At 28.3% G+C, this 57,671-nt stretch carries 60 protein-coding genes (1 of these 60 running past the window's edge); 51 read left to right on the forward strand and 9 right to left on the reverse strand.

Annotated features, from left to right (window positions below; translation table 11 throughout):
* A partial coding sequence (locus tag GBG18_RS05495) for a sensor histidine kinase (RefSeq protein WP_152189138.1) occupies positions 1–1,161 on the reverse strand: 1,161 nt, incomplete at its 3' end.
* 132 nt (positions 1,162–1,293) lie between these two features.
* On the opposite strand from GBG18_RS05495, the gene GBG18_RS05500 reads away from it, so the two are divergent.
* From GBG18_RS05500 to GBG18_RS05600, 21 genes are all read left to right on the forward strand, one after another.
* The gene (locus GBG18_RS05500) at positions 1,294–1,527 is read left to right on the forward strand and encodes a phenol hydroxylase subunit (protein WP_152189140.1); all 234 of its coding nucleotides are present in this window, start codon (positions 1,294–1,296) and stop codon (positions 1,525–1,527) included.
* Between the two features lie 14 nt (positions 1,528–1,541).
* A complete protein-coding gene (locus GBG18_RS05505) occupies positions 1,542–2,534 on the forward strand; it encodes a ferritin family protein (protein ID WP_152189142.1) in 993 nt (330 codons plus the stop codon).
* A 30-nt stretch (positions 2,535–2,564) separates the two neighbouring features.
* Complete coding sequence (locus GBG18_RS05510) at positions 2,565–2,840, forward strand: MmoB/DmpM family protein (RefSeq protein ID WP_152189144.1); 276 nt, start codon at positions 2,565–2,567, stop codon at positions 2,838–2,840.
* 40 nt (positions 2,841–2,880) lie between these two features.
* Entirely contained in the window at positions 2,881–4,395 is a 1,515-nt protein-coding gene (locus tag GBG18_RS05515; protein ID WP_152189145.1) for a YHS domain-containing protein, read from the forward strand.
* 12 nt (positions 4,396–4,407) lie between these two features.
* A complete protein-coding gene (locus GBG18_RS05520) occupies positions 4,408–4,767 on the forward strand; it encodes a phenol hydroxylase subunit P4 (protein ID WP_152189147.1) in 360 nt (119 codons plus the stop codon).
* The gene (locus tag GBG18_RS05525) at positions 4,768–5,826 is read left to right on the forward strand and encodes an NADH:ubiquinone reductase (Na(+)-transporting) subunit F (RefSeq protein ID WP_152189149.1); all 1,059 of its coding nucleotides are present in this window, start codon (positions 4,768–4,770) and stop codon (positions 5,824–5,826) included.
* 240 nt (positions 5,827–6,066) lie between these two features.
* The gene (locus GBG18_RS05530; RefSeq protein WP_152189151.1) at positions 6,067–6,375 is read left to right on the forward strand and encodes a 2Fe-2S iron-sulfur cluster binding domain-containing protein; all 309 of its coding nucleotides are present in this window, start codon (positions 6,067–6,069) and stop codon (positions 6,373–6,375) included.
* 20 nt (positions 6,376–6,395) lie between these two features.
* Positions 6,396–7,340 carry a catechol 2,3-dioxygenase gene (locus tag GBG18_RS05535; protein ID WP_152189153.1) on the forward strand — a complete coding sequence of 315 codons (945 nt, stop codon included), beginning with the start codon at positions 6,396–6,398 and terminating at the stop codon, positions 7,338–7,340.
* Position 7,341: 1 nt separating this feature from the next.
* The gene (locus tag GBG18_RS05540) at positions 7,342–7,770 is read left to right on the forward strand and encodes a GlcG/HbpS family heme-binding protein (RefSeq protein WP_152189155.1); all 429 of its coding nucleotides are present in this window, start codon (positions 7,342–7,344) and stop codon (positions 7,768–7,770) included.
* Positions 7,770–9,227, forward strand: a complete 1,458-nt coding sequence (locus tag GBG18_RS05545; protein WP_152189157.1) for a 2-hydroxymuconic semialdehyde dehydrogenase — start codon at positions 7,770–7,772, stop codon at positions 9,225–9,227. Before GBG18_RS05540 ends, GBG18_RS05545 begins: the two co-directional genes overlap by 1 nt.
* Positions 9,228–9,238: 11 nt before the next feature.
* Positions 9,239–10,027, forward strand: a complete 789-nt coding sequence (dmpE, locus tag GBG18_RS05550; protein ID WP_152189159.1) for a 2-oxopent-4-enoate hydratase — start codon at positions 9,239–9,241, stop codon at positions 10,025–10,027.
* A 16-nt stretch (positions 10,028–10,043) separates the two neighbouring features.
* Positions 10,044–10,931 carry an acetaldehyde dehydrogenase (acetylating) gene (locus tag GBG18_RS05555; RefSeq protein WP_152189160.1) on the forward strand — a complete coding sequence of 296 codons (888 nt, stop codon included), beginning with the start codon at positions 10,044–10,046 and terminating at the stop codon, positions 10,929–10,931.
* 2 nt (positions 10,932–10,933) lie between these two features.
* The gene (gene dmpG / locus GBG18_RS05560; protein WP_152189162.1) at positions 10,934–11,962 is read left to right on the forward strand and encodes a 4-hydroxy-2-oxovalerate aldolase; all 1,029 of its coding nucleotides are present in this window, start codon (positions 10,934–10,936) and stop codon (positions 11,960–11,962) included.
* Positions 11,962–12,750, forward strand: coding sequence for a 2-oxo-3-hexenedioate decarboxylase (gene dmpH, locus GBG18_RS05565; RefSeq protein ID WP_193311080.1), 789 nt, complete (start codon positions 11,962–11,964; stop codon positions 12,748–12,750). Before dmpG ends, dmpH begins: the two co-directional genes overlap by 1 nt.
* 15 nt (positions 12,751–12,765) lie before the next feature.
* Positions 12,766–12,957, forward strand: coding sequence for a 2-hydroxymuconate tautomerase (thmT, locus tag GBG18_RS05570; RefSeq protein WP_152189166.1), 192 nt, complete (start codon positions 12,766–12,768; stop codon positions 12,955–12,957).
* Positions 12,958–12,965: 8 nt separating this feature from the next.
* Entirely contained in the window at positions 12,966–13,979 is a 1,014-nt protein-coding gene (locus GBG18_RS05575) for an LLM class flavin-dependent oxidoreductase (RefSeq protein ID WP_152189167.1), read from the forward strand.
* A 34-nt stretch (positions 13,980–14,013) separates the two neighbouring features.
* Positions 14,014–14,835 carry an alpha/beta fold hydrolase gene (locus GBG18_RS05580; RefSeq protein WP_152189169.1) on the forward strand — a complete coding sequence of 274 codons (822 nt, stop codon included), beginning with the start codon at positions 14,014–14,016 and terminating at the stop codon, positions 14,833–14,835.
* Between the two features lie 74 nt (positions 14,836–14,909).
* The gene (gene thiS, locus GBG18_RS05585; RefSeq protein WP_152189171.1) at positions 14,910–15,110 is read left to right on the forward strand and encodes a sulfur carrier protein ThiS; all 201 of its coding nucleotides are present in this window, start codon (positions 14,910–14,912) and stop codon (positions 15,108–15,110) included.
* Between the two features lie 4 nt (positions 15,111–15,114).
* Entirely contained in the window at positions 15,115–15,987 is an 873-nt protein-coding gene (locus GBG18_RS05590; protein ID WP_152189172.1) for an AEC family transporter, read from the forward strand.
* A gap of 17 nt (positions 15,988–16,004) precedes the next feature.
* Positions 16,005–16,808, forward strand: coding sequence for a sulfite exporter TauE/SafE family protein (locus tag GBG18_RS05595; RefSeq protein ID WP_193311081.1), 804 nt, complete (start codon positions 16,005–16,007; stop codon positions 16,806–16,808).
* 24 nt (positions 16,809–16,832) lie between these two features.
* A complete protein-coding gene (locus GBG18_RS05600) occupies positions 16,833–17,258 on the forward strand; it encodes an SRPBCC family protein (protein WP_152189174.1) in 426 nt (141 codons plus the stop codon).
* A 236-nt stretch (positions 17,259–17,494) separates the two neighbouring features.
* Here the strand turns inward: GBG18_RS05600 and GBG18_RS05605 are convergent, their stop codons facing one another.
* Positions 17,495–18,718 carry a hypothetical protein gene (locus GBG18_RS05605; RefSeq protein ID WP_152189176.1) on the reverse strand — a complete coding sequence of 408 codons (1,224 nt, stop codon included), beginning with the start codon at positions 18,716–18,718 and terminating at the stop codon, positions 17,495–17,497.
* Positions 18,719–18,925: 207 nt separating this feature from the next.
* On the opposite strand from GBG18_RS05605, the gene GBG18_RS05610 reads away from it, so the two are divergent.
* On the forward strand, positions 18,926–19,153 hold the full coding sequence (locus tag GBG18_RS05610) for a hypothetical protein (protein WP_152189178.1): 228 nt from the start codon (positions 18,926–18,928) through the stop codon (positions 19,151–19,153).
* A 54-nt stretch (positions 19,154–19,207) separates the two neighbouring features.
* Here GBG18_RS05610 and GBG18_RS05615 read toward each other — a convergent pair whose 3' ends face one another.
* Both GBG18_RS05615 and trmA read right to left on the reverse strand, forming a co-directional pair.
* Positions 19,208–20,077, reverse strand: coding sequence for a flagellin N-terminal helical domain-containing protein (locus GBG18_RS05615; protein ID WP_152189180.1), 870 nt, complete (start codon positions 20,075–20,077; stop codon positions 19,208–19,210).
* Between the two features lie 179 nt (positions 20,078–20,256).
* A complete protein-coding gene (gene trmA / locus GBG18_RS05620; RefSeq protein ID WP_152189181.1) occupies positions 20,257–21,387 on the reverse strand; it encodes a tRNA (uridine(54)-C5)-methyltransferase TrmA in 1,131 nt (376 codons plus the stop codon).
* A 55-nt stretch (positions 21,388–21,442) separates the two neighbouring features.
* Here trmA and GBG18_RS05625 point away from each other — a divergent pair, with 55 nt between their 5' ends.
* From GBG18_RS05625 to GBG18_RS05670, 10 genes are all read left to right on the forward strand, one after another.
* On the forward strand, positions 21,443–23,065 hold the full coding sequence (locus GBG18_RS05625) for a helicase-related protein (protein ID WP_152189183.1): 1,623 nt from the start codon (positions 21,443–21,445) through the stop codon (positions 23,063–23,065).
* A gap of 81 nt (positions 23,066–23,146) precedes the next feature.
* Entirely contained in the window at positions 23,147–25,096 is a 1,950-nt protein-coding gene (locus tag GBG18_RS05630; RefSeq protein ID WP_152189185.1) for an ankyrin repeat domain-containing protein, read from the forward strand.
* Between the two features lie 3 nt (positions 25,097–25,099).
* A complete protein-coding gene (glmU, locus tag GBG18_RS05635; RefSeq protein WP_152189187.1) occupies positions 25,100–26,398 on the forward strand; it encodes a bifunctional UDP-N-acetylglucosamine diphosphorylase/glucosamine-1-phosphate N-acetyltransferase GlmU in 1,299 nt (432 codons plus the stop codon).
* A gap of 27 nt (positions 26,399–26,425) precedes the next feature.
* Positions 26,426–27,697 (forward strand): bifunctional phosphopantothenoylcysteine decarboxylase/phosphopantothenate--cysteine ligase CoaBC, encoded by a 1,272-nt coding sequence (gene coaBC, locus GBG18_RS05640; RefSeq protein ID WP_152189189.1) that lies wholly within the window; start codon positions 26,426–26,428, stop codon positions 27,695–27,697.
* Positions 27,690–28,373 carry a di-trans,poly-cis-decaprenylcistransferase gene (locus GBG18_RS05645; protein WP_152189190.1) on the forward strand — a complete coding sequence of 228 codons (684 nt, stop codon included), beginning with the start codon at positions 27,690–27,692 and terminating at the stop codon, positions 28,371–28,373. Before coaBC ends, GBG18_RS05645 begins: the two co-directional genes overlap by 8 nt.
* Positions 28,333–29,130 carry a prepilin peptidase gene (locus GBG18_RS05650; RefSeq protein ID WP_226896404.1) on the forward strand — a complete coding sequence of 266 codons (798 nt, stop codon included), beginning with the start codon at positions 28,333–28,335 and terminating at the stop codon, positions 29,128–29,130. The genes GBG18_RS05645 and GBG18_RS05650 overlap by 41 nt, the downstream gene beginning before the upstream one ends.
* Positions 29,127–30,143, forward strand: coding sequence for an LptF/LptG family permease (locus tag GBG18_RS05655; protein WP_152189192.1), 1,017 nt, complete (start codon positions 29,127–29,129; stop codon positions 30,141–30,143). The genes GBG18_RS05650 and GBG18_RS05655 overlap by 4 nt, the downstream gene beginning before the upstream one ends.
* A gap of 8 nt (positions 30,144–30,151) precedes the next feature.
* Complete coding sequence (gene truA / locus GBG18_RS05660; RefSeq protein WP_152189194.1) at positions 30,152–30,874, forward strand: tRNA pseudouridine(38-40) synthase TruA; 723 nt, start codon at positions 30,152–30,154, stop codon at positions 30,872–30,874.
* Between the two features lies 1 nt (position 30,875).
* Positions 30,876–33,413 carry a PAS domain-containing protein gene (locus GBG18_RS05665; protein WP_152189196.1) on the forward strand — a complete coding sequence of 846 codons (2,538 nt, stop codon included), beginning with the start codon at positions 30,876–30,878 and terminating at the stop codon, positions 33,411–33,413.
* Between the two features lie 47 nt (positions 33,414–33,460).
* Positions 33,461–34,180: a response regulator transcription factor gene (locus tag GBG18_RS05670; protein ID WP_152189198.1), complete on the forward strand. Its 720-nt coding sequence runs from the start codon at positions 33,461–33,463 to the stop codon at positions 34,178–34,180.
* Between the two features lie 58 nt (positions 34,181–34,238).
* On the opposite strand, the gene GBG18_RS05675 is transcribed toward GBG18_RS05670, so the two are convergent.
* Positions 34,239–36,362 (reverse strand): TRAP transporter permease, encoded by a 2,124-nt coding sequence (locus GBG18_RS05675; RefSeq protein ID WP_152189199.1) that lies wholly within the window; start codon positions 36,360–36,362, stop codon positions 34,239–34,241.
* Between the two features lie 117 nt (positions 36,363–36,479).
* Positions 36,480–37,424, reverse strand: a complete 945-nt coding sequence (locus GBG18_RS05680; protein ID WP_152189201.1) for a TAXI family TRAP transporter solute-binding subunit — start codon at positions 37,422–37,424, stop codon at positions 36,480–36,482.
* 345 nt (positions 37,425–37,769) lie between these two features.
* On the opposite strand from GBG18_RS05680, the gene GBG18_RS05685 reads away from it, so the two are divergent.
* The 5 genes from GBG18_RS05685 to mltA all read left to right on the forward strand — a co-directional run bounded on the left by GBG18_RS05685 (position 37,770) and on the right by mltA (position 42,559).
* Entirely contained in the window at positions 37,770–38,561 is a 792-nt protein-coding gene (locus tag GBG18_RS05685; protein WP_152189203.1) for a heat-shock protein, read from the forward strand.
* A gap of 9 nt (positions 38,562–38,570) precedes the next feature.
* Positions 38,571–39,140 carry a nucleotide exchange factor GrpE gene (gene grpE, locus GBG18_RS05690; RefSeq protein WP_152189204.1) on the forward strand — a complete coding sequence of 190 codons (570 nt, stop codon included), beginning with the start codon at positions 38,571–38,573 and terminating at the stop codon, positions 39,138–39,140.
* A gap of 75 nt (positions 39,141–39,215) precedes the next feature.
* On the forward strand, positions 39,216–41,105 hold the full coding sequence (gene dnaK / locus GBG18_RS05695; protein WP_152189206.1) for a molecular chaperone DnaK: 1,890 nt from the start codon (positions 39,216–39,218) through the stop codon (positions 41,103–41,105).
* Positions 41,106–41,116: 11 nt separating this feature from the next.
* Positions 41,117–41,416, forward strand: coding sequence for a hypothetical protein (locus GBG18_RS05700; protein WP_152189208.1), 300 nt, complete (start codon positions 41,117–41,119; stop codon positions 41,414–41,416).
* A gap of 36 nt (positions 41,417–41,452) precedes the next feature.
* Positions 41,453–42,559 (forward strand): murein transglycosylase A, encoded by a 1,107-nt coding sequence (gene mltA / locus GBG18_RS05705; RefSeq protein WP_152189209.1) that lies wholly within the window; start codon positions 41,453–41,455, stop codon positions 42,557–42,559.
* A gap of 6 nt (positions 42,560–42,565) precedes the next feature.
* Here mltA and GBG18_RS05710 read toward each other — a convergent pair whose 3' ends face one another.
* Positions 42,566–42,805: a hypothetical protein gene (locus GBG18_RS05710; protein ID WP_152189211.1), complete on the reverse strand. Its 240-nt coding sequence runs from the start codon at positions 42,803–42,805 to the stop codon at positions 42,566–42,568.
* A gap of 128 nt (positions 42,806–42,933) precedes the next feature.
* Here GBG18_RS05710 and GBG18_RS05715 point away from each other — a divergent pair, with 128 nt between their 5' ends.
* From GBG18_RS05715 to GBG18_RS05730, 4 genes are all read left to right on the forward strand, one after another.
* Positions 42,934–43,740 carry a phosphatidylserine decarboxylase gene (locus GBG18_RS05715; RefSeq protein ID WP_152189213.1) on the forward strand — a complete coding sequence of 269 codons (807 nt, stop codon included), beginning with the start codon at positions 42,934–42,936 and terminating at the stop codon, positions 43,738–43,740.
* Between the two features lie 64 nt (positions 43,741–43,804).
* Positions 43,805–45,853, forward strand: a complete 2,049-nt coding sequence (locus tag GBG18_RS05720) for an EAL domain-containing protein (RefSeq protein ID WP_152189215.1) — start codon at positions 43,805–43,807, stop codon at positions 45,851–45,853.
* Between the two features lie 68 nt (positions 45,854–45,921).
* Positions 45,922–46,152: a hypothetical protein gene (locus GBG18_RS05725; protein WP_152189217.1), complete on the forward strand. Its 231-nt coding sequence runs from the start codon at positions 45,922–45,924 to the stop codon at positions 46,150–46,152.
* 96 nt (positions 46,153–46,248) lie between these two features.
* Positions 46,249–46,647: a rhodanese-like domain-containing protein gene (locus GBG18_RS05730; protein WP_152189218.1), complete on the forward strand. Its 399-nt coding sequence runs from the start codon at positions 46,249–46,251 to the stop codon at positions 46,645–46,647.
* Here GBG18_RS05730 and GBG18_RS05735 read toward each other — a convergent pair.
* Complete coding sequence (locus GBG18_RS05735) at positions 46,644–47,003, reverse strand: rhodanese-like domain-containing protein (protein ID WP_152189220.1); 360 nt, start codon at positions 47,001–47,003, stop codon at positions 46,644–46,646. The two genes, GBG18_RS05730 and GBG18_RS05735, sit on opposite strands and share 4 nt — an antisense overlap.
* 149 nt (positions 47,004–47,152) lie before the next feature.
* Between GBG18_RS05735 and dsbD the strand changes: the two genes are divergently transcribed.
* The 7 genes from dsbD to GBG18_RS05770 are packed head-to-tail and all read left to right on the forward strand — an operon-like array spanning position 47,153 to position 53,460.
* Positions 47,153–48,901, forward strand: coding sequence for a protein-disulfide reductase DsbD (gene dsbD / locus GBG18_RS05740; protein WP_152189222.1), 1,749 nt, complete (start codon positions 47,153–47,155; stop codon positions 48,899–48,901).
* Positions 48,902–48,945: 44 nt separating this feature from the next.
* The gene (gene cobT / locus GBG18_RS05745) at positions 48,946–50,010 is read left to right on the forward strand and encodes a nicotinate mononucleotide-dependent phosphoribosyltransferase CobT (RefSeq protein ID WP_152189223.1); all 1,065 of its coding nucleotides are present in this window, start codon (positions 48,946–48,948) and stop codon (positions 50,008–50,010) included.
* Positions 50,011–50,014: 4 nt separating this feature from the next.
* Positions 50,015–50,614 carry a MarC family protein gene (locus GBG18_RS05750; RefSeq protein ID WP_152189225.1) on the forward strand — a complete coding sequence of 200 codons (600 nt, stop codon included), beginning with the start codon at positions 50,015–50,017 and terminating at the stop codon, positions 50,612–50,614.
* Positions 50,614–51,108 (forward strand): bifunctional adenosylcobinamide kinase/adenosylcobinamide-phosphate guanylyltransferase, encoded by a 495-nt coding sequence (locus tag GBG18_RS05755; protein WP_152189227.1) that lies wholly within the window; start codon positions 50,614–50,616, stop codon positions 51,106–51,108. Before GBG18_RS05750 ends, GBG18_RS05755 begins: the two co-directional genes overlap by 1 nt.
* Positions 51,105–51,851 carry an adenosylcobinamide-GDP ribazoletransferase gene (locus GBG18_RS05760; RefSeq protein ID WP_152189229.1) on the forward strand — a complete coding sequence of 249 codons (747 nt, stop codon included), beginning with the start codon at positions 51,105–51,107 and terminating at the stop codon, positions 51,849–51,851. Before GBG18_RS05755 ends, GBG18_RS05760 begins: the two co-directional genes overlap by 4 nt.
* A complete protein-coding gene (locus GBG18_RS05765; RefSeq protein WP_152189231.1) occupies positions 51,848–52,861 on the forward strand; it encodes a pyridoxal phosphate-dependent aminotransferase in 1,014 nt (337 codons plus the stop codon). Before GBG18_RS05760 ends, GBG18_RS05765 begins: the two co-directional genes overlap by 4 nt.
* Positions 52,855–53,460, forward strand: a complete 606-nt coding sequence (locus GBG18_RS05770; RefSeq protein ID WP_152189233.1) for a transglutaminase-like domain-containing protein — start codon at positions 52,855–52,857, stop codon at positions 53,458–53,460. The genes GBG18_RS05765 and GBG18_RS05770 overlap by 7 nt, the downstream gene beginning before the upstream one ends.
* On the opposite strand, the gene GBG18_RS05775 is transcribed toward GBG18_RS05770, so the two are convergent.
* The gene (locus GBG18_RS05775; protein ID WP_152189235.1) at positions 53,447–54,985 is read right to left on the reverse strand and encodes a sensor domain-containing diguanylate cyclase; all 1,539 of its coding nucleotides are present in this window, start codon (positions 54,983–54,985) and stop codon (positions 53,447–53,449) included. The two genes, GBG18_RS05770 and GBG18_RS05775, sit on opposite strands and share 14 nt — an antisense overlap.
* Positions 54,986–55,204: 219 nt before the next feature.
* On the opposite strand from GBG18_RS05775, the gene GBG18_RS05780 reads away from it, so the two are divergent.
* The 3 genes in view from GBG18_RS05780 to GBG18_RS05790 are tightly spaced (each overlapping or abutting the next) and all read left to right on the forward strand, a layout consistent with a single transcriptional unit that may run on beyond the window.
* Entirely contained in the window at positions 55,205–56,596 is a 1,392-nt protein-coding gene (locus GBG18_RS05780) for a cobyric acid synthase (RefSeq protein WP_152189237.1), read from the forward strand.
* Positions 56,586–57,482 carry an adenosylcobinamide-phosphate synthase CbiB gene (cbiB, locus tag GBG18_RS05785; protein ID WP_152189239.1) on the forward strand — a complete coding sequence of 299 codons (897 nt, stop codon included), beginning with the start codon at positions 56,586–56,588 and terminating at the stop codon, positions 57,480–57,482. Before GBG18_RS05780 ends, cbiB begins: the two co-directional genes overlap by 11 nt.
* Positions 57,482–57,671, forward strand: partial view of a hypothetical protein gene (locus tag GBG18_RS05790; RefSeq protein WP_152189252.1) — the 5' end (the start) only. It continues 233 nt past the right edge of the window; only the first 190 of its 423 coding nucleotides appear in the window; the start codon lies at positions 57,482–57,484; its stop codon lies beyond the right edge, outside the window. Before cbiB ends, GBG18_RS05790 begins: the two co-directional genes overlap by 1 nt.

Consider the following 57,671-nt stretch of genomic DNA (forward strand, 5'->3'; position numbering starts at 1 on the left):
TAACTCTTTAATATTGTCTAATCCCTCACCATTATCTCTAATTTTTATATGAATTTCATCACCTTTTTCTCTCATATGAATACATAAAAGGTTCTCTCTATTCTCTTTAAATGCATATTTTAAAGAATTAACACATAGTTCATGTAATACCATTCCAATTTGAATACATCTATTTGTTGAAAAAATTAGCTCATCTATATGTAATTCTACATCTAATTTAGTATTTTGAGATATATATAATTCTTTAATATCCTCAATTAATTTTTTTATGTAGCCTTGTACATTTATATAGGCTAAATTTTCTCCTAAATATAAGAACTCATGAACCAATGCCATTGTATTTATTCTACTTTTACTTTGCTTTAAAATATATCTTACTTCATCATCTTTTGCACGTCTAAGTTGCATGGATAACAATGATGAGATTATTTCCATATTATTTTTAACCCTATGGTGAATTTCTTTTAATAAAATCTCTTTTTCATCTAAAGATTTTTGAAGCTCTAGATTTATATTTGTAATTTTTTTATTTATCTCTTGTCTTTGAGTTAAATCTCTACCAAAAGCACAGATATACTCTTGCCCTGCATAACTGAATCCATGTCCAGAAACTTCTACAGGAAAAATTTCTCCATTTTTTCTTCTTTGAGTAGTTTCTAAAATCCAATTTTTAGTATTTCTAATTTTATACATAACATCTTTAGCTGTTTTTCTATTAAAATTTGTATCCATTACTTCAAGATATTTTCCTAAAAGTTCTTCTTTTTTATATCCCAACATATTACAAGCAGCATCATTTAAATAAACAATTTTTGCATCAATTGTAAACCAGTAAATTCCATCAACTGAATTATTTAAAGCAAACTCATAGGGCATCAGTCTTTCTTTATCTTTCTCTTTTAAATCATTATAAGATCGGTCAATTCTTTTTATAACTTTTTGCATGTGATTTAATATTATAAAAACCAATAAACCCATTAACATAAAAAATAATAGGCCAATAGTTAAAGGTCCTTGTTCACTTACATTATTATATTGAAAGAAAATTTTTATAAATTTATCTAAAGAAAGTATTCCAAATATTCCTGTTAAAAGATAAAAAATAGAAAATTTTACTGGAATATTTTTATTATTAAACAAATGCTTTTTTAATGGAATCATATCTTTATCCTTTTTTTCTTTGTATTCTATCAAATTTTTTTTTATTTAATTTTATTTGCGAATAATTTGCGATTTTATTTACATACTATTTCTTTGTTTTAAAAACTAAGAGTAATCTTATTAGGAGTTTTTATGTATGAACTAATGCCAGAAGAAAAGAAATTTGTACAAATCATGGAAATTAGAGATGATGGATTTGTTGAATTTAATTTTGCAATTGGTGAAGCTGCTATGAACGTAGAACTTATTCTACCGTATAAAGCTTTTATCGAGTTCTGTCAAAATAATAGAGTCTCATTTTTTACAAAAGAGCAAGATACTGAAGTGTTAATTGATAATGAAAATTGGCAATTTGGAATAAATTAAATTAAGGAAAAAATATGGAATTAAATATTGCAAGTGTTGAAATAGAACCCAAAAGACATACTTTTGGAAATGTTGCTAGAAGATTAGGTGAAGATAGACCAGCTTCAAGATATGAAGAAGCTATGTATGATGCACAACCAACTGAAAACTTTCATTACAGACCACAATGGGAACCTGAATTTGAAATTTATGATAAGGCTAGAACAAAAATTAAGATGAATGATTGGTATGATCTATTAGATCCTAGAAAATTTCATTATATGACTTATGTATCAACAAGAGCATCTCAAAATGCTGCAAATGTTCAAAGCTTTGATTTTATTGAAAAAAGATCATTAGTAAACTTTATAAAACAAGAAAATTTGCAAAAAGCTTTTGAATTCTTAACACCATTAAGACATTATGAATATGGTGCAAATATGAATAATCTAGCAATTGTTGATAGAGTTTATGGAACAGCAATGATGTCAGCTACTATGTTTCATGCTGAAGATAGATTAGGAATGGCACAACATATTACAAAAATGATTTTATTACTTGGCAATAATGATGTTAAAAAACTTGACTCAGGTAAAGAAGCTTGGATGAATGATTCTAAATGGCAAGGTCTAAGAAAAGCTGTTGAAGATTCTTTAGTTGTAAAAGACCCAATTAGATTATTTGTTAAACAAAATGTAGTTTTTGATGCTTTTGTAATTCCTTTAATGATTAATGAATTCTCAAAAGAGATGGCTGCTAATGATGAAATGGTAGTACCAATGCTTAGTGAATTTGTTACTTCATGGTATGAAGAAACAATTAAATGGATAGATAGCGTTGTAAAAGTAATGACTAATGAATCAAGTGAAAATAAAGAATTATTAACACAATGGATTAAAGAAGATATTGAGATTATTGAAGTTGCAATGCAACCATTATCAGCATTTTCAAATAATTCAAGTGAATTATTAGCTTCAACTAAACTTGAATTAATTAACAGATTAAATAAATCTGGAATAACGTTATAAAAATTTAAATTAAATCTAAAAGGAAATTAAATGTCAGGTAGTATCGCGTTATTATGCCTTCAATCAACAGAAGATGGAAGAGCAATTGCAGAAGCAATAAGAGAAGATAATGAAGGTGTTGTAATTACAAATAAACCAGCAATGATTCAAATTGAACGAGCTGAGAAGATCACTGTAAATGCTTCAACAGTTTCTGAGCATTTAGGGAGAGATTGGGAACCAGAAGAATTACAATTAGTACTTATTTCTTTAGGTGGACAGATTGAAGAAACAGATGACGAGTTTATCGTTTACTGGAATAATTAATAAATTAGTATAAAACTAATATATAAATAAGGAAGATATTATGAGCGCAAACCAAAGAAAAAAAAGATTAAATAAAAAAGATGCATATAAATATATGACAAGACTTGGTTGGGATACAACTTACCAAAAAGAAGAAGATGTTTTTCCATATACAAATATGGAAGGTCTAAAAATTCATGATTGGGAAGCTTGGGAAGACCCTTTTAGAATGACAATGGATTCTTATTGGAAGTTACAAGCTGAAAAAGATAAAAAACTTTATTCTATTATTGATGCCTTTGCACAAAATAATGCACAAAAAAACATTTCTGATGCAAGATATGTAAATGCACTAAAGTTATTTTTAACAGGTGTAACACCACTAGAATATAAAGTTGTTCAAGGCTTCTCTCATGCAGCACGTGCCTTTAAAGGTGAGGGTGCTGCAATTGCTTGTCAAATGCAAGCAATTGATGAGTTAAGACACTTTCAAACTCAAGTTCATACTATGAGTCATTATAATAAATATTTTAATGGTTTTAGTGAGCATACAACAATGCATGATAGAGTATGGTATTTATCAGTTCCAAAATCTTTTGGTGATGATGCAAGTACAGCTGGTCCTTTTGAATATTTAACTGCTATTTCATTCTCTTTTGAATTTGTTTTAACAAGTTTATTATTTGTGCCTTTCATGAGTGGGGCAGCATATAATGGTGATATGGCAACTGTAACATTTGGATTCTCAGCACAAAGTGATGAATCAAGACATATGACACTTGGACTTTCAGCTATTAAATTTATGCTAGAACAAGATGCGGATAATGTTCCAATTGTTCAAAAGTGGATGGATAAATGGTTATGGAGAGGTTACAGAATGTTAGGTCTAGTAGCTATGATGATGGATTATATGTTACCTAATTCTCCAACTTCATGGGGTGAAGCAGTTGAGTTATATATTGAACAAAATTGTATGGCCTTATATAAAGATTTAGAAAAGTATGGAATAAAAGCTCCAACAGATTTAATCAATACAATTGTTGCTGAAAAAGGACACTTATCTCATCAAGTATGGAATATTTTTTATAATCATACTAATGCAGCACCTTTCCACACATGGATGCCTGAAGAAGACAAAATGAATTGGTTAAGTGAAAAATACCCTGATACTTTTGACAAATATTATAGACCAATGTTTGAAAGATATATGGAATTAGAGAAAAAAGGTGAAAGATTCTATTCAGAAGTTTTACCTCTTGTTTGTCAAACATGTCAAATTCCTTTAGGGTTTACTGATATTGAGGGTGGAAATCCACATGTTTATACTCATAAAACATCTGAATATAATGGTGAGATTTTCCATACTTGTTCTGATGGATGTAAAGAGATATTTGATGCACAACCTGAAAAATATGTTCAATCTTGGTTACCTCCACATCAAATATTCCAAGGAAATTGCGGAGGTGCAACTATACCAGAAGTTTTAAAATGGTATAAAATTGAGCATGGACAAGACAATCTAGACTATGTAGGTTCACCTGATGAAGCTATGTGGAATAAATTAAAAAATAAGTAAAAGGAGAATAAGATGGCAATTCAATCAATTGGAGAATATCCAATCATAATGAAAGATAAAGTAGAAAATTTTCATGGTAATCAATTAGTATTTATTATTTGGCATGCACATAGAGTAGTTTGTTCTCCTAGAGCTTTCCCTTTACCACCACAAATGCCTTTCGGAGCATTATTAACAGATATTATTCCAGTATCTTATAAGATAGAACCAGATTATGAGCAATTAGATTTTGATACAACAGAAGTTATTTGGGAAGTTGATGGAAAAGTTATAACACCAGATTTTTCAAAGAGTTTAGAAGAAAATGGTGTTGGTCATAAATCTCTTGTTAAATTTATAACACCTTCTTTAACAGGTAAAGTAGGAGCATAAATGGCTTGTAAATTAGAAATAGAACCAACAGGTGATATGGTAGATGTTCAAGAAGGTCAAACTCTTCTTGATGCTGCTTTAAGACAAGGTGTTTATCTTCCTCATGCTTGTAATCATGGACTTTGTGGAACTTGTAAAGTTGAAGTTCTAGAAGGTGAAGTTGATTTAGGTGATGCTTCTCCTTTTGCTTTAATGGAGAGTGAAAGAGATGATGGTTTTTGCTTAGCATGTACTGCAACTGCCGATGAAGATGTAGTAATTGAAGCTGAAATTGATGTTGATATTGATGCTAGAAGTATCCCTATAAAAGATATTATGGGGACAGTAATAAAAAGAGAAATGCTTACACCTAGAATTTTAGGTCTTTGGATTGAACTTGATGAAGAAATTGATTTCCAAGCAGGACAATATATAAATTATCATGTTCCAGGATTTGATGAGCCGCGAGCATTTTCACTTGCAAATCAACCAAGTACAGGAAAAGTTATTGAATTAAATATTGGAATTATTCCAGATGGAGAAGCAACTCCTTGGATTCATAATAATGTAAAAGTTGGAGATAGAAGAAAAATCACAGGACCTTTTGGAAGATTCTTTGTAAAAAGAAGTGCCCAAAAACCAATGATATTTTTTGCTGGTGGATCAGGACTTTCAAGTCCAAAATCAATGATCTTAGATGAATTAGAAAATGGATGTACTCAAGATATTACTCTTTTCCATGGTGCTAGAAATGAAGAAGAATTATACTATGCAGATATGTTTAGAGATTTAGAAAGTAAACATAAAAACTTTAGATATATTCCTGTTTTATCAGATAATAAAAATGAAAACTGGACAGGTGAAATAGGATTTACAAATGATGTAGCAAAAAAAATATACGATAATCAATTCACAGGACATAAAGCCTATCTTTGTGGACCTCCTATGATGAGTGATGCCTGTATAACAGCACTTATGCAAGGTAGATTATTTGAAAAAGATATTCATACTGAAAAGTTTTTTTCTAGAGCCGACTTATATAAAGAAGAAATTAAAAGCCCTCTATTTAAATCTATTTAAACCTCTTGTAAAGATGAAAATTTTCTAATAAAAATTTTCATCTTCTTAAACTTCAAAGCAATTAATTAACAATCTATTTTTTAAAAAATTTAAACTTTTTAAAAAAAATAAAAAAAGTAATAATCGCGATTTTTATGCGAATTGTTTAAAGTATAGTACTAATACTTAAAAGGTAACTTTTAATTTAGATGACGATATGAGTTTTTTATTTATATTGTAAATTTCATCGAAGGGATAATTATGAAACATAATATCTTTGTAAAAAACAAAGAAAAAGAAAGAGCTTGCAATGAAGATAAAAATCTTATGGATTCATTATCTGTTTGTCAAGATCTAGTTCCAAATGGTTGTCATAATGGAGCTTGTGGAATTTGTAAAATTACTATTCATAATGGTGAATATGAAAAGCTAAAAATGAATAGAAAACACATATCAGAAGATGAAGAGAGCTCGAATATAGTTTTAGCATGTCGAACTTTTCCAAAAAGTGATATGGAAATCGAATTTATAGAAAAACCAAAATCTAAGCATTATACGCTTGGACATTAATTTAAATAAAAGGATTTAAAATGGGAATTATGAGATTAGGTCATGTAGATATTAATGTATTAAATATTGAGGAATCAAGAACTTATTATGAAGAAATAATGGGATTAACAGTTACACGAGAAGATAAAGATGGTACTTTGTATTTAAAATGTTGGGATGAGTGGGATAAATATAGTCTTGTTTTAAGACCAAGTGAAGAAGCTACATTTAACAAAATTGCATATAAAGTTAAAAATGATTCGGATTTAGATGATTTAAAAATTAAAGTTGAAAATTATGGTATTGAAACAAAGTTTTTAGAAGCAGGTGTTGTTACTGATTGTGGAAGAGTTTTATCTTTTACTTTACCAAGTGGACATTCATTCCAGTTATATGCGCAAAAAGAGTTCATTGGAAAAGATACAGGAGATACAAACCCTGCACCTTGGCCATTTAAAGGAAAAGGAATTAAAGCACATTGGATTGATCATGCATTATTAATGTGTCAAGGACCTGAAGCTGTTATGGAAGTTACTAAATTCTTTATTGATATATTTGATTTTACATTAACAGAGCAAGTTACAGTTGGGCCTGATGGTTGTTTACAAGCTGCTACTTGGTTAACTTGTTCATCAACTCCTCATGATATAGCATTTGTTGCAGGTGAAGAAGTTGGAATGCATCACTTTGCCTTCTTCTTAGATGGATGGAATGATATTTTAAGAGCAGCAGATGTTATGGCTATGCATAACGTAAAAATTGATGTTACACCTCAAAGACATGGTATTACAAGAGGTGAAACGATTTATTTCTTTGACCCATCAGGACATAGATTAGAAACTTTTGCAGGACTTGGGTATTTAGCTCAGCCTGATATGCCAGTTATTACATGGACTGAAGATGAATTATGGAGAGGAATTTTCTATCATACAGGTATTGAAAATGGTGCATTTACAACAGCCTACACATTACACGCATATAAATAGTATGAATAGTGTAATAACAGAAAAAACAATATCAAGACAAGCCTCTAGTGAGGCTTGTCTTTTTGCAATTAAAAAAGCCGAAGAATTAAATATATCTATAAACGTAAGTGTTGTAGATAACAAAGGTTTGGAAATGGCTTTTTTAAGAATGGAAAACTCCTTTATTCATTCTATAGATATTGCAAAAGACAAAGCATATACTAGTGCAAGTTTTGGGTTTCCATCAGATACATGGACTAATGTTTTCAAAGAAATGCCACATTTAGAACAAGGTTTTTCTAATAGAGATAGATTAGTTCCTTTTGGTGGAGGATTACCAATATTTGATAAAGATAATGTAAAAGTTGGAGCAATTGGTGTTTCAGGTGGAACTGAAGAAGAAGATATTATATGTGCAAAGTTTGCAATTGAAAAGATAGGACTAAAATAATGAAAAAAGTACAACACTATATTAATGGACAATTTATAGACTCAGAATGTGGCGAGTTTTTTGATAATTTTAACCCAGCAACTGCTGAGTTAATTGCAAAAGTAGCACAAGGTAGAGAACCGGAAGTAGATGCTGCTGTTGCGGCTGCGAAAGCTGCACTTACTGGTGAGTGGGGACAAATGAAGCTAAATGATAGAATAGCTTTAATGTACGAAATTGCAAATGAAATGGATAGAAGATTTGATGATTTCCTTGAAGCTGAATGCTTAGATACTGGTAAACCATACTCAATTGCAAGACATATAGATATTCCAAGAGGAGCTGCAAATTTCAAAGTTTTCGCTGACACTATGAAATCAGTTGCTGATGAAGCTTATAGAATGGATACTCCAGATGGAAAAATAGCAATGAATTATTCTATGAGACAACCAAAAGGTGTTATTGGCGTTATTTCTCCTTGGAATTTACCATTACTCCTTATGACTTGGAAAGTTGGACCTGCATTAGCTTGTGGAAATACTGTTGTTGTTAAACCTTCTCAAGTAACTCCTACTACTACATCACTTTTAGGTGAAGTTATGACTAAAGTTGGTTTACCAAAAGGTGCCTATAATGTTGTTCAAGGAAGAGGTTCAATTACTGGAAACTTATTAACAGCACACCAAGATATTGATGCTTTAACATTCACAGGTGAAACAAAAACTGGTGAAACAATTATGAAAGCTTGTTCAAATGGTGTAAGAGATATATCTTTAGAACTTGGAGGGAAAAACCCTGCTATTATTTTTGAAGATTGTGATATGGATAAAGCTATTTTTGAAACAGCAAGATCTGTATTTGCTAACTCAGGACAAGTTTGTTTAGGAACTGAAAGAGTTTATGTTCAAAGACCAATTTTTGATGAATTTGTAAGTAGACTTAAAGATGCTGGTCAAAAACTAAAAGTTGGAGTTCATAATGACGAGTCTGTTGATATGGGACCAGTTGTAAGTGCTGCACATAGAGATAAAGTTTTAGAATTTTATGATATTGCAAAAAAAGAGGGTGCCAACGTTATTTTAGGTGGTGGAGCACCAAAGATGGAAGGTGCTTTAAAAGATGGTTTTTGGGTTGAACCAACTATTTGGACAGGACTTCCTGAAACTGCAACTGTAGTAAAAGAAGAAGTATTTGGACCTTGTTGTCATATTGCTCCTTTTGATACAGAAGAAGAAGTTATTAAAATGGCAAATGATACTAAATATGGTTTAGCCTCTACTGTATTTACTGAAAATTTAGATAAAGCTCATAGAGTAGCTTCTAAAATTGATTCAGGAATTGTATGGGTTAACTCATGGTTCTTAAGAGATTTAAGAACACCATTTGGTGGAATGAAAGGTTCTGGAATTGGAAGAGAAGGTGGTCACCACTCTTTAGAGTTCTATACTGAACTTAAAAATATTTGTATAAAAATGTAAGGAATTAAAATATGGAACAATTAAAAATAGAAAAATATGGAAATGAACTTTACGAAGCATTAAAGTCTAATTCTGTAATAGAACCTATTACTTCAAGAGAAGCTGATATTACTATTGAAGATGCATATGCAATTCAAAACCATTTTATACAAAGAAGAATTAAAGAAGATGGTGTAAAGATTATTGGTAAAAAAATAGGTGTTACATCAAAAGTAGTAATGGATATGTTAGGTGTTCATCAGCCTGACTTTGGTTACCTTTTATCTGATATGATTTATTCAGATGGTGATGAAATCGATGTTACAAATGGTATGATTCAACCAAAAGCTGAAGGTGAAATTGCCTTTGTTCTAAAAGAAGACTTAACAGGACCTGGCGTTACTACTGCTGATGTTTTAAGAGCAACAAAATTTGTAATGCCTTGTTTTGAAATAGTTGATTCAAGAATTAAAGATTGGAAAATTAAAGTACAAGATACGGTTTCGGATAATGCTTCTTGTGGATATATAGTATTTGGTGGAAAAGGAGTAGATCCAAGAGATGTTGATTTAACAACTTGTGGTATGACTCTTGAATCTAATGGTGAATTATTACACACAGGTGCAGGTGCAGCAGCACTTGGAAGTCCTGTAAATGCAGTTGTATGGCTTGCTAATACATTAGGTTCTTTTGGTGTTGGTTTAAAAGCTGGTGAAGTTATTCTATCTGGTGCTTTATGTGCAATGGTTACTATTAAAGCAGGTGATAATATGACTATTAATGTAGGTGGAATTGGTTCTGCTTCTTGTAGATTTGTATAAAGAGGAAAGGAAAGATATGAAAAAAATTAATTGTGCATTAATTGGGTCAGGAAATATTGGAACAGACTTAATGTTTAAATTACAAAGAAGTGAAATTTTAAATCCTTTATGGATGGTAGGAATAGATCCTGAATCTGATGGATTAAAAAAAGCCAAAGAAGCTGGAATGAAAATCACAGCAGATGGTGTTGATGGACTATTACCTTTTATTAAAGAAGATGAAGTAATGATTGCTTTTGATGCAACATCTGCTTATGTTCACGGTGAAAATAATAGAAAATTAGCAGAATTAGGTGTAAAAGTTATTGACTTAACTCCTGCTGCAATTGGACCTTTTTGTGTGCCATCTGTAAATATGAAAGAACTTTTAGAACAAGATGCACAAAATGTAAATATGGTAACTTGTGGTGGACAAGCTACTATTCCTATGATTGCAGCAGTTTCAAGTGTTCAAGAAGTTGAATATGCAGAAATTATTGCAACAGCTGCTTCAAAATCAGCAGGTCCTGGAACACGTGCTAATATTGATGAGTTTACAGAAACTACAAAACTTGGAATTGAAGTAGTTGGTGGTGCTAAAAAAGGTAAAGCAATTATTATTCTAAATCCTGCTGAGCCACCTTTAATGATGAGAGATACTGTTCATTGTCAAACTACGCAAACACCAAATCAAGAAGCGATAATCAAATCAGTTAACGACATGGTTAAAGAAGTTCAAAAATTTGTTCCTGGTTATACACTAAAAAATGGACCTGTATTTGATGGAAATAAAATTACAATTTGGTTAGAGGTTGAAGGCTTAGGTGATTATTTACCTAAATTTGCAGGAAATCTTGACATTATCACAGCCGCAGCAACTAATATTGCAGAACAAATGGCTGAAAAAATCAAAGCAGGAGTTTAAAGATGGATTTAAAAGGTAAAAAAATTACAGTACATGACATGTCTTTAAGAGATGGAATGCACTCTGTTAGACATCAGTTTACACTTGATCAAATGACTGCAATGTCAACTGCAATGGATGAAGCTGGTGTTCCTATGATTGAAGTAACACATGGTGATGGACTTGGTGGAAGCTCACTAAATTATGGATATGGTTTACATACAGATGAAGAATGGCTAGATGCTGTTGTTCCAAATATGAAAAATGCAAAAATATCTGCACTTTTACTTCCAGGAATTGGAATAGTTAAAGATTTAGAAAGAGCAGTTGAACATGGGATTTCTACAGTTAGAGTTGCTACTCACTGTACAGAAGCTGATTGTTCAGCTCAACATATAAAAGCAGCAGTTGGAATGAAACTTGATACTGTTGGATTTTTAATGATGGCTCATATGGTTGATGAAAAAAGAATAGTTGAAGAAGCTAGAAAAATGGTTTCTTATGGAGCTAATTGTATTTATGCAACAGACTCAGCTGGTTATTTACTTCCTGATATGGTAAGTGCAAGGATAGGGGCACTTAAAAAAGAGTTTGGAGATGAAATTGAGATTGGATTTCACGGTCATAATAATATGTCTATGGGCGTTGCTAATTCTTTGGCTGCAATAGAAGCAGGAGCTACAAGAATTGATGCAAGTTTAGCAGGTTTTGGAGCGGGTTCTGGAAATACTGCAACAGAAGTTTTAGTAGCCGTTTGTAATAGAATGGGTGTAGAAACAGGAATTGACCTAGATAAAATAGTAGATGCGGCTGAAGATATTGCACTTCCTATTATGGGAAAACCTACAAGAATCTCAAGAGATTCATTAACTTTAGGTTATGCAGGTGTTTATTCATCTTTTCTTTTATTTGCACGTCGGGCAGAAGCTAAATATGGAATTGATGCTAGATCACTTTTAGTAGAATTAGGAAGAAGAGGAATGATTGGTGGTCAAGAAGATATGATTGATGATTGTGCAATGGAAATGGCAAGAGCTAAAGGATTAATATAATGGCATTAGATAAAAAAATAATTGATGAATTAGCTATTCATTGTGAAAAAGCGGAAGTAGAAGCTTATGAAATCACAAAAATAACTGATGATTATCCAGAAATGACTTATGAAGATGCTTATGATATTCAATGGAAAGCAAGAGCGAATAAGGAAGCCAAGGGTCATAAGATAGTTGGTATGAAAATGGGTCTTACTTCACAAGCAAAAATGAAGCAAATGGGTGTTCCTAATCCTTGTTATGGTTACCTTGCAGACTATTTTGCATACGGTGATGGAGCAGAGATTAAAATTGATGAATTAATTCATCCAAAAGTTGAAGCTGAGATCGCTTTTGTTTTAAAAGATGATTTAACAGGACCTGGATGTCATATAGGTGATGTATTAGCTGCTACTGATTTTGTAATGCCTGCTGTTGAGATTATTGATTCAAGATATAAAGATTTTAAATTTGATTTAAAATCAGTAATTGCTGATAACTCTTCATCTTCAAGATATGTTACAGGTGGAAGAATGAGAGATATTAAAGATCTTGATCTTAAAACACTTGGTGTTGTAATGGAAATAAATGGAGAAGTAGTTCAGTTAGGTGCAGGAGCTGCTGTTTTAGGACACCCTGCTACTGCAATTGCAATGCTTGCAAATATGATGGGTGAGCGTGGTGAAATACTTAAAGCTGGTTCATATATTCTTTCAGGTGCAATTACAGCTGCAATGAGTGTAAAAAAAGGTGATAATGTTACTGTTAAGTTCCAAGATTTAGGAACATTAACTATGAAATTTGTATAAATATAAGGAATAAAAATGCCAATAGCTACAATTAATATTGTTGAAGGTAGAAGTGATGAGCAAAAAGAGAAACTTATAGAAAAGGTTACTCTTGCAATTCATGAAGCTATCGATGCTCCTATTGCAAATGTACGTGTTATTTTAAACGAAATGCCAAAACAACATTTTGGAATAGCAGGACAAAGTGTTAAAAAGATGGGTAGATAGAAAAAATCATGTCTTTATTGAAGTTAAGTGTACTTGATCAGTCACCAATACATGATGATAAAGAGGCAAAAGAAGGTCTCTTTGATACTATAAAACTTGCAATTTCTTGTGAAAATTCAGGTTATTATAGATATTGGTGTGCAGAACATCATGATACTCCTGGGTATGCAAGTGCAAACCCTGAACTTATGGTAAGTTCTGTTGCAAATGCTACTTCAAAAATAAGAGTTGGAAGTGGTGGAGTAATGCTAAATCACTATAGCTCTTTTAAGGTTGCGGAAACTTTTAATACTTTAAGTGCATTACACAATAATAGAATTGACTTAGGGATTGGACGAGCAAGTGGTGCTAACTTTTTAGCAGCACGTGCTTTGCATAATTCAAATAGTGGTGATTACACTCAAAAAGCTTATGAACTTATAAATTATTTAGATGATAAAGTTCCTAAAGATGATTATTTTCATGGTGTAAATTTATCTCCAATAGGAGTTGATTCAACGCCTGTTTATTTACTAGGTTCAAGTGATGGAAGTAGTGTATTAGCAGGGCGACTTGGTGCTGGATTTTGTTTAGCACTTTTTATAGGAACTCATAATAGACCTACTCAAATCATGGCTTCATATAAAAATAATTTCACTCCTTCAAAAAACTTCAAAAAACCAAAAGCTATGATTGCTGTTGCTTGTATTTGTGCCAATACAGAAGAAGAAGCAATTGAACTTGCAAGTTCTCATACATACTGGAAAGTACAAGCTTTTAGACATCCCAAAAGAGATGCTTTTCAAAGTCCTAAAAATATAAAAAAATTATATGAAAAATTAAGCTTTGAAGATAAAGCATATTATCATGAAACTTTAAATTCTATGATTTTAGGAACACCTGCACAGTGTAAAGAACAAATAGAAAAATTAGCAAAAGAGTATGAGGTTGATGAAGTGATGATAGTAAATGTTACTTATTCTTTTGAGAAAAGAAAAAAATCATACGAACTTTTAGCTAAAGAATTTGCTTTAGAAAAATAAGAGATTAAAAATTAAATTAAAACAAGGAAAAAATATGTCAAATCCAGAAATAGCAAAAAGTATAAAAACAGGAAGTTTTAATACAAATTATCATGACTTAGGTGAAGGTGAACCTATAATGTTTATCCATGGTTCAGGACCAGGTGTATCAGCATTTGCAAATTGGCAATTATGTATGCCAAAAATAGCAGAAAACTTTAGAGTAATTGCTCCAGATATGGTAGGTTTTGGATACACAGATAGACCTGATGGAATTTTATATGATATGGATATTTGGGTACAACAAACAATTGACTTAATGGATGCATTAAAAATAGAAAAAATAAATTTAGTAGGAAACTCTTTTGGTGGAGCATTAGCATTAGCTTTAACTATTAAATATCCCGAAAGATTTAATAAAGTAGTTTTAATGGGTGCAGTTGGTGTTTATTTTGATTTAACTTATGGATTAGATAAAGCATGGGGATATACACCAAGTATTGAAAATATGAAAGAATTACTTGATATTTTTGCTTATGATAGAAGTATTGTAACAGATGATTTAGCAAAGATGAGATATGAAGCTAGTATTCGTCCTGGATTCCAAGAATCTTTCTCTTCAATGTTTCCTTCACCAAGACAAGATGGTGTTGATTCAATGGAAAGTTGTGAAAATGATATCAAAAAAATAGATAAAGATGTTTTAATTATTCATGGAAGAGAAGACAAAGTTATTCCAGTTCAAAACTCTATTAGATTAAATCAATTAATTCTTAAATCACAGTTACATATTTTTGGACAATGTGGACACTGGACGCAAATTGAACATACAGATAGATTTAATAATTTATTATTAGATTTCTTTTCAGAAAAATAAAATAAAAATTAATTCTAAATAATTATATACTAGAAGTATTTCAATACTTTTAGTATATATAATAAGGAAAAATAATGGAACTTATCGTAAATAGAAAAAAAATTATATTTAAAGATGATATTACTCTTCAAGAGGTAATTGATGCAGTTAATATGAGTAAAAAGATGATGGGTGCTTCTGTTAATAATACAATCATTAAAGTTTGTGATTTATCTAATAAAAAACTAAAAGATGGAGATAAAATTGATATTATAAGTGCAATGGCAGCAGGATAGTTATTTGATATTGCAAATAATATCAATAATCTTTCCAGTTTTTTTTATTGCATTTATTGGATATTTATATGCTAATAAAGTAAAAATAAACATGGATATGCCAAATAAAATAAATATGGACATATTTATACCCATAATGGTATTTTATTTTATCAGTGAAAAACTTCCTTCTATACATATGATAGGAAGTTTTTCTATGGGTGCCGTTATCGTTGTATTTGGTTCAGGTATTATTTTATATCCAATAACTAAAATATTTAATCTTAATCCAAGAACATTTTTACCTCCAATGATGTTTAATAACTCAATTAATTTAGGTCTTCCTTTAGCTTTTTTTGCTTTTGGGGAAGAAGCAATGGCTTTAGCTATTGCTTTATCTCTAGTACAAGTAATAGGACAATTTACTGTAGCAGTTATGATGTATGGGGGTAAATTTGATATTGGAAGTTTATTTAAAAACCCTGTTATTATCGCAACATTAATAGGATTGTTGTTTAATTATTTTAATTTTCATTTACCAAGTATCTTATTAGATCCTGTAAAAATGATGGCTCAAGTTTCTATACCTCTTGTACTTTTTGCACTAGGAGTACGATTAATTCATTTAGAATTACGATATTGGAAAATAGGAATTTTAGGGGCTATTTTATGTCCTCTATCTGGAATACTAATGGCTTTACTGGCAATTTATATTTTTGATTACACACCTTTACAAGCGAGTTTAATTATCCTTTTTGGTGCTTTACCACCCGCTGTTATCAATAGTATAATGGCTGAAAAGTATAATTGTGATTCGATTACTGTTGCATCAATTGTGGCTATTGGAAATATAGCCAGTTTGATTATTATTCCTATAGTACTTTATTTTGTATTATAAAAAATGAGGAAATAGATATGTTAGATATACAATCGATAATAATATTTTTGGCTTTAGGGTCTTTTGTAGGTGTAGTAGCCGGGCTTTTTGGAATAGGTGGTGGAGGATTAATTGTACCAATTTTAACGATGTTTTTACTTTCTCATGAGTTTGGTGGCGACGAAGTTGTTCAAATATCATTGGCGACGAGTATTGCAGTTATATCTATTACTTCCATATCAAGTTTTCGAGCTCAACACAAAAAGAAAGCAGTTCGTTGGGATATCTTTAAGATGATAGCACCAGGTGTAATTGTAGGAACTTTTATGTTTACTTTTGTTGCCTCGAATATTAATTCATTTTATTTATCTGTATTTTTTTCAATATTTATGTTGTATGCTGCTTACAAGATGTTTTTTGGAAAGAAAGCTGAAGGAGAGGGGACTATTATTGGAAGAAGCGGACAATTTTTCGCTGGCTTTGGTATAGGTGGAATATCTGCTTTGGTTTCTATTGGAGGAGGGATGTTAAGTGTACCCTACTTGGTAAAACAAAATATAGATATGAAAAAAGCAATTGGTACATCCTCTGCCATAGGATTTCCCTTGGCTATTTCTGGAACTTTGGGTTATATTATAAATGGATATAGTCACACATCAATTGATACTATGATGCTTGGATATGTTTATGTACCTGCATTTGTTTGTATTGCTTTTGCCAGTTATCTTACCGCTCCAATTGGAGTAAATTTATCACATAAGTTACCTATCGTTATGTTGAAAAAAATATTTGGTATTTTATTATTAATCTTAAGTATTAAAATGATGCTAGAGTTGATTTAAAAAATAAGAAATTAAAGGAAAAAAATGAGAATAGAAATAAAAATAAATCAAGATATAAAAAGTATGAAAAAAGATGTTTGGGATTTAGTAGGTCCTTTTGAAAAGATAGCTACTTGGTTTGAGGGTATAAAAAAAACTGAAATTGAAATATCTGACAATGGAAATACAGTACGACATTTAACTTTTGACAATGACGCGATTATTTCTGATGAACTTATAAAAAAAGATGATTTCTCTTATACGTATAAAATTATTAAAGGTGATTTACCTTTTGAGAATTATATTGCAACTATTGGAATAAAATCTAATGATGAAAGTGTAAGTTTATATTGTAATATATCAATAGATGTTTCGCAAGATAATAAAGATGAATCAGTTAAATTTCTAGAAGATATTTATGAAAATGCATTTAAAAATGTACAATTGATATTTGAAAGTAATAGTAATTGATAATCATTTATAGACTTGACTAAACCATACTATAAAGAAGATATAAATAACAATTTACTAATATATAAAATTAATTGATGAAAAAAGTTGTGTCCTTTATTAGGAGAAAAAAAGGACACAATATAGAGAAAGGATGAGTCTTTGTATACTCTATTGTTTGAAAAGTAAGTGTATTAATTACACTTACCTTTTTTAAATACTATAAGTTAGCGCGCTCAATAGTATGGTTTACTTTATTAAAATTTATATGATAAATAAACTCTAGTTACATCAGTATTTCCTTCAACAATTCCAGCTGGTAAAATAGTATGCTCAAGTTCAGCATGCTCATAATTTACTTTTAATAAAATATCTTTATTAATTGGATAAATTGCAACTGCACCAGTTGCTAATACATCTCCTAATCCACCATTAGACCATGAATGTCCTAAGTATCCTATTGTTGTGATACCAGCAATTGGTAAAACTACTGCACCAACAAGAGTATCAGTATTTGCACGAGTAGGAACACCTCCACCATTTACAGGCATAGCAGTAAATAATGTATCCGTAGTACCCGCACCAATACCTGTATTAACATCACCATCTTTTGTGCTTGAGTTAAATGCAACTAAGTATCCTAAGTTAGAGATTCCTAGAGGACCTGTAGCTTTTAATCCAAAAGCTGCTCCATCTTCTTTTCCCGCTGCTTGATTGTCATCTTTAGACATTACATATTGTGCTGATAATGTTTGATTTGCAATAGTATAATCAGTTTGTAAATAAGTAATACTAATATCTTTACTTGCAGAACTCTCTTTGTTCATTTTAAGATATTGAGCTTGAAGTGTTAAGTTTTCAATTGAATTATTTTTCAGAAGAAGAGTATATGCATCATCATGTGTTGCTGAGATATCATCTGATTCGCCAAGATCACCAGTTCCATCAGTTTTTGCTAAATATTTTGAAATATATCCTAAAGAAACAGAAGTATTAGGAATATCAGTATTTGTTAACATATAAGCTTCAAAAGAATCTTTTAATAAACTTTCAGATGATTTTCCATCAATTGCAGTACTAACTAAAGGTGTATATATAAATTGTCTACCAGCTTTTATATTAGTATTTGCTAATTGGTATTCTAAATATACTTCAGATAAAACAGATCCAGAAGCATCTAAATCATTAGCGAAAACACCATTGTTATCATCTTCACTTAAAACATGAGAAGTTTGAAATGTAGCTCCAGCACTTAATCCATAAAATGAACCTGTTGTATAGCCTAAACTTCCACCAATCACTGCAATATCATCAGACTTTGCTTTTCCTAAGAAATTTGAATCAGCGTATAAAGCTTTTATTTCACCCTTTACTTTTCCATTTGTAAAAGCATCACTTAAACTTTCATTAGCATTGGCAACTGTAGATAATGAAGCTAATGTAATAACAGCAGCTAAACTTAATTTTGTAATTCTTTTCATACGATTCCTTTTTTTTAATGTTCTAAATTGAAATAATTAAGAACTCTTAACTAGTAGCTTATAGAAATCCAATCGCAGAATAATCGCATATCTATATATTTGCAATTTCTTTGAAATTGATGTGTTGTTTTTTTTGATAAATTAAAAGAAGTTGAAAATCGGTATGAAGATTCTGGGTTTTTTAAAGGATTTAATATAATAGAAAAATTGAATAATCCCAAGAGTATAGAATATAGTTCTATTAAATCTACAGCAGCATCTAAAGCTAGAAGTGAAAAAGTTAAGTATAAAATAAATATAGCAATTGAAATACTTCAAACAGAGAAAAAAAGAATAACTCACTATTCAATAGCAAAGAAATGTGGAGCAAGTTTTAACACAGTAACAAAACATGTATCAGAAAAATATCTAGTTTCATTAAATGAAATGAAATAGTAAAGTATATCCTTCATATTAAATATGTATCAATAATCTTTGTTCCATATTTCCTTAATGTTTGTGGAACTTTACAGTTTTTACTTTTGGAACACTTTGTGGAACACGGAAACTAATATGAGTGCTTCGTGTTCCAAAACCTAGTGTTAAGTTACCTGCAGTAACAGCCGCATCAAGAATAGCTGTTGTTGCTGCATCAGCATTTGATATAGTCATTCCTTCTTTTAAAGTTAATGAGTCAACATCTCCTGATAAAGAAACAGATTCTTGAGTACTAAGACCATCTGTATTTGTAGAATTTAAAGTAATAGCTCCTGCACTTGCAACTGTAGTTGTACTTGTAGCAGAAAATACATTATTTCCATTAGCTTCAGAATAAACATCTTTAGAACCTAATCCTGATGTATTTGATTGAACTGAAGCATTTGAAATAATATCATTTTTAGATTCACCAATTTGGAATGATAATGAAGCTGATGCAGCTTTATCAGCGTCTGTATCACCTGCTGAAGCTTGAAGTAAAACATTACCATTATAGTTAGTTTGTTCTGCGATATTATCAAGTTGCTCTAAAAGTTTTGAAATATCTTTTCTAATAGATTCTCTACCATCAGTTGAAGTAGTATCAGTGTTTGCTTGAATTAATTTAGCTTTAATAGTATCAAGAATATTTGATTGCTCTGCCATTGATTTATCAGCAATTTGAAGTAAAGTTACAGCTGAATTACCATTTGCAACACCTTGATCTATTGAAGTTGCTTGAGTTCTAAGTTTATCAGCAATTGCTAAACCAGAAGCATCATCAGACGCTTTGTTAATTTTAAGACCAGTAGAAAGTTTTTCTAATGAACTTTTTATACTTTTACCTGTATTTGTAGCTGCTTCTTGAGCAGTAATTGATGAAACGTTAGTATTAATAATCATAATAAATCCTTTTTATTTATGACGTCATTGTGATAAAAATCACACTTAACAACCTTCTTGTGTTACCAAGCATAGAAGAAAAATAAGTCTTTCTTCTTCGGAATCAATTGATACCTACATTTGTAATAAGAATTATGACGTACCAATTCTTAAAGTTAGATTAAAAAATAATTATGTTTTTATTTCTTTTTTAAAATCACTCCTGATTCAATATGATGTGTATATGAAAACTGATCAAAAAGGGCGAAGTTTTCAATAGTATGTGTTTTTGTTAACTCTTCTAAATCTCTATGTAATGTTTCAGGATTACATGATACATATATGATTTGCTCAAAGTTTTTAACTAAGGCTCTTGTTGTATCATCAAGTCCAGCTCTTGGAGGGTCAACAAAAATAGAGTCAAAATCATAAGCTTTTAAATCTACATCTTTAAGTCTTGAGAATACTCTTTTTTCTTCTAGGGCTTCTACAAACTCTTCTGCGCTCATTCTAATAAACTCTATTTTATTATTGTTATTTAACTCACAGTTTGTTTTTGCTGATTTGATTGATGTTTTTGATATTTCAGTTGCTAGAACTTTTCTAAACTTACTTGAAAGTGGAATAGTAAAGTTTCCACCACCACAGTAAAGTTCACAAAGATCTTTACTTGAGTCTTTGATATTATTTAAAACCCATTCAATCATTCCTATATTTACTTTTGTATTTGGTTGTGTAAAACCACCCTCTATATATCTGAAGTTATAGTTTGTATTATTGATATTTAGTTTTTCATCTATGTAATCATTTTCTAGAATTACTTTTTGTTTTCTTGAGCGACCGATTATTTTGATATTAAACTTATTTGATAATTCTTTTGCAAGTTCATTCCAATCCTCATCTAGTTTTCTATGATAGATTAAAGTTACTAACATATCCCCTGTTGTTGAGTTTAAAAACTCAATTGCAAATAGTTTAAATGAAAGTGTTTTATTTTTTTGTATCTCTTCTAAAAGTTTTGGCATTAAGTTTGATATATCAAGGCTTACTATTTGACAAGATGATATTTCTAATACAGTTTTATCAATACTTGTCATTGCATAAGAAAGTGTTGGATTATCATTTTCATCAAAGTTTTTCCATATTTTAAACTCAGCTCTATTCCTGAAGTTTTGTTCATCACCTCTTACAATATCAAAATCGACATTTTCTAAGTCTGTAAAGTTTGAAAAACGCTCTTTTTCTCTTTGTATTTTTAAATCCAATTGTCCCTCATATCCAATATCATGTATTGTACATGAGCCACATTTGCCAAAATATTCACAATTCATCAACTATCCTTAGCTATTTAATGCGATATTATATTCAATTGATTATAATACGCACATGAAAGAAAATTGGCAAGAACAACTACACACTTTATTAAACTGTGATTTAAAAGAATTATATCCTCTAGCACGAAGCTTAAATAGAAAACTAGAATTTTACGTGGGTCCTACAAACTCAGGTAAAACATATAATGCAATGGAAAAATTAAAGCAAGCAAATTCAGGACTTTATTTAGCACCTTTACGATTATTAGCACTTGAGGGTTATGAGGGCTTAAAAAAAGATGGTATTGAAGCTTCATTAATCACTGGTGAAGAACAGATGTTAAATGAAGATGCTGCTCATGTATGTTCAACTATTGAGATGATTGATTATGACTTAGATGTTGATGTGGCAGTTATTGATGAAGTTCAAATGCTTGATGATATAGATAGAGGTTGGGCTTGGGTTAATGCAATTATTGGTTGTCCTGCTAAAAAAGTAATAATGACAGGAAGTGTAAATGCACTTGAAGCTATTAAAAAAATCGCTACTTATTTAGGCGAAGAGCTTGAAGTTGTAAGACATAAAAGAAAAACAGAACTAAAGGTAAATGAAAAATATACATCTTTAGATAATCTAGAAGATGGAACTGCGTTGATTGCTTTTTCAAGGGCAGATGTTTTAAAACTTAGACATAGACTTAAGAAAAACTATACAGTGTCTGTAATATATGGAAACCTTTCACCTGAAGTAAGACGAGATGAAGCAAGAAAATTTAGAGAAAATAAAAGCCAAATTCTAATAGCAACTGATGCAATTGCAATGGGTTTAAATCTTCCTATAAAAACTATTCTTTTTACAACTGATACAAAATTTGATGGAGTATCAAGAAGAAAAATTACAGTAAATGAAATAGTTCAAATAGCAGGTCGTGCAGGAAGATATGGACATTTTGAAGCTGGGTTTTTAGGCGCAACTAGGCGAGATATTTTAAAGCATATAAGCCAAGAATATAAACAGCCAATTAAAACTATAAAACCACCTTTTAGAGTTAAGATAAATGCTCAACAATTAGAATCTTTATCTTCACATATTAAAACTACATCTTTAACAAAAATATTAAAGTTCTTTGCTGAAAATATGTCATTTTCAGGACCCTTTATAGCTGCAAATATTTCATCTATGATAACAGCTTCAAAAATAGTTGATACAAGATTTTCTATGAAGCTTGAAGATAAGTATTTATTAGCACAAGCTCCAATCACAACAAGGTCACCTATTATCCTGCAAGCTTATGAAGCTTATATAGCAGCTGTTGTAAAACAAAAAGTTTGTAACTATAAACCATCTATTACCTTGCCGAAAAAAGCGATAACTCAAAAAGATTTATTACTTGTTGAAGATGAGGTAAAAAAAATATCTTTATATTTATGGCTTTCGTATAAACTACCTGAAATATTCCCAGACCATGATAAAGCTTATATTTTAAGAAACACTTTCAACTCATTTATAGAAAACTCGTTAAAAGGAAAAATCATTCAAATTGATACTCCAAGAAGAAATGACTTTAAAAGAAAAACAAATGAGGAAAGAAGACCAAGAAGAGATGAAAAAACTTCATCAACAAGAAATGAAAAAGAGTTAAGACCTAGACGTGCAAGAAGTGAATTTAAACCACGAAGAAGAAGACGTGATTAGTCTTGATAAAATATTTTAATAGAAAATTAGTTAAAATATTACTAATATTACAAAGCAATATCTTAAGAAAGGAGTTTTTTTATGTTCAAGTTATTCAAAAATAGCACCAAAGAATCTTTTCAAAAAGAGCTATTTAGTGATGATATTAATATACAAAGAATCCAAAAAGATATTGATAATGGAAGAGAAATTAATACAATAGATGAGAATGGAAGAACGATTCTTTTTTCTCTATGTGCAAAGAAAAAATTTGAAGCAATAAAAATTTTAATAAAAAATGGTATTAATTTAAGTGTAGAAGATAAATACGGGCGAACAGTTTTAGACGATGCTATAAATCGTACTGATGGTGTAATGATTAGGTTTTTACTAGAAAATGGTTTTGATATCAATCATAAAAACTCAAGTAATAGGACAATTCTTCAAGATGTTGCCTTAGAGGGAAATTATAAAATTTTTCAAATACTAATGTCTTTTCATCCTAATTATGATGATTTGGATAGTTATGGTAGAACTGTATTATTTGATGCAGTTGAGGGTGGAAATGTAGACATTATAAGAGAGTTAGTAAATCATATAAAAGATATAGATATTACTGATGAAAACAATGAAACACCACTTTTTAATGCAGTTTTAAAAGAGAATACAAAAATTGCAGAAATATTAATAAGTTTTGGAATGAACTTAAATAGTTTGGATAATCATGGACGAAATGTATTATTTAATACTATGTTATTGGGTACAAAAAATATTGATATCTTAAAGCTAATGATTAAGAAAAAAATAAATATTAATCAAATAGATATAAATGGTGAAAATATCTTAGATGAACTTTTATATATTATTTCCTTACAACTTCAAACTCCTAAACAATTGTCACAACTTGAGGGTAATTATTCTCTAATTACAAAAGAGACAAAATATCTAGAATTAGCTCGTATTTTAATTGAAAATGGCCTTGATATAAATAAAATGGATGAATATGGACTTACAACATTAAGTAAAGAAGTTGAAAAGAAAAATTATGAACATATATCTTTTTTAATTGATTGTGGTGCTGATGTTAATGTAAAAAATATAAATGGTAAGACATTATTATTAAATGAAATAATGAAAGGCAATTCAAACTATAAAATGATTCATTTCTTAGTTAAAAATGGTGCAGATATTGAATTAATGGATGCAGATGAGAAAACTATTATTGATGATTTAGTAGAAATTATGTTAATTCAAAAAGGATTTAAAGAAGAAAACTTTGAAAAGTATCCAAATATTTACGAAGAAGAGGATTATTTTGCATTATTTAAAAAGATGCTAAATTACAGACCAAATTTAGATAAAAAAAGATCAGATGGAAGAAATATTTTATTTGATGTAATTATCTATAACGATTTTGACACATTAAGACAACTTTTTAATTATGGTATAAATCCTAATGTGGTTGATAATGAGGGAAATACTCCTTTATCAACTTTAGTAGACCATGGACTAAAACTTGAGGATGCTAAAGAGAGAGAACTTTTTTTAGAGCGTTTAGTATTTTTATTAAAGTTTAGAGTAAATGTAGATATTCAAGATAAAAGTGGTTATACAGTCTTTCATAAAACAGTAATTGCTGATGACTTAGCAGTAGTAGAAAAACTTCTTACAAAAAAAGCAGATTTAACTCTAAGAGATAAACAAGGAAGAACAGCTCTTCATCATACACAATGGAATGGCAATAATAAAATTGCAAGATGGTTAATAGCAGCTGGTGCAGATATTAATCAAGTAGATAAATCAGGTTTCACACTTTTAAATTATGCAGCACTATTTAACCATGTTGATTTAGCAGTAACACTTATTAAATCTGGTGTACTAATGTACAATAAAAACAAGAAAAGCAAGAAAGTTGCAATGTTTTTAAAAGAAAAAGAAAAAAATCTTGATAAATTATTAATAAATAATATTATTGATGATAAAATGCAAAAAGCATTAGAAGAAGTAGTAGAAAATACGAAACAAGAAATCAATGAAGCATTAGAAGGATAAAAATTGAATAACAAGTCTATAATCATATTAGCAGCAGGTGCAGGCACACGAATGAAATCAACAACGCCAAAGGTTTTACATAAAATCTCTGGTAAAGAAATGTTGTATTATTCAATTAAAGAAGCTTTAAAATTAAGTGATGATATTACAGTTGTTTTATTTCATCAAGCAGCACGTGTTCAAAAAGAGATGGAAAAATATTTCTCAAATATAAACTATGTGATTCAAGACCATGCAAACTATCCAGGTACTGGTGGAGCTGTTATGGGAATAACTCCAAAGTACGAAGAAGTATTAGTTTTAAATGGAGATATGCCTTTAATTCAAGCGCAAGAACTTAAAAAGTTTGATATTGATGCAACTATTGTAATGTCTGTATTAGAACTTGAAAGTGCAGATGGTTATGGTAGAGTTATTGTTGAAAATGGAGCTGTTAAAAAAATTGTTGAACAAAAAGATGCAAATGAATCTGAGTTAGCAGTTACTACTGCAAATGCAGGAATTTATCAGTTTAATACAAAGTTCTTACTTGAGAACTTACCAAAACTTTCAAATGATAATGCACAAGCAGAATACTATATTACAGACTTAATCGAATTAGCAATTACTCAAGGTAAAATTTTAAAACCACTTGCAGTAAATGAAGAAAACTTTAAAGGTGTTAATTCAAAAGTAGAATTAGCAGATTCTGAAGTAATTCACCAAAATAGAATTAAAAATGAATTTTTAAAAGCTGGTGTTATTATGAGATTACCTGATACTATTTATATAGAAGAGGGCGTAGAAATTGAAGGTGAATCTATTTTAGAAAATGGCGTTACACTTTTAGGAAATGCAAAGATTATAAACTCTCATATTAAAACAAACTCTATAGTTGAAGATTCTGTAATTAAAGACTCTGATATTGGACCAATGGCAAGGGTTCGACCAGGTAGCGAGTTAAATGAAACACATTTAGGAAATTTTGTTGAGACTAAAAAAGCCTTATTAAATGGTGTAAAAGCAGGACATTTAACATATCTTGGAGATTGTGAAATCAATGAGGGAACAAATATAGGTTGTGGAACAATTACTTGTAATTATGATGGTGTTAATAAATACAAAACAATTATTGGTAAAAATGTATTTGTAGGTTCAGATACACAGTTTATAGCACCAGTTACTATTGAAGATAATACTATGATAGGTGCAGGAAGTACAGTAACATCTGATGTAAAAGAGGGTGAATTATATACAAGCCGTGCAAAGAAAAGAGTTGTTACTGGATATTATGATAAGCACTTTAGTGAAAAAAAGAAATAAGACAAAATTAAAATAAAGATAAATGATATGTTATTAAAAGATAAGAAAATACTTGTTGGTGTTACAGGTTCAATTGCAATTTATAAAAGTTTAGAATTAATTAGACTTTATATAAAAGCAGGTGCAAAGGTACGTGTAATAATGACAGAGGGTGCGAAAAAATTTATTTCACCTATAACTTTTGAAGCAATATCACAAAGTAAAGTCCTAGAAGAGAAAAATGAAAACTGGGATAAAAATCAAGATTATAATCATATTGATATAGGAAAATGGTCTGATATTTTTGTTCTTGCTCCATGTTCTGCAAATACAATTAATAAGCTATCAAATGGTTTAGCGGACAATTTACTTCTTCAAACTGCACTTGCATATCCAAGAGTTAAACTTTTAGCGCCTGCTGCTAATACTATGATGCTTAAAAACCCAATTACACAAGCTAGTTTAAAAATGCTTAAGCTTTGTAACTTTGAGATTCTTTCTTCACAAACAAAAGAGTTAGTTTGTAAAGATGTTGGTGACGGAGCAATGGCAGAACCAGAAGATATTTTTAATGCAACAGCAAGAGAACTTTTAAAACAAGAGTATTGGATAAATAGAAAAGTTGTATTAAGTGGTGGTGGAACCTTAGAAAAAATTGATGAGGTTAGATATATTTCAAATTTCTCATCAGGAAAAATGGCAGCATCAATGGCTAAGGCTTTATATTTTAAAGGTGCAGATGTTTGCTTAGTTAGTTCACGTGGATATGAAAACTTACCTAAAGATATTCATATTATTTCAACTCAAAGTTCAGATGAGATGAAAAACTTTTTAGTTGATGCAATTAGAGTTGCAAAAAAAGGAACTTTAACAAAAGCTACATTAATGGATGATTCAAGACCTGAGCTTATTCAAAAACGTGCATTTTTATTTATGGTTGCTGCTGTTAGTGATTATATTCCATCATTTCCTCAAAGTGGAAAAATGAAAAAAGAGATGATAGGTGATATTTGGAATTTAGAGTTAAAACAAAATATTGATATCTTAGAAACATTAGATAAAAGTGATTTAATTACAATAGGGTTTAAAGCAGAAATGGATAAATCAACTGCACTTAAATCTGCTATATCAATGCTTGAAAAAAAGGGCTTAGATGCTGTTTGTTTAAATGTTTTAGATGATGCAAATAGTTTTGGAAAAGATGATAATAAAATTGATTTAATCTTAAAAGATAATTCCTTTAAATTTGAGGGTTCTAAGCTAGATATTTCTTTAGATATTTTAACAAACTTAGAAAAAGAGTTTTCTCATTATGCATAGTACCGCACCTGCACATATAGCCATGATTATGGATGGAAACGGAAGATGGGCAAAAGAGAGAAATCTTAAAAGAACAGCAGGACATAGTGTTGGAGCTGAAGTTGTTAGAAAAATTACAACTCATTGCGGACATATTGGAGTTAAATACTTAACTTTATATGCCTTTTCAACTGAAAACTGGAAAAGACCTAAATTAGAAGTTGAATTTTTAATGAAATTACTTGAGAAGTACTTAAAACAAGAGTTAGCAGTATATTTAGAAAATGGGATAAAGTTAAGAACAATAGGTGATACTTCAAAATTTTCAAAATCTTTACAAAAAACTATTAAAGAGACAGAAGAGAAAACAAAAAATGGAACAAAACTAACTCAAGTTTTAGCCCTAAACTATGGTTCAAAAGATGAAATTGTAAGAGCTGTTAAAAAAGTAAATGAAAAAAATCTTGAAGTAAATGAAGAGAATATTGAAGCAAACTTAGATACAGCAGGTATGCCAAATGTTGATATTTTAATAAGAACAAGTGGAGAGATAAGACTTTCAAACTATCTTTTATGGCAAAATGCTTATGCTGAAATGTTCTTTACAAGTACATATTGGCCTGATTTTAATGAAAATGAATTAGATGATATTATAAGTGATTTTAACAGTAGAGAGAGAAGATTTGGAGGTATTTAGCTTCATCTTTGGTGCAGTTATTGGCTCTTTTTTAAATGTTTTAATTTTACGTCTTCCTTTAAATAAATCTGTTGTGACTCCTAGAAGTTCCTGTCCATCTTGCAATCATATAATTGCTTGGTATTATAATATTCCTCTTTTTTCTTTTCTATTTCTAAGAGCAAAGTGTGCTTATTGTAAAACAAAAATCTCCTTTCAATATTTTATTGTTGAATTATTAAGTGCTAGTTTAACACTTGCTCTTTTTATAAAACTAGGTCTTAGTTCAGAGTTTTTATATATGAGTTTATTGTTTTATGTTTGTATTACTCTTTCTTTTATAGATTTTAAATATAAAGCTGTTCCTGATTATTTACTTTTAATTGTATTAGTTTTATCTTTTTTTGCTACTTCATTTTCTTTACTTGAAGCATTTAAAAATGCTTTTTTATTCTCTGGAGCCTTTGTATTACTAAATTTTATAATAACTTTTTATATTCAAAATATAAAAGCAAGATTACTAAAAGATGAAGATTTGAAAAATCAAGAAGCATTAGGAGAGGGGGATATTCCAATTATTGCAATGATTGCAGTGATTTTAGGAATAAAAGGTGCACTTGTAGCTATATTTTTAGCAGCAATTTTTGCTATAATACCATCAATTTATTCTAATCTTGTAAAAAAAGATATTCAAACACCTTTTATACCTTATTTAATACTAGGAATGTTAAGTGTTTATTTTTTTGATTTAGAAAATATTTTAAAGGTACTTTTTTGAAATTAAAACAATATTTATATTCACAATTAGCAATTACATTTTTCCCAATATTCTTAGGCTTATATTTTATTACGTCTATAGTTTTTTTAGTAAAAATTGCTTCTTTAACATCTATTATCACAATTAACTTTTTAGAATTATTTACATTATATGCTTATGTAATTCCTCAAATTTTATTTTATACTATGCCTATTTCTTTTTTTATTTCCCTTGTAATAACACTTTCAAAACTTTCAAGCGAGTATGAACTTACGGTTATCACTTCTTTTGGTTTAAATCCAGTTAAGATTTTAAAGATTTTTCTACCCTTAACTCTTGTGTTATCTGCTTCATTATTAGTTGTATCAGTTGGTTTAATTCCTAAAACAAAGTTTTTAACTAAACAGTTTTTAGAAGCAAAAACAAAAGAGGCAAACTTTAATATAAAAGCTAGTGAATTTGGACAAAAGTTCGGGGATTGGTTGATTTATATAAAAAGTAAAGAAGATAAAGTTTATGATGAAGTAAAACTATTTAAAACAAAAGATGGAAAAGACCAATTTATCTTAAGTAAAACAGCAGTTTTGAGTAATGATAAAGGTGATCTTAGTTTTAAACTAAATGAGGGGAAAGCTTTTTATATAGATGAGTCTGAAGTAAATCAGATTGATTTTAAATCAATGTATATTAATGATTCCATAGCAGGTAGTAAAATTGAAAGATTTACAACTACATATGAATATTGGAAAGATAGATTAAAAAGAAATATTGATATTGATGATTTAAGCTTTTTTGTTTTAACATCTCTATTCCCTGTTTTATCACTTTTTTTAGTGATTACATTTGGATATTTCAATCCAAGATATGAAAAAAATAGAGCAGTTTCTTATTCTCTTGTAGCTGTTGTTTTATACTATGTTTTAATTAAAGCAATTGGAGATTCAATTCTTTTACATGCTTTATATTTAATACCTACTATTTGGCTTGGAGCTACTTACTTTTTATATACAAAAACTGTTCAAAAAGAGTATTAGGAGATTTTATGAACTTAAAATTTCTTATTTCTTATGATGGTTCTTTATATAAAGGCTCACAAAAACAGCCAAATAATCAAACTGTAGAAGACAAACTTTTAAAAGCTTTTAAAAGAATAAATATTGAAACAAAAATCATTTTAAGTGGTAGAACTGATAAAGATGTTCATGCAACTGGTCAAGTTTTTAATTGTATTATTCCTGATTTCTGGACAGATTTTGCAAAGTTAAAAGCTACTTTAAATCAACAACTTCCATCTTCAATTCGTATACATCATATTAAAAAAGTTGCAGATGATTTTCACTCAAGATTTCATGCAAAGAAAAGAGTTTATAGATATCTTGTAACTACAAAAAATATCACAGCCTTTAACAATAATTTTATAACACAAGTTAGAAATATAGATGAAAAGAAAATAAAAGAAGCGATAAAAGAGTTTATTGGAGTTCATGATTTTGAGTACTTTCATAAACAAGGTAGTGATAAAGATATAACTATTAGAGAAGTGTATGATACTAAGTTTTATAAATATAAAGATATTTATATATTTAAATTTACTGCAAATTCATATTTAAGGTCTCAAATAAGATTAATGGTTGGTTTTTTACTTAAAATTTCTGAAGGAAAATTAAGTATAGAGGATTTAAAAACACAACTAAGAAAAGAAAAAAATATCCATAGGCTTCCTGCTTTAGCAAATGGTTTATATTTAGCCAAAGTGATATATTAAAATGTTTTTAAAAAAGAAAAAGTTTTATACACTTTCAGATATTCAAAATCAAATAGTATATACTCCTTTGATTTTTGTAATATTTCTAGCTTTTATCTCTTCTTTAGTTACATTTTTATTTTTTAGTTATCAAGAAAAAAACAAAACAAAACTTTTAGTTCAAAGTGAAACTTTTTATAAAAAAGAAGAACTAAAAAACTATATTAGTAATATCAAATACAATACAAGTGCAAACTTTGATGATATTGAGATTGAACTAAGTAATAATGTTTATGAGTTAAATGGATATATAAAATCATCAAAATTTGAACATAAAAAACTTCATTTAGAAAAGCTTGAAGAGTATATAACAAGTATTGAAAAAGAAAAAGATATTAAGTTTTTGCTTTTTGATACTAAAAATTATGATGTTTTACATGGAAGAGCTTTAGTAGAAAATCTTGCAAGACTTACAAATTCAAAAATTAACACAAATAAGTTTAGAAAACATATGTTAAATAATATTCAATATATGGGAGATAATAACCTTATGTATTGGATTGATAATAAAAAGCAAAATATCCAATTAAGTTACTTTAAATATGTAAAAGAAAAAGAGCTATTTTTAGGAGCTTTTTCAAAAGTTGATGATATGAATCTTTTAACAAAAAAAGTTATATATGATACGATAATTGCAAAAAGTAAAAATATTAATAATGCATACTTTTGTTTTTATGATAAAAATAAACAAACTGTTTTTAATTATTATGGAAAAGGAAAAGAGCTTAGTATAAATAAAATTGATGATTTTAAATCAATAAAAGAAAAAAGTTTGGCTTATACTTTTCAAAAATATCAATATGAAATATTTGTAAAAGAGACTTTTCTAGAAGATGAAATACGAAAAATAAAAGGTGATTATGAATACAAGATAATTATGAGTTTATTAACAATTATCTTTGTTGCTCTTTTATTAATTACAACATCTAATCTTTTTGCAAGATTTATTAATACGATTTTTAATAGGTATAACAAGAGAATAGAAACGAAAAGTATTTTATATAAAAAATGGAAAGATAGATATGAATTAGCAATTATTGCTTCAAATGATGGTTTATGGGATATTAATCTTGATACAAATGAAATCTTTTTCTCTAACAAATGGCTTGATATGTTTGGTTATAAAAGAGATGATGTTCAAAACTTTGAACAGTGGCTTGCTTTAATTCACAAAGATGACAAAGAAAAAGTACTGAAGAAGTTTGAAGCTCATGTAAAATCTAAAACAGATAATTTTACTTGTGAATATAGATTAAAAGCAAAATCTAATCAATATAAATGGATATTAGTAAGAGGAAAAGCTTTTAAAAAAGATAACTCAAATAGAATGCTAATGATGTCAATGGATATAGATAGTAGGATGAAACTTACAAAAGAGCTTCGTAATGTGGAACTATTAACAGACTTTGGAAGAATTGTAGTTTTTAGATGGCTTAATGATGAAAAGTTAACTGTAAAGTTTGTCTCAAATAGTATTAGTACCTATGGGTATAAAGCAAATGATTTTTTAAATGGAAATATAGAGTATTTTAAATTAGTTCATAAAGATGATATTTCAAAATTACAAGAAGTAATACAAAAAGCAATAAAAGATGATGTTACTTCTTTTACTAATATCCATAGAATAATAGATAGTTCAAACAATATAAAATGGGTTTATAATCGTACAATTCTAATCAAAGATGACCATGGTAAAGTAATAAGTTTATACGGTTATTTAAATGATATTACAAAAATGAAATTAAATGAAGAAGAGCTAAAACAAAAAGTTGAAATAGAGGTTGATAAAAATATTAAAAAAGATAGACTTTTAGTTCAACAAAACAAACTAGCATCAATGGGTGAAATGCTAGGAAATATTTCTCATCAATGGAGACAACCTTTAAATAATATCAATTTATTACTATATTTTATTAGAGATAATTTTGAGAACTTTTCAAAAGAAGAGTTAAATGATTCTATAAAAAGTGCAAAAATCCAAATTGATTATATGTCACAAACAATAGATGATTTTAGAAATTTTTACCAGCCAACAAAAGATAAAAAAGTATTTGATATTAAAGACTCAATTACTAAGAGTTCTAAAATTATTAACTCACTATTTGAAAGAAATAATATAGCTTTAGAAATAAAAGGTATTGATATAAAAATAGATAGTTATGAAAATGAATTTGAGCAAGTAATTGTAAATATTTTAAATAATGCAAGTGATGCAAAACTAATAAAAGATAAAAAAGAAAAATTTAAAGCAAAAGTTTTAATAAATGTTTCAAAAGATGAAGAACATATTATTATTTCAATATCAAATAATTGTGGAAATGCAAAACAGAGTGTCTTAGAAAAAATGTTTGAACCTTACTTCACAACAAAGTTTGAAAATCAAGGTACAGGTATTGGCCTTTATATGTCAAAAACTATTATTGAAAAGAATATGCAAGGAACAATTGAGGCTTTTAATAAAGAGGATGGAGTTGAATTTATTATCAAATTAAAGTGTTAATTTAAGTTTTGATATAATCAATACAATAACAAAATGGAAGAAGAAAAATGAGTAATATGACAACAAGAGTACTTTTAGTTGAAGATGAGGATGTAGCAAGAAAAACTCTTGCTTTTTATTTAAATACTATTTTTGATGAAGTAGTTTTGGCTTGTGATGGAGAAGAAGGATTTTCAATATTAAAAGAAAATATTGAAAATGATAAAACTTTTGACTTAGTTCTAACTGACTTAAAAATGCCAAATGTTGATGGTATGGGAATGATTGATTTAATCAGAGAAGTAATTCCTAATCAAAGATTTATAATTGTAAGTGCGCATAAAAATGAAGAAGATTTATTAAAATTAATTAATTTACGTGTTTTAGGATATTTTCTAAAACCATTAAATATTGATAATATGATGGAAATGCTAAAAAAAGCAAAAGAAGAAGTTTTAGAAGATAAAAAAGAGGCTAATATAAACACAAATTTAGTAACTTTAAATAAAACATATACATACGATTTATCAAATGATAAGCTTTACAACCATGAATCTATTGTAAAACTTTCAAAAAAAGAGTTAGATATTTTACAAGTATTAATTAAATCTATTGGAGAAGTTATCTCAGTAGAGAAGTTTAAAGAAGCAGTTTGGAATGATATTGAAACAAATGATTCTGCTTTTAGAACAGTAATGAAAAGATTAAAAGATAAAGTTATTGATGATGATTTTATTGTTTCACATAAGGGTTATGGATATATAATCGAAAAACCTTTTATAAAGTAAGAGATAAATAAAAACTATTGATATAAAAAAGGGGAAAGAGTAATTCTTTCCCCTTTTTTTATAAGTTAACTTCAGAAGGTGAAGTTTCTTCTGCTTTTACTTTTGCTTTTTGAAAAATATAAATCATTGCGAAAATACCTAATCCTATTGCATAAGATAAATAGTGTGTTGGTAAAGATAAATACGATTCTATAATTTTTGGTAAAAACATAAAAGGTACAATAGTCAAGAAAATTAATCTTTCAAAGATATTTGTTCTTGTAATAAAGTATCCTTGAGTTGCACAAGAGAATGCTACCATACCTATAAATGCAGTTGTAAAGATTACTAAAATCTCAACAGGGTTAGTTATCCAAATCCATCCTTGAGGGTTTGCTGGATTTAACTCATCAACTCCTGAAATTAATAATAATTCTGGGTTAAAGAAGAACATAAACGGCAAAATTGCAGTTCTAATATCATATTTAAAGCCTTGAATACCTGTTTTAATTGGATCTGCTTTTGCAATTCCAGCAGCTGCATAAGCTGCAAGCCCAACAGGTGGGGTATCATCTGCTAGAATCCCAAAATAAAATACAAATAAATGCGCAGCAATTGCTGGAATTAAAAAGCCATTATCTTGAGCAAGAATTAAAATTACTGGTGCAGTTAATGAAGCCATTACAATATAGTTTGCAGTCGTAGGTAATCCCATTCCTAAGATTAATGAAACAACAGCTGCAAGAATAAGAATAATAAATATATTTCCACCTGATAAAGTTTCAATTACTTCTAATAATACTTGACCAAGTCCAGTAAGAGTAATAGATCCAACTACAATACCAGCTAAGGCAGTTGCAATAGCAATTGGTATCATATTTTTAGCACCACTTATCATTCCTGCTAAAATATCAACAAAACCGCTAAGATAAATATCTCTAGTTAGTTTCTCTTTTGCTAAAAAGGCTCTAAATGGATGTTGCACAACCATTAAAAGCATAAGTAACATAATCGCATTAAAAGCAGCACTAGCTGCTGATTCTCTTAATACCATTAATGTATACATTAAGAAGAATATTGGAATTAAATAATGAATTCCTCTCATAAAAGTTTCCCATTTAGGAGGTATATCTTCTTTATTCATTCCTTTAAGACCTAGTTTTAGTGCTTCTAAATGAACAATATAAAATAGAGCAAAGTAAGAAACAAAAGCAGGAATAAAGGCTGCAACAATTACATCTGTATACGCCATTCCTAAAAATTCAGCAATAATAAAAGCAGCAGCTCCCATTACAGGTGGCATTAACTGTCCATTTGTTGATGAAGCAACTTCAACAGCACCTGCTTGTTCTGGTCTAAATCCTGCTTTTTTCATTAATGGAATTGTAAATGTACCTGTTGTAACTGTATTTGCAATTGATGAACCTGAAATAATTCCTGTAAATCCAGATGCTACAACAGAAGCCTTTGCTGGTCCTCCTCTATATTTTCCAAGCATTGCAAATGCAAGATTTATAAAATATTCACCAGCTCCTGCTTTATCAAGTAGTGAACCAAATAAAACAAAAAGAAAAACAAATCCAGCAGATACACCTAAAGGAACTCCAAAAATTCCTTCAGTTGTTAAAAACATATGACCTGCTAATTTATTTAAACTTGCACCCTTATGAATAATAAGTTCAGGCATATAAGGGCCTAAAAAATCATAAGCTAAAAATACAATTGCAATAATACTAAGTGCAAGTCCTAAGACTCTTCTTCCTGCTTCTAAAAGTATAACAATACCAACTAAAGCAACGATAATATCTAAGGCAATATAATCTCCAGGTCTTTGTGATATTTCTTCATAAAATACTGCGATATAAGAAGCAGTACCAACTCCAATGGCCGTAAGTGTAAAGCCAAACCATCTTATTTTTTTTAAGAAATAAGTTTTTTTAAACATAGGGTAAATCAAAAATGCTAAAAACATAGCAAATGATAAGTGAATTGATCTAGTGATTGTAGAGTTAATTGGTTCAACTACAATATATAATTGAAATAGTGACCAAGAAAGTGCTATTACTGAAATTAACCAGAATTCATAATGTTCTGCTCCAAAGACTCTTTGGCCTTCTAGCTCATTAACAATTGCTTCTGATTCATTTGCTTGCTCTTTTTCTAATTCACTAAGCTTATGAGCTTTTTCTTCATAAACAGACATAGTAAATCCTTTTAGTATTTTGTAAATTATTGTCATACTTCATTTAAATTTATTTAAATGAAGTATAAGAATTACTTTCAAGAGCAGAAGCTCTTGAAAATTTTGAAGATATAAAGATTATAATAATCCTGCTTCTTTGAAGTATTTTTTAGCACCTTCATGTAGTGGAGCAGAAAGTCCATCTAATAAAGATTCTTTTGTAATATTATTATATGCAGGGTGAAGTTTTTTGAATTTATCAAAGTTTTCTAAGATAGCTTTAACTGTAGTATATACAGCTTTTTCACTTACATCATCACTAGTAACTAAAACAGCTTTTACACCAAATGTAGGAACTGCATCAGGATTACCTTTATACATTCCAGCAGGAACATCAGCTTTAGCAAAATAAGGATACTTTTTAATTAATGCATCAATATTATCACCTTTTAAAGGAGTGATTTGTACATCAACAGAGTTTGAAGCATCTTTAATATTTGCAGTAGGGTGTCCTACCATATAGAAGTAACCATCAATTTTATTATCTCTTAATGCATCAGGCATTTCAGAAGCTTTTAAAGCACCTGCAAAAGATAAATCATCTTTTTTGATTCCACTTGCATCAAATAAAGTTAAAGCAGTTGCTTCATTACCACTTCCTGGATTTCCTAAGTTAATTCTTTTTCCCTTAACATCTGCAATACCATTGATATTTGCATCTTTTCTTGTAACTAATGTCAATAGTTCAGGATAAATAGCCATTACTGATTTTAACTTCTTGACAGTTTTGCCCTCAAATTTACCAGTTCCATTTGATGCTTGATATACAACATCAGATTGCGCAATACCAAAATCTAATTCACCATTTTTAATAGTATTAATATTATAAACAGAGCCACCAGTTGATTCAACAGAACATCTTATCTTTGTTTCTTTCTTATACTTATTTACAAGCCTACAAATTGCACCACCTGTTGGATAATAAGTTCCTGTAACACCACCTGTTCCAATAGTTACAAATTCAGCTGCAAATGCAGGAATAGTTAAAGCACCTAAAAGTGTTGCTGTAACAATTTTATTCATTCTTTCTCCTTTTTTACTTATATAAAATAGATTATATCATATAAAGATATATAAAATAAAAGCTTATTAATTTCATAAAAGTTATATGTTAATTACAATTAAGTTTGTAAATTTAGCAAATGTAAAATTTACTTAAGCTTAAGTAGTTAAATATTTATAATAATAAGAATTTGTAATTTTCACTAATATTTAAGAAGTTCTTTAAGTTGAAAATACCCAATTTAAGGTACTTGTCTTAAATTTAAAAAATTTATTTTAAAACTACTTGACAAATATACACTCAATAGGTTATAATTCTTTAGCAGTTTAAGACAATGAGTGCTAATAAATTTAAATGGTTGTAAAATGATTGATAAAAAAGAGTTTTTATTACAGTCTATTATTAAAGCATATATAGAACACTGTGAGCCTATTGGTTCTACACAGTTAAAGTCTATGTATGATATCACTTATTCTCCTGCAACAATTAGAGGATATTTTAAAAAATTAGGCGATGAGGGTTATTTAGCTCAAGAGCATATAAGTAGTGGAAGAACTCCAACTACGGAAGCTTTAAAAGAGTATTGGAATACTAGACTTAATTTTGATATTTCAGATATAAATTTAAAAGCATTACAATATTATGCATCTGAAGTAGAAGTATCAGTTTTTATTAAAAAAGAGAAATCAGATGTATTAAAAGAGATTTTAAATGTAGAGAATAAATATATGATATTAGAGTTTTCTTCATTTGCAATTTCAGTTAAATTTTCAGATGCTTTATATAGATTTTTACAAGATATGAGAGGTTTAACTCTAAAAGATATCTTACGAATTTCAAAAGATGTTGGAGCTTATGATGTTTGCGATGCTATAAATCAAACATTACAGAATTCAGATTTTGAAATCTTTAATTATAAAGAGTTTTTGAATTTAGCTTTGAGTTATGATTTTGATGAGTTAACTATTAATAGATTTCTAAAAGGACAAATTTTAGATGATTTAGAAGAAGGTTTATATTTTGAAAACCTTTTACCAATTGGTTATATAGGTATTTGTCATTATTGTAAAATTGATAACGAAGATGTGAAGATGCTTGTAATTGGGCAACTTCCAAAAAATTATGAATATTTTTATAAAAAAATTACAACTTTTTAGGAGAAGAACTTGAGTGAAGAAAAAAAAGAAGAATTACAAACAGAAGAAGTTTTAGAAAATGAAACAGAAGTATTAGTTGAAGAAGAAGCACCAGTTGTTGAAGAAACAATTGAAAGTGTAAAAGCTGATTTAGAAGTTAAATTAAAAGAAGCAGAAGATAAATATTTAAGAGTACATGCAGATTTTGAAAATATTAAAAAAAGATTAGAAAAAGAGAAATATAATGCTATTGATTATGCAAGTGAAAAATTTGCAAAAGATTTATTAGCACCAATTGATTCTTTAGAAATGGCACTAGCAGCAGAAGAAGCTGCAAAAGATATGCCAAGTGATGAACTATTAGCAAAATTAAAAGAAGGTGTTGAATTAACAATCAAAAACTTCTACACAGCTTTTGAAAAACATGATATTTCAGTAGTTGAAACTGATGGAGAGTTTGATCCAAACTTCCACGATGCAGTAATGCAAATAGATAGCCCAGATCATGAAGATGGACACATTGTTCAAAGACTTCAAAAAGGTTATAAATTTAAAGAAAGATTACTAAGACCAGCAATGGTAAGTATTTGTAAGAAATAGATTTTTGTTGACCGAAATGTCAAAAAACTAGAATACATTAATTAAATAAAAAATAAAACTTGATAAGGAAGAAAAATGAGTAAAGTAATTGGAATTGATTTAGGTACAACTAACTCTTGTATGGCAGTTTACGAAGGTGGAGAAGCTAAAATTATCCCTAATAAAGAGGGGAAAAATACAACTCCTTCAATTGTTGCATTCACTGATAAAGGTGAAGTTTTAGTAGGTGATCCTGCAAAAAGACAAGCTATTACAAATCCTGAAAAAACAATCTATTCTGTAAAAAGAATTATGGGATTAATGATGGACGAAGAGAATGCTAAAGAAGCACAATCTAAAGTTGGTTATAAAATTGTTGATAGAAATGGTGCAGCTGCAGTTGAAATTGGAGATAAAATTTATACTCCTCAAGAAGTATCTGCAAAAATTTTAGGTAAATTAAAAGCTGATGCAGAAGAATATTTAGGTGCACCTGTTACTGATGCAGTTATTACAGTACCAGCTTATTTCAATGATGCACAAAGAAAAGCAACTCAAGAAGCTGGAACAATTGCTGGTTTAAATGTATTAAGAATTATTAATGAGCCAACAGCTGCTTCATTAGCATATGGTTTAGATAAAAAAGGAGAAGAAAAAGTATTAGTATATGATTTAGGTGGTGGTACTTTTGATGTTACTGCACTTGAAATTGGTGATGGTACTTTTGAAGTTTTATCAACAGATGGTAATGCATTCTTAGGTGGAGATGATTTTGATAACGCAATTATTGATTGGTTAGCAACAGAATTCCAAGCTGAAAATGGTTTTGATGTTAAAAATGACAAAATGGCACTTCAAAGATTAAAAGATGCAGCTGAAAATGCTAAGAAAGAATTATCTTCAGCAGAATCAACAGAAATCAATTTACCATTTATTTCTATGGGTTCAGCTGGTCCTGTTCACTTAGTTAAATCATTAACAAGAGCAAAATTTGAATCAATGACTGAAGATTTAATTACTGAAACTTTAGACCATATCAAAGTTGCTTTAAAAGATGCTGGTTTAGAAAAAGATGAAATTGATGAGATTATTATGGTTGGTGGATCTACTAGATTACCAAAAGCAAATGAAATTGTAAAAGAATTCTTCGGTAAAGATTTAAATAAAGGTGTAAACCCTGATGAAGTTGTTGCTGCTGGTGCTGCTGTTCAAGCTGGTGTATTAAAAGGTGATGTTAAAGATGTATTATTACTAGACGTTACTCCTTTATCATTAGGTATTGAAACTTTAGGTGGAGTTTTAACTAAGTTAATCGAAAAGGGAACTACTATTCCTGTTAAAAAATCTCAAGTATTCTCAACAGCTGAAGATAATCAACCAGCAGTTTCTATTCACGTAGGTCAAGGTGAGAGAGAATTTGCTAAAGATAATAAATCTTTAGGTATGTTTGAATTATCTGATATCCCTGCAGCTCCAAGAGGTGTGCCTCAAATTGAAGTAACATTTGATATTGATGCAAATGGTGTTTTAAATGTATCTGCTAAAGATAAAGGAACTGGAAAAGAGAATAAGATTACTATTTCTGGTTCATCTGGACTTTCAGATGAAGAAATCGAAAAAATGGTAAATGAAGCAGAAGCAAACAAAGAAGTTGATGCTAAGAAAAAAGAAGTAATTGAAGTAAGAAATCAAGCTGATTCATTATTACATTCTACTAAGAAAACATTAGAAGAAAATCCTGATGCAGTTTCTGAAGAAGAATCAAAAGCTATCATTGATTCAGCTGCTGAATTAGAAGAGTTATTAAAAGATGAAAATGCTACTAAAGAGCAAATTGAAGAAAAAGTAAAAGCTTTAACTGAAAAATCTCATAAATTAGCAGAAGCTATGTATAAAAAAGAGGGTGGTGACCAAGCAGGTGCTGAACAACCAAATAAAAAAGCAAAAAAAGACGATGACGATGTTATCGATGCTGAAGTAGAGTAAAACTCTGCTTCATGCAAACAATAATATTTTTACTACTAACTTTTTTAATAGTAATATTCTCAGTATTACAATATTTTAAAAGTAAAAAAACAAGAGAAGCTAAATTAAATAGTGGGGAATGTCCTAGCTGTGGAGAAAAAGCAAAAACTTTTTTTGATGAAACTACACAAACAAAATTTAAACAAGAAGTAATAAAAGCAAAAGTTCTAAAAAATCATGGTTGTTCAGGGGTTAATGAAATAGAATTTAGATGTAGTGCTTGTGGATTAAAAGAAGTTCATCAAATGTCTAGTGCAGGATGTAATCTGTAAGTTGCTATAATTTCCAAAAAACTTGGGATTAGTATCTTGAAAAATTATTTAACCTTACTACTTATAACACTTTTATTTATTGGATGTTCTACAAAACAAGAAGAAATTCCTAAAAAAACTATCACAAAACAAAGTATTGAAAAAGAAAAAACTGCCTTTGATTATTTAAATGGATTTTATGATGATGATTTAAATCTTGCTTTAGAGGTTTTTAAAAAAGCTTGTGAAAAATCTAGTAAAAAAGAATTATTTAAAGATGTTTGCAATAATTCTTATAACTCAACAAATGGAAAATCATTTTTTACAAATAATTTCACACCTAAAGTATTAGTTTCAAATACCGGAGACAAGGGCTTAATCACTGGTTATTATGAACCTTTATTAAAAGGTAGTCGTATTAAAACAGATATTTATAAATATCCTGTTTATAAAACTCCAAAAGATTTGATAACAATTAAAAATAAAAAGAAATATCCTCACTTTAAACAGTTTAGATATAAAGCAAAAATAAAAAATGGAAGATATGTACCTTATGATACACGAGCTGAAATAGAAGAAGATAATGATTTTGATATTATTTGTTATGTAGATGATTTTATTGATTTATTTTTTCTTCAAGTTCAAGGTTCAGGTCGAGTATTACTAGATAGTAATGAATTAATAAATATTGGTTATGCTAATCAAAATGGTAGAAAATATAGCTCAATTGGTAAAAAGTTAATAGATGATGGTCATTTAGAAAAAGAAGAAGTATCTTTACAAACTATAAGAGCTTTTTTAAAACAAAATGAAGACAAAATAGATGAAGTTTTAAACTATAATCAAAGCTATGTTTTCTTTGTAGAAAAAGAACAAACAGCAACAGGAAGTTTAAATGTTCCTTTAGTTGCAAAAAGAAACATCGCAGTTGATAGAAAATATATTCCTTTAGGAATGCCAGTTTTTTTAGAAACAACAAATCCTAAAACTCAAGAGCCTATAAATAAATTAGTAATTGCAGCAGATACAGGTGGTGCAATAAAAGGTGAAATTAGAGCAGATTATTTTTTTGGATATGGTAAAGATGCTAGAGAGTTAGCTGGTTTAATGAAAGAAGAGGGAAGACTTTTTATGTTAATCCCAAATGATGTAGTAATAGATTAAAATCTATTAGCTACAACAACCATTTCCACAACAATTATCTCTTGCATCTGAATAAAAACTAATTACAAAATTGTTATACATTTCTTGTAAATCAAATTCGTGTTTCTTACAGAAATCATTATTCATAGTATTTTTCATTTCTATTGCTTTTAATAGTGCTTCATCTTTTGATTGAAATTTTAAATTGTTTTCTAAACTGCTTTTTTTAAAACAAGCACATTGGTTTGAAACAATAATTTTATACATTTATTTGTCCTTGATATCTTATATAAATTTAAATTTTAGGGTAGCCAAAAATCACTTATTTTTTATTAAAGCCATATAAGAAGTAAATCTAGATAAAATATAATAATTAATAATATAAAAGGAAAAAAATGCACATTACAAATTTAATTTCTCAAAACTTTGGAAAGTTCGCTAAAAAAGAGTTCCCATCATTTATTCAAAAAATCATTAACAATGGATATGTTAAGTTTTTAGGTTTAAATATGAGTGAATTTAAAAATCCGAAGTTTTATAAATCTTTAAATGCTTTATTTACAAGAAAACTAGAGATTTCAAGAGAAATAAATGAAGAAAATAATGTAATTGTATCTCCAACAGATAGTTTTATTACAGAGTGTGGAAAAATCGAAGATGATATTGCCTTACAAATAAAAGGTATGGAGTATAGTGTTGAAGATTTATTAACTTATTATTGTAATGATAAGTTAGAAAAAATGAAAAATGGTTCTTTTATGAACTTTTATCTTTCACCAAAAGATTATCATAGATATCATGCTCCTAGTGATTTTAAACTTAAAAAGCTTGTTCATGTTCCAGGAAAATTATACCCAGTAAATTTAAAATATTTAAATAAAGAACTTGATTTATTTGTACAAAATGAAAGAGTTATTATTGAATGTGAAAAGAATGGAAAGCTATTTTATATGGTATTTGTTGGAGCTTTAAATGTAGGTCAAATGGTATTTGAATTTGAACCAAGAGTTGAAACTAATCTTGATACATCAGAATTAAAAGTATATGAATATGAAAGTTTAGAAATCTCTAAAGGAGATTGTCTAGGTTACTTTAAAATGGGTTCAACAGTTGTTATGTTATGGGAAGAAGGAAGTATTGAACTTGAGAATTTATTAAATAAAGATGTAAGATTTGGACAAATGATTGCTAAAGAAATATAGTATTTTAATAAATAACAAAAAATAATTTTGTTATAATTTAAATTAATTTGAAATTGGAAAAATAATGAATAATAAAATCTTTCTAAAAATTGGGTGGATGCTGATTATTGCTCTACTTGGCTATCTTTTCTTTGTTGTATTTTTTCTATCACCAAAAGTAAATAATTACTTAAGTGATACAGAAATAAAAAATGAAAGATTACAGTTTAATAAAGTAGTCTCAATTATAAATAGTAAATCAAGAAATTCTGAAAATAAAGATTTATTAATTAAAGATGTAGAGTTACTATTAAGTAGTGTTACCTTAGCAAAAACAGGACAGATATATATTTTTGATAGTTCTGGTAAAGTTATAATTGATGCAAGTAGTGAATTTGAAACCAAAAATATTTCTAAATTAATTCTTCCAAACACGCAAAATAAACTTTTTTTAGAAGAAATAAAAAAATCATATAATAGCCGAAGTTCTTTTGAGTATTTATGGAATAAACCTTATGATGCTTATAATTATGTTTATCCAAAAATTTCATGGGTTGAATATAATAAAAACTTAGATTGGTATATAGTTTCTTCAATTTATAGAGAAGATTTTTCTACTTATGTTGAGGGAATTAATGCTTTAATTTTAAATATTTCAATCTTACTATTTGTTGTACTTGCAATAATTGGTATTTTTATTACTGTAAAAGTTATTGCTCCAATTAATAAGATGTTATCAGAAGTTCAAAAGGTTCATGTTGAAACGAATGAGTTTGAAGCAACACCAAAATCAAAAGATGAAATTGGTTTTTTAGCCAATCAGTTTAATACCCTTCTTGACCAAGTTGAAACTAATAGAAAAACATTAGATGACCATGTTCAACAGAAAACAAAAGAAATTACTAACAAACTTTACTATGATGAATTAACTAATTTAAAAAATAGATATGCTCTTCAAGAAGATATTAAAGATTCAGATTTTGTATCGATTGCTTTAGTTGATATTGATTCTTTTGATGATATTAATGAGTTATATGGTTTCTCAACAGGGAATTTAGTTTTAATTGAAACAGCAAATATTTTAAATGAGTTTAGCAGTAGATATAATGTAACAGTGCATAGAATTCATGGTAATGTTTTTAGTGTTACTGATAAAAGAATGATGGGCTTTTCTAAATATGACCAGTTTATTAGTGAGTTATCAACATTGTTTAAAAATAGACCTGTAATTGTAAAAGAGCTTGATATAGAAATTTTTATAGATATTACACTAGGTATTTCAATAGCACAAGAAGAACCACTTAAGACAGCTGGAATTGCACTTAAAAAGGCAAAAAAAACAAATCAAAGATATTTTGTTTATAATAATGAACTTGACACGAAAGAAGTTATTAAAAAGTCAATCTTCTGGAGAGAAAAAATAAAATGTGCATTAAAAGATAATACTGTAACTCCATTTTATCAGCCTATATTTAATAGAAATAAAGAGATTGTTAAATATGAAACTCTAATGAGGATAAAAGATTTAGATGATGAAGGAAAAGAAGTCTTTTTACTTCCATATTTATTTTTAGATGTTGCTGTTAAAACAAAACAGTATTTACAATTATCTAATCAAGTAATTTCAAAAGCATTATCTGATTTAAGTAGAACTGATAAGCAAATATCATTTAACTTAAGTTTTAAAGATATACTAGATGTAGATTTTGTTGAATCATTAGATAAAAATTTAGATAAAATTGATAGTGTAAATAAAGAAAGAATTGTTTTTGAAATATTAGAAAGTGATCATATCTCTGATTATACTATTTTAGAAGATTTTATTTTAAAATATAGAAATCAAGGTATAAAAATTGCAATTGATGATTTTGGAACAGGATATTCAAATTTTGCACATATTTTAAAAATTAGACCTGATTATATAAAAATTGATGGCTCTTTAATTAAAAATATTGATACGGATAAAAACTCATTTGAAATGGTAAAATCTATTATAGAGTTCTCAAGAGCATTAAATATAAAAGTTATTGCAGAGTTTATACATTCACAGGAAGTGTTTGATTTAGTTAGCGATTTAGGAGTTGATGAGTTCCAAGGTTTCCATTTAGGGAAACCTGATCCTCATATAGAATAATTTTAATTAAACAAAAGGTTATTTTTGTAAAATTAAAGAATAAAAAAATTAAATAATAAGGGTATAAAATGTCTACAATTACAGAGCTTGGTTCATTACCATTAGCAGGTACAAAAAAAGGTGTTATTTCAGTTTCAAATGTTACAGAACCTTATGGAAAAGATACATCAGATATAGTAAGTATAGGTGTTTCTTTAAATGGTACAGATATTCAATGGAAATCACATATTCCGTATGAAAATTTAGATGAAGTTATTGCAATTTTACAAAAAGCTAGTGAAGACAAAAAAAACGCATAATTAAAATACTTTAAGTAAGAAGATTTATCTTCTTACGTTTACTTTTTAGAAACTTTTTTTAGTTATAATTTTTTATAAAATTTAAAAGGTGATAACATGAAAAAAATACTTATTTTTATCTCTTTACTTTCTTCCCTTCTACTTTCTTTAAATGCTAAAGAAAATAAGCCTATTATTGTTGATGAATTAGAAGTTTATATCGAAAACCATATTATAATAGTAGATATTAGAGATAAACGTAAATGGAAGACTACTGGTATTATTCCAAATTCTTATAGATTAACTTATAATGAAAAAGAAGAAGAAAAATGGTTATATACTTTAATAAAGCTAATAAAAGATAAGAATAGACCTTTTGTTTTAATATCAAAAAAAGGTGAAGTTGCCAAAACTTTAGCAGCAAAACTATTAGAAAAGAAAATAAATAATGTAATGTATCTTGATGGTGGAATTGATGAGTGGATAGACTCAGATAGAAAAGTAATAAACTACTAAACTATATATTTAGTAGTTTCTCTTAATTCTTGTTGCCATAAAGCCATTCCACCAAATAAGTGAGCTGTATTTTTATATCCTTGCTCGATTAGGAAATTTCCTATAGTTCTTGTTCTATTTGCATGTGCACAGATTAATACAAAAGTTTGATCTTTTGATCTTACTATTTTTTCAAACTCTTTCATCCAGTTTTGTATATCATGATTTCCATATTCATCGAAAAATGTCATAAGATGAGCATTTTTTATTATACCTGTTCTTTTAAATTCATCTTCTCTTCTTACATCAATCATTACAATATTATCATCAATCATTTTTTCTACTATTCTAGGTTGTAAATCTACTAATTCATTCATATTTATCCTTATGTTAAAATAGAATTTTAACATAAATTACTTAGAGTTATATATAATAAAATCTTATATTTGTTTTTGTTAAAATGATTAATTAACAAACTCTTTACAAAATTTTAATATAATAGACAAAACATTTTATAGGACTTTAAATGAAAAAAATATTATTACTACTTTTTATGAGCTTTTATGCCTTTTCACTAGAGCTACAACAAGATTTTTTAGAACCAGATGAAGCTTTTAAAAAAGAGTTTATAAAACAAAATGATAAAGTGATTTTTTCTTTAAATTTAGGAAAAAATATATATCTTTATGATGATAAATTAAAAGTATTTATTACTAAACCTTCTAAAATTGAAATTACAGAAGAAGTTAATATTCCTGAACCTGTAGAGTATGATGAGTTTATTGTTCACTTTGATAATCAAAATATCGAAATTCCTTTCTCTTTATTAAAATCAAAAGTTGATTCTTCTTCTTATGAAATAGAAGTGAAGTTCCAAGGATGTTCAAAAGCTGGGCTTTGTTATGCTCCAATGAGTGATAAGTATACTTTAGATTTAAACTCTACAAGTACAAATGAATCCACTACTAAAACAGATACTTCAGTTGTTGATACTGAATTAAATGAAACAGATACAATTGCAAATACTTTAAAAACAGGAAATATGCTATTAGTATTAGCTACATTCTTTGGCTTTGGATTATTACTTTCATTCACACCTTGTGTTTTTCCAATGATTCCAATTTTATCTTCAATAATAGTTGGTGCTTCTCAAAATGAGAAAATGACAGCAGGAAGAGGGTTTTTCCTTTCACTTATTTATGTACTAGCAATGGCAATGGCATATACAATAGCAGGTGTAATTGCAGGATTATTTGGAGCAAATTTACAAGTAGCACTTCAAAATCCATATGTATTAACGGTATTCGCAGCTGTATTTGTAGCTCTTGCATTTTCTATGTTTGGTTACTTTAGAATTGAATTACCTCAAAGTATTCAAAATAAAATAAATAAATCAACTGATGGAAAAGAAAAACAAGGAGTTGTTGGAATTGCAATTATGGGATTCTTATCAGCTCTTATAGTTGGACCTTGTGTTGCTCCTCCACTTGCAGGTGCTTTAGTTTATATAGGTCAAACAGGTGATGCAGTTCTTGGTGGACTTGCTTTATTTGTATTAAGTATTGGAATGGGAATGCCTTTATTACTTATTGGACTTGGTGCTGGAAAGTTCATGCCAAAACCTGGTGGTTGGATGGATTCTGTATCAAAAGTATTTGGTATTATAATGTTAGCAATAGCCGTATGGATGTTAGATAGAGTATTAGATGCAAGTATTGTTATGTTTTTATGGTCTGCTTTATTTTTAGGAGCTGCAATTTACTTAAATGTATATAAGCATATTTTAGCTCAAACAATCACTGCAATAATATTTCTTTATGGTGTTGCTTTATTTTTTGGAACGATTTCAGGAGCTACAAATCCTTTAAAACCATTTGAAAAATTTACAAATGCTTCAGGAGTTGTTTCTCAAACTCAAGCTGTAAAGTTTTCTTATATTAAGAATATCAAAGAGTTAGATTTAGCAATTGCTGCTTCATCTAAACCTGTAATGTTAGATTTTTATGCTGACTGGTGTGTCTCATGTAAAGAGTTAGAAGAGATTACATTTAAAGATGCAGAAGTAATCAAAAAGCTTCAAGGGTTTACTCTTTTAAAAGCTGATGTAACAAAAAACAATGATGAAGATAAAGCATTACAAGCAAAATATGGAATAGTAGGACCTCCTGGTTTAATATTTTGGAATGAAAATAATGAAGAAGTAAAAGCTTCAAAAATTGTAGGATATAAAAACCCTAAAGATTTTCTTGAAATTGTAAATAAATATTTTAAATAAGCACATATTTGTTATACTTCCTAAAAATTATATAAAGGGTTCAAATGAACTTTAATACTATTTTAGGAAGTGTAGATTTTCTTGAGCACTTAAGAGGTAAGAAAGCAACTTTTTTATTAGCTGGAAGTGTTACAAAAACTTGTGAAATACCAAATATCTCTCAAGCTGGAATTCCTGGCAAACTATATTTAACACCTACTTTAGATGCAGAATTTTTATGTTTAAAAACAGTTCGATCTTTAGAAGATATTGCTCAAACTCCTAAAGGTGTTCCAACACCTGCTTTAATTACAAGAGCAGTTCACGAATTAAAACCTTTTTCAAATCTTGAAATATTAGATTTAGGACTAGAAGTAAAACCCCAACTTAACTATTTTAAAATACATGATTTTGCAATAAACCCAAGTGTACGAATTGATGATGGTGCACAAATAAATGCAATGGAAATTTTCCAAAAAGGTCTTGAATTTGGAACAAACTATGAGTCAAGTGATGATTATGTAATTTTAGCTGAATCAGTTCCAAGTGGAACAACTACAGCGAATGCAAGTGCAAAAGCTTTAGGTTATAAATGCGATGCTTATTTCTCAAGCTCTTTTAAAGATGTTCCCAATGATATTAAAAATAGTACAATAAATGAAGCACTAAAAAGAGTTCAAAAAGATGATGATGTATTTGCAAAGTTATCAAAGGTAAGTGATAATATGCTTATTTTTAATGCAGGATTTATTTTAGGAAGTACATCAAAAAACTTAAAAGTAATCCTTGCGGGTGGTACACAAATGGCTACCGTTTTATTAATAGTTAACTCTATATTAGAAAGCATGCAAGGAGAAATTGATTCTTCAAATATTGCACTTTGTACAACAAAATGGATAGATGAAGATGAAAACTCAAATATAAAAGCACTTTTAGAACAATTAAATTTTCCAATAAATACGTATGCTTCAACTTTTGATTTTAGTGATTCTTTACATCCTGCTTTAAAACTTTACGATGAGGGTGAAGCAAAAGAGGGTGTTGGTTGTGGCGCTGCTTTATGTTATGCTGCTATTAATGGTGTTAATAAAAAAGAGTTAACTTCAAAAATTGAAAGTTTCTTAGGATAATAAAATGGAATTATTTATTTCAACTTTTTTAAAAATGTTTTTTATTATGACACCATTTTTTGTGTTATCAGTTTTTTTAACAGTAACACATGATGCAACAGCAAAAGAGAGAAAAGCTCTAGCTATAAAAGTTACAATATCAGTAATTGTGACTAGTTTAATCTTACTGTTTTTTGGTACTCATATTTTTGATGTATTTGGGATAACTTTAGATGCGTTTAGAATTGGAGCTGGAGCATTGTTATTTTTATCTGCTGTTGAATTAATTCAAGGAAATAAAGCAACTGCAAAAGTTGGAGATAAAGATATCTTAGATTTAGCAGTCGTACCTCTTGCTATTCCTATTACAATTGGACCTGGAACTATTGGTATTTTACTTGTAATGGGTGGAACTTTTGAGAACACTTCTTCAATGCTTATGGGAAGTTTAGCCTTAGTTTGTGCAGTTTTAGTTATAGGAATTATGCTTTATAGTTCAAGTATCTTTGAAAAAATAATAGGAAAGCAAGGGCTTTTAGTAATTTCTAAAATAACAGGATTATTTTTAGCAGCTTTATCTGCTCAAATTGTATTTACTGGTATTAAAAACTTTTTAGGTCTATAATGAAAGTATTATATTTTGGTGGACAAAAATCAGGTAAAACAAGTGCTGCTTCACAAAAAGCACTTGAATTATCAAAAAATAAAAAGCCATATTATGTAGCAACATATGATAACTCTTATAATGATAGCTCAATGCAAACAAGAATTGACAGACATTTAGAAGATAGAGTTGATGAATTTTTGACAATTGAAGAGCCAAAAGATTTAAACAAAGTAATAGTTGATAACAATACTTATTTAGTTGATTGTGTTTCTATGTGGCTTTTTAATAATCTTGGACTTTCTGAAGAAGATTTAAAACAACAGTTAAAAGATATTTGTAAAATAGATGCAAATATAGTATTTGTTTTAAACGATGTATCTTGTGGAGTAATTCCCTTTGATAGTGAATCTAGGAAATTTGTTGATTTTTCAGGACTTATTGGACAAGAGTTAGTAAAGCTTTGTGATGAAGTTTATGAAGTAAAATATTCAATTTCAAAGAAGTTAAAATGAAACAAGTTTTAAATGCCTTTTACTTTGCACTTTCATACTTTTCAATTATTCCAGTTTTTGTAAAAGAGATGAAAATAGATAATGATACTTATAAATATACTCTTGCCTTACTTCCTTTAGTAGGAGCAATACTTGCAAGTTTAGTAATTGGTTTAAATATTTTATTAAGTGAATTCTTTAATCCTTTATATGCAGCATTTGTAGCTTCTGTAGTATATTTAGCTCTTTATGGATTTTTACACTTAGAAGCAATATGTGATGTTGTTGATGCATGGTTTGCTTCATATTCAGGGAAAGATCCTTATGCGATTATGAAAGACCCAACTATTGGTGCAATTGGCGGACTTTATGCTTTTTGTTTTGTTTTATTAAAAGTTGGTATTTCTACTTATGTTTTATTTGAAGAACAATATGCTCTATTTTTTACAGTTTTAGTTTTTTCAAGATTAAATTTTATGTATTTATTAGGATTTTTTAAATTTAGTAAAGATAGCTTTTTATCACTTGCTTTTCAAGGTGCAGGTGTTGGCAAACTAAAACTATATACTTTGGTGTATGTTATCTTATGCTGGTATTTACTTCCAAGTGCAATAGTTCTTTTATTTATTTCAATGCTAAGTTTTTATTTTGTATTAAAAGTACTTAATAGAAAGTTCTCTTTTGTAAATGGAGATTGTTTAGGCTTTACACTAGAGCATACAGAATTGATACTTTTAAATATAGGATTGGCATTAATCTTATGAAAACTTATGAACATGGTGGTCAAATAGAAAGTTTTGCTAATGATTTAAACTGTGAAGTAAAAGAGATAATTGACCTTTCTTCAAATATAAACTTTATAAAACCAGAAGTAAATATTGACTTTAATAATCTTGATATTTCAGCCTATCCAATATATGATAAATTATATGAAAAAATAGCAAATAATTATAAAGTAAAACCTTCTCAAATTGAGCTTTTTAATGGTGGAAGTTCTGCAATATTTTCATTATTTAAACACTTAAATTTAAAGCATTGTACTATTTATTCACCTGCTTATTTAGAGTATAAAAAAGCATGTATAAATTTTGGATATGAATTACGTACTATTAATAGATTTGAAAATATAAGTTTGCCTGTAAAAGATGAAAGTTTAGTAATTTTTGTAAATCCATCAACTCCTGATGGAACATATTATGATTTAGATATTTTAATAAACTATTGGATTGAAAAAAATTGCACTATTTTAATAGATGAAAGTTTTTTAGACTTTTGTGATGGAAATTCAGCTATTAAGTATTTAAAAAAATATGATAAATTATATATTTTAAAATCTATGACAAAATTCTATTCAAGTGCAGGTATTAGAGTTGGAACTATAGTTTCAAATGAAAAGAATATTGATAGTCTAAAACGTTTTGAACCTATGTGGAAACTCTCACACTTTGATTCAAATTATTTGCAAGCAGCACTTGATGATATCAACTTTAAAAGAATTTCAAAAGCAATAAATATTAAAAATAGAATAGAATTAGAAAATGTTTTAGAAAATACATCTTTAGTAGAATCAATATACCAAAGTAAAGCAAACTATATACTAGTGAAACTAAAAAATATAAATGCAAAAGAACTACAAGAAAAACTAAAACGATATAAAATTATGATTCGTGATTGTTCGAACTTTGATTATTTAGATGAATATTATATAAGAGTAGCCGTAAAATCAAGAACTTCAATACAAATATTTAAAAAAGCATTAGAAGAGATATGTTAGTTCAAAACAAGTTTTTAAAATACTTCTCTTTTTTTCTATCTTTTATTTTCTTAATTTATTTAATATATATGATAGTAAGTTCCTTTTATATAGTAAAAAAACAATTTATTGATATTGGTGATTTAACTTATGTAAACCAAGTAAGAACTGATGATTATACTTTAAAACTAGCAAATTTTTTAACAAAAGATTGTCAAAAAAATGAAGTATGTGAAGTACAATCAATGCTAGATTTTGTAACAAAAATACCCTATAAAATAAATGAAAGCATAGCAAGAAGTTCAAAACAAGTAGTAACACAAAACTTTGGTGATTGCGATGATAAGTCAAATCTTCTAATCTCAATGTTAAAAATGAAAGGTTATGAAGCTTATTTTGTACTTGTACCCAAACATATATTTGTAATAGTTAAGCTTGAAGAAAAACTAGCAAATAAAAAAGCATTATATGTAAATGGCAAAGCTTTTTATAAACTAGAATCAACTGCAACCTTATCCAAAATAGGATTTCCTTTAAAGTATACCTTTGATGAAATAGAGGCAATAATTGATCCTTTTAAAAACAAACAGTTAATTATAAAAGAGCTTATTTACAAGTAGCTTTTTCTTTATAAATAACTAGTCTATTTTTACCACTATTTTTAGCTTCATATAAAGCTATATCAGCTTCTTTATATAAAGTATCAATATCAAGACCTTGTGATGCTTTTTTTGTACTTATTCCTATTGAAACACTTACTTTTTTATTCTTAGTATATTTATGTTCAATATTTAATTTATTTATTCTATCTATTAGTTTTTGAGCAATTATAGGAGCACTTGTTTTACCTTTTTCTTCACTAATAAATATTGAAAACTCTTCTCCTCCCATTCTAAATGCAATATCAGATGATCTTTTCAATGAATCGAGTAATACTTTTGATATCTTTTCTAAAACTATATCTCCTTTTAGATGTCCATAGTTATCGTTGTATAATTTAAAAGAATCTATATCAATCATTAGGAAAGAAACATGATTTTCATTTCTAATAGATTTTTTTAATTCAATTGGCAATTGTTCATTAAAATGTCTTCTATTATATAGTTTTGTCAGCTGATCAATTTTAGATAATTCAATAAGCTCTTTAGTAGACTCATTTAGTTTTGTAGTTACATCTTCTAAAAAGAAGTAGTATATAGAAATTATTACAAAGGCTATCATAAATAAAAACACTGACAAAAGAAATTGATACTTAGCAAGTGACATTTGGTCTTTTTCTAAATTTGTTAATGCAATAATCTTTCCTACTTCATTCTTCTTTATATCATATAGTTTCATAACACCGATTTGATACTCACTTTTAGATTTCTCTTGAGTAGTTTGAAGGTTTAAATATCCATCAATTAGATTAACTAAATCTTTATTCATATATTTAATAGTTGAATTAATAATATAGTAATCATTTGTTTCTCTATACTCTTTTATTTTTATGTTTGAATTACTCTTAAGTTTTAATTTCTCTAAATTTATAAGATTTTTTTCAATGGCAATTAATATTTCAGCATTTAATACATTTGATAAATACGGTGTTAAATAATCAATCTCTTCGCCAAGTTCCAAATAACCTACTATTTTGCCATTTATATAGTAAGGGGAAACAAATCTATTTGTTAGATTATGACTGATTCCAAACTCTATGCCATAGGAGTCTTTATTTGTTAGTGTTGAATTATTAAGAGTAAATCTATTTATCGTATCTGAATGTTTTTTAGGATTATGCACTCTTAAAAATATTTTTTCATCTAAACCATGAAAATAAAAATGAGTTATTCCAAACTTCTTATTTAGTCTTTTATATAAATCTTTTGTAAGTAAAAAAAGTTTTTTTCTATCTTGTTGTAAAAATGCATTTGAAATATTAGTGTCTTTTTGAATATTTAGTATTAGTTCTTTATATAGTTTATTATTATCATTAATTTTATTTTTGTAGATGTTTTTTATACTATGATTAATCTCTTGAGTTCTAATATTTTGATATTTTACGTACATTGTATCAAGTGATAAAAATGATGTAATCCCTATTATTAAAAATCCTAGTACAAAGGGAACAAATGTTTTAAATAGTAAGTATTTTTGTCCTCTCATAATTTATCCTTCATAAAAAATAATTTATAAAAATACATGTAATGATTACTATAGCATATAAATAATTATAAAAGAACATATTTTAAGTTTAGTTTAAAAAAATAATTGTTTATTACATTTTTGACAATATATATAATAAACAATATAATGCCAAATCTTACGACACCATAATATTTACAAAAAAGAATAAACAACTTTATAAAATAGGAATTCTAATAGATGAAAAACATCTCAATACTAGGAACAAGTTCAGACGCTGGAAAGTCAACTATCACATTTGTAATAGCAAAAATACTACAAGATCTAGGGTATAAAATTGCACCGTTTAAAGCACAAAATGTATCAAATAATTCTCACGTATGTGATGATGGAAGTGAAATAGCAATTGCACAGTACTTTCAAAGTGAAGTATTAGGAGTAGAAACTTCTTATCATTTAAATCCAGTATTGCTTAAGTCTGGTCGTGGAAGTTCAGCTTCTTTAATAGTTGAGGGTAAAGTAGTAGCAAATAAAGATGTCTTAGAATACTATAGAGACTTAGATTTACTAAAACCTGCTGTTAAAAGGTGCTATGAATACTTAGATTCAAAATATGATTGCATTGTAAATGAAGGAGCAGGAAGTCCAGTTGAATTAAACTTAATGGATAAAGACCTTTCTAATATCTTTATAGCAAACGAATACAATACAAAAATTATATTAGTAGCAGATATAGAAAAGGGTGGAGTATTTGCATCTATATATGGTGTATATCATTTACTTCCAGAAAAGTTAAGAAACAATATCATAGGTGTAGTAGTAAATAAATTTAGAGGAGATTTATCCCTTTTTGATGAAGGTATTAGAATTATTGAAGAAGATTTTAAAATACCAGTTTTAGGAGTATTACCATATATCCCATTTAACTTAGGTTTTGAAGATTCAGCTTCTTTAAAAAACTTTGTACAAAATCCTAAAAAGAAAAAACTAGATATTGCAGTTATTTCATATCCATATATGAGTAACTATAATGACATAGAACCTTTAATATGTGATGATGAGGTTTTTGTAGAGTTTGTGGATTATAATGTATCACTTGAAAAATTTGATTTAGTAATACTTCCAGGATCAAAACTTGTTATAAAAGATTTAAAGTGGTTAAAAGAAAATGGACTATTTGAACAAATTAAGAACTACAAAAAAGATATTTGTTGTATTTGTGGTGGATATGAAATGATGTTTGAAACTTTAGATGATAAGTACGCATTAGAGAATGATGAAAACTTAATTGAAGAGGGATTTGGAAAAATTCCTGCTAGTATTACTTTTGAAAAGCAGAAGATACTAGAAAAGAAAACATACGATTTATTTAATACTCAAATAGAAGGTTTTGAAATACATCATGGTATGAGTGAAAAATATCCATTATCATATGAATGTAAAAAATTTAAAGGTACATTTGTTCATGGTATCTTTGATAATGATGAGTTTAGAACTTCATATTTTAAAGAGTTGAATTCTTCATATATAGGATATAAGTTCGAAGAGTATAAAAGAAATTCTATTAATACTTTTGTTAAAACAATGAAAGATAAACTTGATGTTCAAAGAATCTTAGACGATGTTTTATAGTATTGCTTTAATAGCTTATATCATTGATAATATCTTTGGTGAGTTTGAGAAACTAAAGTTTAACTCTCCTTTGAAGCATCCTATTATATATATGGGTGATTATATTTCATGGTTTCAAAAGAAATTTTATCAAGACTCTATTTTAAGAGGTGCAATACTAGTAGCAACTTTGATTTTTATTGTTTATCTTATCACTTCAGTCCTAGCTAGTTTTGACAACATTATATTTCAAGGCTTTTTAGCTTCTTTTACCTTAGCAAGTAAAATGTTATATGATAGTGTAAAAGATGTGATATCAAGTGAAGATTTAAATATAAAAAAAGAAAAAATATCTATGTTAGTAAGCAGAGACACTAGTGATATGAATAATTCAGATATTAATAAAGCAGCAATTGAAACGTATTCAGAAAACTTGAGTGATGGTGTTATTGCTCCTTTGTTTTATTTATTATGTTTTGGAATAGTTGGAGCTTTTATATATAAAGCTATTAATACTTTAGATTCTATGGTTGGATATAGAAATCAAAGGTACGAAAAGTTTGGAAAAGTATCTGCAATACTTGATGATATAGTAAATTATATTCCCTCAAGAATAACAGCTGTTTTAATAGCTTTTCTTTTTATGAGTAAAAAAGCATTATTTGAGTTTTATAAATTTGGGAAAAAACATGAAAGTCCAAATGCTGGATTACCAATATCTGCTATGGCTTTAAGTATAGGTCTTAAGCTAGGAGGTCCTACTTCTTATTTTGGAAAGGTTAAATCTAAAGCTTTTTTTGGAATTGGAAAAGAAAACATTGAAAATTCTGATGTTTTAAAGACACTTTCGTTAAAGTATCGCTTAGATATATTTATAATAATTGTATTAATTTTAGGAGTACTATGATGACTTATGACGAGTGGTTTATCCAACAAGGTAACCTTCACGCAAATGTAATGAAAAAATTAGAAGATAAAAGTGTTGATGAGGTAATAGAATATTTCAAGTTTGAAAATATGGTTAAAAATGAACCAGACTTCTGTCCTTTATATAAAGATAATAAAAAATGCCATGATATGGAAGATTTAAACTGCT

The organism is Poseidonibacter ostreae (assembly GCF_009208075.1).
Lineage (GTDB): Bacteria > Campylobacterota > Campylobacteria > Campylobacterales > Arcobacteraceae > Poseidonibacter > Poseidonibacter ostreae.

Coding starts and splice junctions, on each gene's coding strand:
- GBG18_RS05770 (WP_152189233.1), top strand. CDS start 52,855: ATGTTAGTTCAAAACAAGTTTTTAAAATACTTCTCTTTTTTTCTATCT.
- GBG18_RS05760 (WP_152189229.1), top strand. CDS start 51,105: ATGAAACAAGTTTTAAATGCCTTTTACTTTGCACTTTCATACTTTTCA.
- GBG18_RS05615 (WP_152189180.1), bottom strand. CDS start 20,077: ATGATTATTAATACTAACGTTTCATCAATTACTGCTCAAGAAGCAGCT.
- GBG18_RS05665 (WP_152189196.1), top strand. CDS start 30,876: ATGTTTTTAAAAAAGAAAAAGTTTTATACACTTTCAGATATTCAAAAT.
- GBG18_RS05675 (WP_152189199.1), bottom strand. CDS start 36,362: ATGTCTGTTTATGAAGAAAAAGCTCATAAGCTTAGTGAATTAGAAAAA.
- GBG18_RS05595 (WP_193311081.1), top strand. CDS start 16,005: ATGTTAGATATACAATCGATAATAATATTTTTGGCTTTAGGGTCTTTT.
- GBG18_RS05755 (WP_152189227.1), top strand. CDS start 50,614: ATGAAAGTATTATATTTTGGTGGACAAAAATCAGGTAAAACAAGTGCT.
- GBG18_RS05775 (WP_152189235.1), bottom strand. CDS start 54,985: ATGAGAGGACAAAAATACTTACTATTTAAAACATTTGTTCCCTTTGTA.
- GBG18_RS05555 (WP_152189160.1), top strand. CDS start 10,044: ATGAAAAAAATTAATTGTGCATTAATTGGGTCAGGAAATATTGGAACA.
- GBG18_RS05710 (WP_152189211.1), bottom strand. CDS start 42,805: ATGTATAAAATTATTGTTTCAAACCAATGTGCTTGTTTTAAAAAAAGC.
- cbiB (WP_152189239.1), top strand. CDS start 56,586: ATGTTTTATAGTATTGCTTTAATAGCTTATATCATTGATAATATCTTT.
- cobT (WP_152189223.1), top strand. CDS start 48,946: ATGAACTTTAATACTATTTTAGGAAGTGTAGATTTTCTTGAGCACTTA.
- GBG18_RS05630 (WP_152189185.1), top strand. CDS start 23,147: ATGTTCAAGTTATTCAAAAATAGCACCAAAGAATCTTTTCAAAAAGAG.
- GBG18_RS05535 (WP_152189153.1), top strand. CDS start 6,396: ATGGGAATTATGAGATTAGGTCATGTAGATATTAATGTATTAAATATT.
- thmT (WP_152189166.1), top strand. CDS start 12,766: ATGCCAATAGCTACAATTAATATTGTTGAAGGTAGAAGTGATGAGCAA.
- GBG18_RS05715 (WP_152189213.1), top strand. CDS start 42,934: ATGCACATTACAAATTTAATTTCTCAAAACTTTGGAAAGTTCGCTAAA.
- GBG18_RS05575 (WP_152189167.1), top strand. CDS start 12,966: ATGTCTTTATTGAAGTTAAGTGTACTTGATCAGTCACCAATACATGAT.
- dnaK (WP_152189206.1), top strand. CDS start 39,216: ATGAGTAAAGTAATTGGAATTGATTTAGGTACAACTAACTCTTGTATG.
- dmpE (WP_152189159.1), top strand. CDS start 9,239: ATGGAACAATTAAAAATAGAAAAATATGGAAATGAACTTTACGAAGCA.
- coaBC (WP_152189189.1), top strand. CDS start 26,426: ATGTTATTAAAAGATAAGAAAATACTTGTTGGTGTTACAGGTTCAATT.
- GBG18_RS05520 (WP_152189147.1), top strand. CDS start 4,408: ATGGCAATTCAATCAATTGGAGAATATCCAATCATAATGAAAGATAAA.
- GBG18_RS05500 (WP_152189140.1), top strand. CDS start 1,294: ATGTATGAACTAATGCCAGAAGAAAAGAAATTTGTACAAATCATGGAA.
- GBG18_RS05515 (WP_152189145.1), top strand. CDS start 2,881: ATGAGCGCAAACCAAAGAAAAAAAAGATTAAATAAAAAAGATGCATAT.
- GBG18_RS05730 (WP_152189218.1), top strand. CDS start 46,249: ATGAAAAAAATACTTATTTTTATCTCTTTACTTTCTTCCCTTCTACTT.
- GBG18_RS05750 (WP_152189225.1), top strand. CDS start 50,015: ATGGAATTATTTATTTCAACTTTTTTAAAAATGTTTTTTATTATGACA.
- dmpH (WP_193311080.1), top strand. CDS start 11,962: ATGGCATTAGATAAAAAAATAATTGATGAATTAGCTATTCATTGTGAA.
- thiS (WP_152189171.1), top strand. CDS start 14,910: ATGGAACTTATCGTAAATAGAAAAAAAATTATATTTAAAGATGATATT.
- GBG18_RS05670 (WP_152189198.1), top strand. CDS start 33,461: ATGAGTAATATGACAACAAGAGTACTTTTAGTTGAAGATGAGGATGTA.
- GBG18_RS05735 (WP_152189220.1), bottom strand. CDS start 47,003: ATGAATGAATTAGTAGATTTACAACCTAGAATAGTAGAAAAAATGATT.
- GBG18_RS05525 (WP_152189149.1), top strand. CDS start 4,768: ATGGCTTGTAAATTAGAAATAGAACCAACAGGTGATATGGTAGATGTT.
- GBG18_RS05720 (WP_152189215.1), top strand. CDS start 43,805: ATGAATAATAAAATCTTTCTAAAAATTGGGTGGATGCTGATTATTGCT.
- GBG18_RS05605 (WP_152189176.1), bottom strand. CDS start 18,718: ATGAAAAGAATTACAAAATTAAGTTTAGCTGCTGTTATTACATTAGCT.
- GBG18_RS05700 (WP_152189208.1), top strand. CDS start 41,117: ATGCAAACAATAATATTTTTACTACTAACTTTTTTAATAGTAATATTC.
- GBG18_RS05680 (WP_152189201.1), bottom strand. CDS start 37,424: ATGAATAAAATTGTTACAGCAACACTTTTAGGTGCTTTAACTATTCCT.
- GBG18_RS05600 (WP_152189174.1), top strand. CDS start 16,833: ATGAGAATAGAAATAAAAATAAATCAAGATATAAAAAGTATGAAAAAA.
- GBG18_RS05510 (WP_152189144.1), top strand. CDS start 2,565: ATGTCAGGTAGTATCGCGTTATTATGCCTTCAATCAACAGAAGATGGA.
- dmpG (WP_152189162.1), top strand. CDS start 10,934: ATGGATTTAAAAGGTAAAAAAATTACAGTACATGACATGTCTTTAAGA.
- GBG18_RS05580 (WP_152189169.1), top strand. CDS start 14,014: ATGTCAAATCCAGAAATAGCAAAAAGTATAAAAACAGGAAGTTTTAAT.
- trmA (WP_152189181.1), bottom strand. CDS start 21,387: ATGAATTGTGAATATTTTGGCAAATGTGGCTCATGTACAATACATGAT.
- GBG18_RS05505 (WP_152189142.1), top strand. CDS start 1,542: ATGGAATTAAATATTGCAAGTGTTGAAATAGAACCCAAAAGACATACT.
- GBG18_RS05545 (WP_152189157.1), top strand. CDS start 7,770: ATGAAAAAAGTACAACACTATATTAATGGACAATTTATAGACTCAGAA.
- GBG18_RS05645 (WP_152189190.1), top strand. CDS start 27,690: ATGCATAGTACCGCACCTGCACATATAGCCATGATTATGGATGGAAAC.
- truA (WP_152189194.1), top strand. CDS start 30,152: ATGAACTTAAAATTTCTTATTTCTTATGATGGTTCTTTATATAAAGGC.
- dsbD (WP_152189222.1), top strand. CDS start 47,153: ATGAAAAAAATATTATTACTACTTTTTATGAGCTTTTATGCCTTTTCA.
- GBG18_RS05685 (WP_152189203.1), top strand. CDS start 37,770: ATGATTGATAAAAAAGAGTTTTTATTACAGTCTATTATTAAAGCATAT.
- GBG18_RS05725 (WP_152189217.1), top strand. CDS start 45,922: ATGTCTACAATTACAGAGCTTGGTTCATTACCATTAGCAGGTACAAAA.
- GBG18_RS05625 (WP_152189183.1), top strand. CDS start 21,443: ATGAAAGAAAATTGGCAAGAACAACTACACACTTTATTAAACTGTGAT.
- GBG18_RS05530 (WP_152189151.1), top strand. CDS start 6,067: ATGAAACATAATATCTTTGTAAAAAACAAAGAAAAAGAAAGAGCTTGC.
- GBG18_RS05540 (WP_152189155.1), top strand. CDS start 7,342: ATGAATAGTGTAATAACAGAAAAAACAATATCAAGACAAGCCTCTAGT.
- GBG18_RS05765 (WP_152189231.1), top strand. CDS start 51,848: ATGAAAACTTATGAACATGGTGGTCAAATAGAAAGTTTTGCTAATGAT.
- GBG18_RS05780 (WP_152189237.1), top strand. CDS start 55,205: ATGAAAAACATCTCAATACTAGGAACAAGTTCAGACGCTGGAAAGTCA.